This window comes from Paenisporosarcina quisquiliarum, assembly GCF_027563315.1.
Lineage (GTDB): Bacteria > Bacillota > Bacilli > Bacillales_A > Planococcaceae > Paenisporosarcina > Paenisporosarcina quisquiliarum.
This window is the reverse complement of record NZ_JAMKBJ010000016.1, coordinates 1-57,671: the sequence shown is the minus strand read 5'-3', so window position 1 is coordinate 57,671 and position 57,671 is coordinate 1. Positions and strand designations below refer to the sequence as shown.

Sequence of the window (57,671 nt, the reverse complement as noted above, 5' to 3'; positions counted from 1 at the left end):
ATGGGGAAAGTCATCGACAAAACGCACATTCAAATGAGAATGTTGAATACAGGTAAAGGTCCAGCTGTACGTGCGTTACGTGCACAAGCGGATAAAGTGTTATACCAAGCAGAAATGAAACGTTTAATGGAAGAACAAGAGAACTTGTCCATCCATCAAGCAATGGTTGAGGAATTAATTATTGAAGATAACGAAATAAAAGGGGTCATTACTCAAGTAGGGGCAATATACCGTGCAAAAACAGTAATTGTTACTACCGGGACATTCTTACGTGGTGAAATCATTATCGGCGATTTGAAATATTCAAGTGGACCAAACAATCAACAACCTTCATTAAAACTTGCTGACAATCTTCGAGAGATTGGTTTTGATTTAGTTCGTTTTAAAACAGGAACGCCGCCACGCGTTAATAGTAAAACAATCGATTACAGTAAAACGGAGATTCAACCAGGCGACGATGTACCGCGTGCATTCAGTTACGAAACAACTGAATACATCATGGATCAAATGCCATGTTGGTTAACGTATACGAATGAACGTACTCATCAAATAATTGATGAAAATTTACATCTGTCACCAATGTATTCAGGGATGATCAAAGGAACAGGCCCGCGTTATTGCCCTTCCATTGAAGACAAAGTGGTTCGTTTCAACGACAAACCGCGTCATCAAATTTTCTTAGAGCCTGAAGGCCGCAATACACGTGAAGTATATGTACAAGGACTTTCTACAAGTTTGCCTGAACACGTACAACGTAAATTGCTTGAAAGTATTCCAGGCTTGGAAAAAGCTGAAATGATGCGTGCAGGCTACGCAATCGAGTACGACGCAATGGTACCTACTCAATTATGGCCAACTTTGGAAACAAAAAAAATCCGTAATCTCTATACAGCTGGTCAAATTAACGGAACATCTGGTTATGAAGAAGCGGCTGGCCAAGGGTTAATGGCTGGTATGAATGCAGCAGCTCGTGCTTTAAATAAAGAAGAAATCATTTTAAGCCGTTCAGATGCATATATCGGTGTGCTCATTGATGATTTAGTGACGAAAGGAACGAATGAACCTTATCGTTTACTAACTTCAAGAGCAGAATATCGATTATTGTTACGTCATGACAATGCAGACTTACGACTGACTAAAATCGGATTTGATGCAGGGTTGATTTCGGAAGAACGTTACGAGCGTTTTGAAGCTAAAAAGAAATTGATTGAAGAGGAAATCGTCCGCTTAAGAAAAACAATCATTAAGCCGAATGAAGAAACACAAGAAATTATTCGTTCTAAAGGCGGTACTGAATTAAAAGATGGAATTAAAGGTCAAGACTTACTGAAGCGCCCTGAAATGACGTATGATGATATTGCAAAACTTTCTCCTACGCCACTCGACTTAACAGATGAAATGAAGGATCAAATTGAAATTCAAATTAAGTACGAAGGTTATATCGAAAAAGCACTTCAACAAGTAGAGAAATTAAAGAAAATGGAAGACAAAAAAATTCCAGATTTAATTGACTACGATGCGATTTCTGGTATAGCTACTGAAGCGAAGCAAAAGATGAAAGAAGTTAGACCTTTATCAATTGCACAAGCATCAAGAATTTCCGGTGTAAATCCTGCTGACATTTCTATCCTACTGGTGTATATTGAACAAGGTAGAATAGCGAAAATATCCGGATAAGTATAATAGTGGCTATTCGCTAAATTTAGCATATAGCCACTATTCATATACGGAAGGGGTCCAATATGAATCAACAACAATTTGTTGAAGCCTTAAAAGAAAAAGGGATTAATTTAACCCCAGAACAACTTCAACAATTCCATAAATATTACGAATTGCTGGTTGAGTGGAATGAAAAAATGAACTTAACGGCAATTACCGATCAACCATCCGTTTACTTAAAACATTTTTATGATTCAATTAGCATGGCTTTTTATGTAGATTTTTCAAAAGGCCAATCAATTTGCGATGTCGGTGCAGGAGCGGGATTCCCAAGTATTCCTTTGAAAATTTGTTTCCCTCAAATGCAAGTAACCATCGTAGACTCATTGAACAAACGAATTCAGTTTTTAACACACTTAAGTGAACAATTGGGTCTATCCAATGTTCAATTTGTACATGCCAGAGCAGAAGAATTTGGACAAAATCCAGCTTACCGAGAACAGTACGATATTGTCACAGCTAGAGCGGTAGCGAGATTATCTGTGTTGTCGGAACTTTGTATTCCATTAGTAAAAGTTGGAGGTCAGTTTGTAGCAATGAAAGCTGCAGCTGCTCAAGACGAACTAAACGATGCAAAAAAAGCATTAACAATTTTGGGTGCTGAAAAAATTCAAGAATATTCTTTCACACTTCCTGTTGAAAATAGTGAAAGATCGTTATTTGTTTTTAATAAAGTGAAGAGCACCCCTAAAAAATATCCGAGAAAACCTGGAGTTCCAAATAAGACTCCATTGTAATGTTGTGTTTCACGTGGAACATTAATAAAGGATTGAAGAGATTTATCTCGAATTAATACAAGTAGTGAGTTTCTTAAAGGTGGTGCCTGGGGATGAAAAGTCCTTTTTCACGTTTTTTTGGGAGTGGCGAAAAAGAGATAGCGGCTACAAAGCAAACAGTTGAACAATATGAAGAAGTAATGAAAATCCCTTTGCAATCGATTGTTCCGAATCGTTTTCAACCGAGGACTGTTTTTGATGAGTCTAAAATTGAAGAATTGGCTCGTACCATTCATACACACGGGGTTATTCAACCAATCGTAGTTCGTAAAATGGAAGATGGGCGATATGAGATTATTGCTGGAGAACGCCGTTTCCGAGCAATGACGAAACTGGAGTGGGAAGAAGTTCCTGCTATCGTTCGTAATTTAAGTGATAAAGAAACAGCATCTATTGCTTTAATTGAAAATTTACAACGCGAAGAACTAACTGCTATTGAAGAAGCATTGGCTTATCAAAAGTTGTTAGAACTTCATGAACTTACGCAAGAAGCTTTGGCTCAACGTTTAGGCAAAGGTCAATCAACTGTTGCCAACAAATTAAGACTGCTGAAACTTCCTCAAGTAATTCAGGATGGAATTTTGAAACGTGAAATCTCAGAGCGTCATGCCCGTGCGCTCATGCCCATTAAAGAAGAAGAGCAGCAAATTGCACTTTTCCAAGAAGTAGTGGAGCAACAATATAATGTGAAGCAACTTGAAAAGAAAGTGGAAGAACTGTTAAATCCACCAGTAGTTGAAGGTAAAAAAGAAAAACCTAAAAGAAAAACGGTTAGTCGTGATGTAAGAATTGCGCTGAATACACTCAGACAGTCATTTGCGATGGTTGCGAAAACGGGGATTAAGATGGAAACGGAAGAAGAAGAATTAGAAGATTTCTACCAAATTACTGTGAAAATCCCGAAAAAGAAATCTTGATATTGCGAAATCGTGAACTCTTGCTCTGAAAGTAGCAAGAGTTTTTTTGTTTGTAATCAGAATATAATCCTTTTTTAATCAATTATTTGATAGAATGAAAAGAAAAGCGGAAAGTGCCACAAGTATGAATCTTTCCAGTATTAAATGTTGATAGCAAAAATAGACAACTAGAGGGAAGCAGGTGCAAGCGTGGGTAGAATCATAGCGATCGCCAATCAAAAAGGCGGCGTGGGTAAAACGACAACATCTGTAAGTTTAAGCGCATGCCTTGCGTACTTAGGGAAAAAAGTATTGTTGATGGATACAGATCCCCAAGGAAATGCTACAAGTGGAGTTGGCGTTAATAAAGGTGACGTACACCAATGTATTTACGATGTTTTAATAGATGATATAGATGTAAAAAAAGTTATTTTGGAAACTAAAGTGGAGAATTTACATGTAGTTCCTGCGACGATTTCGTTAGCAGGTGCTGAAATTGAACTGGTTTCTACTATCTCACGTGAAGTGCGATTGAAACGTGCACTTCAAGATGTAAAAGAAGAATATGATTATATCATCATAGATTGTCCACCTTCACTGGGTTTGCTGACAATCAATGCATTGACGGCTTCCGATGCCATTCTAATTCCTGTGCAATGTGAGTATTACGCATTGGAAGGTTTGAGCCAATTATTGAGTACCATCCGCTTAGTACAAAAACATTTGAATAATCAACTCGTCATTGACGGTGTGTTATTAACGATGTTTGATGCACGGACGAACTTAGGAATTCAAGTAATTGAAGAAGTGAAAAAATACTTCCAAGATAAAGTGTATAAAACAATTATTCCTCGTAATGTCCGTCTAAGCGAGGCGCCAAGTCATGGGGAACCAATTATTATTTACGATCCGAAATCTCGTGGTGCAGAAGTATATCTAGATTTGGCGAAGGAAGTGATTCGTAATGTCTAAAGGCTTAGGTAAAGGAATTAATGCATTGTTCCCTGGAGAATCTATCAATCAAATGGAAAGTGTTGAAAAGATTCCTGTAAAAGAAATTAAAGTTAACCCATATCAACCCCGCAAAATCTTTGATGAAACCGCATTGAGTGAGTTAACTGAATCGATTAAAGAACACGGCGTTCTTCAACCGATTATTCTTAGAAGAAGAGGTAAGTCATTTGAAATCGTCGTAGGTGAACGTCGTTTTCGTGCTTCAAAAGCTGCAGGCTTGAAGGAGATTCCTGCAGTCATTCGCGAATTTACGGATCAACAAATGATGGAAATTGCGATACTTGAAAACTTGCAACGTGAAGATTTAACGCCGATTGAAGAAGCCGATGCTTACCAAAATCTTATGGAAAACTTAAGTTTAACGCAAGAACAATTAGCTTTTCGCTTAGGTAAGAGTCGACCTCATATTGCCAATCATATTCGTTTACTATCTTTACCTGAAATTGTACGAGAGCTAATTTCAGCTAATAAACTTTCGATGGGACATGGACGAGCATTACTTGGCTTGAAGCGTAAAAAGCTTATTCCTTCAATTGCTGAAAAAGTAATGAAAGAAAACTTGAACGTTCGACAACTTGAATCACTTGTCCAACGTATGAATGAAGATGTTTCACGTGAAACATCAAAAGTACCGAACAAAGATATTTTTATTAAAGAAAAAGAATCACAACTGCGTGAATATTTCGGCACTACTGTTTCCATTAAGAAATCGAAAAACAAAGGGAAAATTGAAATCGAATTTTTCTCTGAAGATGATCTGGAACGTATTTTAGAATTATTAGAAGACTAACCTGCCTATTCCCTTAAAGGAGTTACCTTTGAGGGGATAGGTTCTATTTTTAGCTGAAATGAGGCGTTACGTATGGTGTTATTAGGGACATTGATTAACGCGCTTCTCATCATTGTTGGGACAATCATCGGAAGATTGTTGAAAAACATCCCGGAAAACATGAAGCAAACAGTGATGTATGCTATTGGGCTTGCTGTAACTGTTATCGGACTTCAAATGGGTTTTGAAAGCGGACAATTTTTAATCGTTATTATTAGTTTAGTTGTAGGTGCAGTCATTGGAGAGTGGATTGATTTAGATCATCAACTCAATCAATTTGGCCATTGGTTGGAATCAAAAGTGGGTCAGAATAAAAAAGGTGAAAATATTAGTATTGCGCAAGGTTTTGTGTCCTCTACCTTAATATTTGTTATTGGATCGATGGCGGTCATTGGTTCATTGGATAGTGGTCTGAGAAATGATCATGATTTATTGATTGTAAAAGGATTAATAGATGGATTTACCTCTATAATATTGGCTACCACTTTAGGGATAGGCGTTTTATTATCAGCCGTTCCTGTTATTTTATATCAAGGGACGATTGCACTCTTCGCCACTCAAATTAGCCGTGTAATCCCACAAGATGCACTTGCATTATATATTCAGGAAATGACGGCAACCGGTGGAGTCATGATTGTGGCCATTGGATTAAATATGATTGGTTTGACCAAAATAAGAGTAGCCAATTTTCTACCAGGCATTCTCGTGGTAGCGATCGTCGTGGCTATTGCGTACCATTTTCATTTGGTACCTCTGCCAAGCAAGTAGAAGGGCACGAGACAAAACTTTGCCCATATCATATGGCAATTGTAATCTCGTGTTTTGCAAGACAGTATACTCTTGAAAGCCACCAACATTTACAATGCCTTTAATGGAAAGGTCGCCAATAGGCGGCAATTCCTTTTTTACTGCTTTGCCGGGAAAAAGAGGACCTTTTTCGATGACTATATGTCCGATTTTCTCGACTTTCCCTAAGCAAGCGTCTATGGCGACTACATACGGAGATAATGTTCTTGCTTGAAGTGACTCGACGGTTTGTTGTAAATTCAAAGCGTGCAAAGGTTGCTGCAAGGTGCCAATTACTTCATACGGAAATGTGGGATGATCGCGAAGCCAAGTGCCAATTAGTGGTCCAAGGGCGTCTCCAGTCGACCGGTCGGTTCCTATGCAGCAAAATGTGAGATTGGGTTTTTCAAATGGAATTAGTTGGAGAAAAAGCGAGCTTAAGCGCCAAGCTACGCCTGAATCTTGATAAGAAAAATCTTCTGAATGTAAATGAGACGAATATGCAAACATAGGTTAGCTCACTCTCTTTTTTCGTAGTATACGTATTAGAAATGGGCTTTATTCAAAAAGGTGGTAGATATCGATTGGACATTAACAAAACGATTGAAAGTGTCAAAGAATTGCTTTTAGATGAGAAAATCTGGATTGCTGCTGGCGTGATTACGCTTAAAGTTATATTCATAATGTTCCTAGCAGGAATTGTTGTAAAAGTTTTTAAAGTGGTCATTCGTAAAGTGTTTGAAGTCCGGATGAAAGCACCATTGCGCTACTCGGAACGCAGACAGAATACCTTGCTAAAATTGCTCGAAAATGTAATTGCATATGTTGTGTATTTTGCTGCGATACTGGCAGTCTTGTCTGCATTGACTATTAATGTAACTGGATTGCTTGCTGGGGCAGGGGTACTCGGGTTGGCCATTGGGTTTGGTGCCCAAAACTTGGTTCGTGATGTCATCACAGGATTCTTCATTATTTTTGAAGATCAATTCTCGGTCGGTGATTATGTGCGGATCGGTGCATCCGAAGGTTCTGTCCAGGAGATTGGTTTGCGAACAACGAAGTTAAAAGGATTGAACGGGGAGATTCACATTTTCCCTAACGGTACGATTGTGGAAGTCGTAAATTACTCATTAAATAATTCAATTGCAATCGTTGACGTAAGCGTTGCGTACGAAGCAGATATTCCAAAAGCAGAAGAGCTTATTCGTGAATTTTTATCTGAGCTTCCTGAAAAATATGAGCAATTGGTCAAAGTACCTGAATTGTTAGGTGTTCAAAATCTGGCAGCTTCTGAAGTGGTCATGCGTATTTCGGCTGAAACAAAACCGATGCAACATTTCGCTGTTGGTCGAATCATTCGTCGTGACCTGAAAATATTTATGGACGAACATGGAATCGAAATTCCATATCCGAAAATGGTCATGTACCAAAAGAAAACAGGATCAGTAGATGCTGGTACCGGAGATCCTGTGAAGTCTGAAGATAAGGGGAAAGTCTGATGAATACAAAGTCATTTGAGCTGGGTGATATTGTTGAAATGAAAAAACAGCATCCTTGCGGGACCAATGAATGGAAGGTTATTCGCATGGGTGCAGACGTCCGGATAAAATGTGAAGGTTGCCAACACAGTGTGATGATTCCAAGAAGAGAATTCGCAAAAAAAATGAAAAAAGTGATTAAAGCTGCTGAGCCTTCCACAGAGGAATAGACTTTTGATTGACATAAATTTATAATAGATTAGTTAAATGAAAAATATTAGCTTTAATCAAGCGTTGAAAATGATGATACACACTTGAATATAGAACTTGTAAGTTATGAAAGGTTGGGAACATAAATGGCGTTAACAGCAGGAATCGTAGGCTTACCGAATGTCGGTAAATCCACTTTATTTAATGCAATTACAAAAGCAGGCGCAGAGGCTGCAAACTATCCATTCTGTACAATTGATCCAAACGTCGGAATTGTAGAAGTACCGGATGAACGTCTTGATAAATTAACGGAACTTGTTGTTCCAAAGAAAACGGTTCCTACAGCTTTTGAATTCACTGATATTGCAGGTATTGTTAAAGGTGCCAGTAAAGGTGAAGGACTTGGAAATAAGTTCTTGGCTCACATTCGTGAAGTAGATGCAATTTGCCAAGTGGTAAGATGTTTTGCAGATGAGAACGTAACACATGTAGCTGGTAAAGTAGATCCGATTTCAGATATCGAAGTAATCAACCTAGAGTTAATTTTGGCTGACTTGGAAAGCGTTGAAAAACGTTTGCAACGTGTAGGCAAAATGGCGAAACAAAAAGACAAAGATGCAATGGTTGAAGAACCAGTATTGGTCAAACTTCGTGATGCTTTTGAAGATGAAAAACCAGCACGTTCTGTTGAATTTACAGAAGAAGAATTACGCGTAGTTAAAGGTCTTCATTTATTAACAATCAAGCCTATGCTTTATGTGGCGAACGTTGCAGAAGACGAAATTGCCAATGCTGATGAAAATGAATACGTTCAAAAAGTTCGTGAATTCGCTAAAGTAGATAACGCACAAGTGATTGTTGTATGTGCCAAAATTGAAGAAGAAATGGCAGAACTTGATGAGGAAGAGAAAGCAATGTTCCTTGACGAGTTAGGCATCAAAGAATCAGGGCTAGATCAACTTGTAAAAGCTGCTTATCAATTATTGGGACTAGCAACATACTTTACAGCAGGTGTACAGGAAGTTCGTGCTTGGACATTCCGTAAAGGTATGAAAGCTCCTCAATGTGCTGGTGTTATCCATACAGACTTCGAACGTGGTTTCATTCGCGCCGAGACAGTTTCTTATGATGACTTGGTAGCAAACGGTTCAATGGCCTCTGCAAAAGAAGCTGGTAAAGTGCGTTTGGAAGGTAAAGAATATATCGTACAAGACGGCGATGTAATGTTATTCCGTTTCAACGTATAAAACAATCTTGGGTTAGTCGACTTGTCGGCTGACCCTTTTTTTGAATTTCTTAGATAATTGAGGGGAGTTTTCATGAAATTATTTGCTTATGGAACATTGTTACAAGGAGAGTGCAATCATCATGTTCTCGAGGAAGCTAAACTGTTATTTAAAGGTCTAACCCTTCAAGCAATTATGTACGATACAGGGAATGGTTATCCCGCAATCGAGCTAACAAAGGATTCACTGGTGATTGGGGATGTTTATGATGTACCTGATCATATGTGGGCAAGTCTAGATGAGCTAGAAGGCTATACAGGGGACCCTAAGAGAGATCTTTACACGAAACAAATGGTGCACATCCAAACGGAATGCGGCGTCCTGGATGCCGTTGTGTACACCGTATGTGATGAAAAGATGAAGAAAGTCGTAATTCCATCTGGAGACTGGATTGCTTATCGAAAAGCTCGTGACAATAAGTAAAGCTGCTCCATTTCGAATGAGAGCAGCTTTATTATTCTTCAAACACATATAATTTTGGTCTTTCAGGATCATCCTTAATCCAAGCATCATTTCGAACAGTACGTAGTTCCTTGATCATGGCAAAATCTCCTGCGGCACCGGCAATTAGCCAGGCACCTAATAAAACGAGAAGTGGGCTATTGATGAAAATACCAATGACAGCCGGTAATACACCAGTTATCCAAAATGGCAGGATTAACACTTTTTTCATTGCTTTATTTTGAACTGGTTCAGTACTTGTCGCGTAGGCAACTCCCAGTTTCAAATTAATACCGTAGTCAAGTGAATGCCAAGGAACGTTAGCAAATATAACAAAACCAATCAGATGTGTTGCTTCATGCAAAACAATGAAAATGATATATCCAAAGACGAATAGGAATAATCCAAGCCAGGATGGATGATACGAAAAATCTTGATGCGCAATACTATTTAATAGTAAAAGCATGACGCTTAAGACGACAGTTAATACTAAGCTTGTTTTTCCGATTTTTTGAATGTCCAAGTCAATGATTTTAGTGGGCGTATCTAAATCTTTCATAATTTCACCTCATAATAGGTAGTATAGCTGAAAAGTATAAGTTGTCTATTGAATCAGTAGTTGCACGTGGTAAGCGTGTGTGATACAATCAATTGATGTGAGTAATGAACGTTACTTACTCCTTGCCTACTGTCAACAGTCAGGCCTAAGTCCATAAGGAGGTGCAAAAAGATGAAAAAGTACGAATTAATGTACATCATTCGACCAACAATCGAAGATGACGCGAAAAAAGCTCTTACAGCTCGTTTCGACGAAATCTTGACTACGAATGGTGCTGAAATCATCGAGTCTAAAGAGTGGGGCAAACGCCGCTTAGCTTACGAAATCAATGACTTCCGCGAAGGTTTCTACCAAATCGTGAAAGCAAACGCTGATTCAAGAGCAATCGATGAATACATCCGTCTTGCTAACATTAACGAAGATATTATTCGTTTTGTAGCTGTCAACGTAGAAGATAAATAAGAATTTAACTTCGAGTATATTCGAAACAATTTGCAGACGAGGGAGGTTGCATTCTGATGATTAACCGAGTCGTATTAGTCGGAAGACTGACAAAAGATCCGGAGCTTCGTTATACACCAAGTGGCGTAGCGGTTGCGCGTTTTACACTAGCTGTAAACCGTTCATTCTCTAACCAGTCAGGTGAAAAGGAAGCGGATTTTATTAACTGTACTGTTTGGAGAAAGCCAGCTGAAAACACAGCTAACTTCCTGAAAAAAGGTAGTTTGGCAGGTGTCGAAGGGCGCATTCAAACGGGGAGCTATGAAGGCCAAGATGGAAAGCGTGTTTACACGACTGAAGTCGTAGCAGATAGTGTTCAATTCCTTGAACCACGCAATAGTTCTGGCGGAGATCGTCCACAACAAGGACAACCTTATGGTGGCGCTTCAAACCAAAACAATCAATATTCATCTTATCAACAGAATCAATCACCAAATCAGCAAAACTATACACGTGTAGATGAAGATCCTTTCTCTTCTGGAAGCGGCCCAATCGAAGTATCAGACGACGATTTACCATTCTAAGATGAAACGACTTTAATGCACAACCAAAATAAAACCAAACACTAAGGAGGCGAAACGATATGGCACCACGTCGCGGAGGCAAAAGACGCAAAAAGGTTTGCTATTTCACGTCTAACAATATTACGCATATCGACTATAAAGATGTTGATTTGCTTAAAAAGTTCGTATCAGAACGCGGAAAAATTCTTCCACGTCGAGTTACTGGAACAAGCGCGAAATACCAACGCAAACTGACTTCAGCAATCAAATTATCACGCATCATGGCATTACTTCCATTCTCTACTGAAGAGAGATAAGAAATGTTATGAACGCTCAAAAGACCGGGAAACCGGTCTTTTTTTAATGTCTTTGATTTTGAACTTTTGTTGCATCTTGTACGACATGATACAATAGAAGATAAAGTTGTTCATTACTTCTCTAAAAAATTTCATAAGTAGTGAAAGAGAGAAAACCAGTTGAATTAGTAATTGATATTCGCTAATGAATATAGGTTTGGGATATTAGATAATGAATTCATGTTTTTTAAGTTAGGAAGGATTTCGAATGCCAAATGATCAAACGAAACAGCTGACATTGGGTGCAATGATGATTGCGCTGTTTTCTATTTTGTTGGCTGTTTCTTTTTATGTGCCTGTTTTGAATTTGATTACCGCGCTTTTTATTGCTCTGCCAATCGCGTGGTATAGTGCGAAGTTTAATCGATCAGCTTCCATTTACGTGGCTGTATTATGTATAGGGATGTCCTATTTTATTGGTGGTCTCTTGGCCATTCCATTTGCACTGATACATGTCTTGCTCGGCTTCATTATAGGAGATACACTTCGTTTGAAGAAAAGTAAGCTTTTTATGTTAATGGCTACTGCCATTGTGCTGCTTGTCACGATTGTTATTGAATATGTACTTGTAGTGCTAGCTTTTAATTTCAATCCCGTAAAAGAAATGATGGCATACTCGAAAGCTCAATATGACCAAACGGGTGCGTTCCTGGAACGTTATAATGCTTTGCCAAAAAATTATGATCAGACCATAGCGGATACTTTGTTCATGTTTGAAACGGTCTTCCCGTCTCTACTTATACTTGGAGTTTTCACGTTCGTGTTAGTATTTATCAATATTCAGCTTCCGGTTTTGAAAAAGTTAGGCATAGAAGTACCCAAGTTTCCGGCAACGAGACACATGCGGTTACCTAAGTCCATATTATGGTATTACATGATTGTGATGATCGTTACTTTATTCGTGGAGTTAGAACGAGGAACATACGCCTTTATGGTATTTGCCAACGCAACTCTGATCATCCGTGTATTGCTTACATTACAAGGTATATCATTCATTCATTTCTACATACATGAAAAAGGATGGCCAAAATGGGTTGCCATTGTTGGAACTATTTTAGCATTTCCTTTACAATCGTTTACGTTACTTTTAGGTGTATTCGATTTAGGTTTCAATATTCGTTCCTATGTCACAGACAAGAACAGAAAGTAAGGAGCTGAACAAATGTCAGCATTCTTTAGAAAAAGACCCATTCGTGTCCCTTTATTTTTTCTATCATTGCTCGGCTTAATAAGCACGCTTTTGCTCCTGTACTGGCAAATTTGGATAGGTAGTGTACTTGCTGCTCTATTCCTTGTTGTCCTGGTCATTGGCTGGCAAATGGAGAAGCGTTTATACGAAGAGACCGAAAAACATATTGAAACACTCTCTTACCGGATGAAACGGGTAGGGGAAGAAGCATTACTCGAAATGCCCATCGGAATATTATTGGTTAATGAACATTGGACCATTGAATGGGCGAACCCATATATGTCGAGGGAGCTTGAATTTGATTCACTTATTGGCGAAGAGCTATTTACGCTGTCAGATGAATTTCATTCACTTGTAAAGCAAGAAGATAATAAAGAACAGACAATCAGTTTGTCAGGGAAGAAATTTAAAGTGTTTTATAAACAAGAAGAAAAACTTCTTTATTTCTTTGATATTACTGAGCAAACAGAAATCGAGACGCTGTACTATTCAGATCGCAGCGTAATCGGCGTGTTATTCATTGATAATTACGATGAACTGGCACAGGGGATGGACGACCAGACACGCAGTCAGTTAAATAGTTTGGTAACGTCCCTCGTTAATAACTGGGGAGCGGGCCATGGCATTTACGTCAAACGGATTTCATCTGACCGGTTCCTTGCTGTATTAAATGAATCCATTTTACTGGAACTTGAAAAAACGAAGTTTGCCATTTTGGATGATATAAGAGAAGCAACATCCAAATTGAATTTGGCTTTAACATTAAGTATTGGTGTTGGTGCTGGATCGTCCTCATTAGTTGAACTTGGCGAACTTGCACAGTCAAGTCTCGATTTGGTACTGGGACGTGGCGGAGATCAAGTAGCCATTAAACAACCGAGTGGAAAAGTGAAGTTTTACGGTGGGAAAACGAACCCGGTCGAGAAACGAACGAGAGTTAGAGCACGCGTTATTTCACATGCGTTGCGTGATTTAATTCAGGATAGTGATCAAGTATTTGTCATGGGGCATCAATTGCCCGACATGGATGCGATTGGTGCTTCTATTGGAGTACGTAAAATGGCAGAGATGAATCAAATTAATGGCTATGTCGTAGTGGATTTTGATGGACTAGACCAAAGTGTGACCAGGTTAATGGAAGAAGTGAAAAACAAGCCACAACTATTTGAACGCTTTATTTCACCTGAAGAAGCTTTATCTAAATTAACCGATCGCACATTGCTGGTTGTTGTAGATACACATAAACCGAGCATGGTTATAGATGAAAAACTGTTGAATCGTGCTGAAAAAGTAGTAGTGATTGATCACCATCGCCGCGGAGAAGAGTTTATATCGAATACAATGCTTGTTTACATGGAGCCATATGCATCATCGACAGCAGAGCTTGTAACAGAATTGCTCGAGTACCAACCGAAACATGATAAAATAACGATGCTTGAAGCAACCGCTATGCTTGCCGGTATCATTGTCGATACAAAGAGCTTTACCCTTCGAACAGGTGCACGAACGTTTGAAGCAGCCTCGTATTTACGTACTAACGGCGCAGACACCGTGCTGGTTCAACGCTTACTAAAAGAAGATATTGAAACTTATATAGAACGCTCAAAAATCGTCCAAACGGTTGAATTTTTCCGTGATGGCATTGCGATTGCGCATGGGGAAGAATCAAACCTTTATAGCCAAGTCCTTATTGCGCAGACCGCAGATATTTTACTGACGATGAAGGGTGTATCTGCTTCGTTTGTAGTCGCAAAAAAGAACAATGGAGATATAGGCATCAGTGCTCGTTCTCTAGGTGAAATCAATGTCCAATTAATTATGGAAAAACTCGGTGGCGGTGGTCATTTGACCAATGCTGCTTGTCAGATTCATGATGGGGAAATTGAAAGTGCTATTGAACAACTAAAATTAGCAATCATTGAAATTGTTGAAGGAGGCCAACCAACATGAAAGTAATTTTCTTAAAAGATGTTAAAGGCAAAGGAAAAAAAGGCGAAATCAAAAATGTAGCAGATGGATATGCACATAATTTTTTACTGAAAAACAATTTAGCGACTGAAGCGAATCAAGCGACAATCAGCGCATTAGATGGTCAAAAACGTAAAGAAGATAAACATGCGGAGCAAGTGCATGAAGAAGCGAAAAAGTTAAAAGAGAAATTAGAGCAAGTTACGGTTGAATTGAAAGCAAAATCAGGTGAAGGCGGCCGTTTGTTTGGTTCGATTACAACGAAACAAGTCGCGGAACAACTTCAGAAAACAACAGGAATTAAAATCGATAAACGCAAAATGGAATTAGACGATGCTATTCGTGGACTTGGCTATACAAACGTTCCAGTTAAATTACATCAAGAAGTAACAGCAACACTGAAAGTACACGTAACTGAAGAATCGTAAGGAGAGACGTCAATGAGCGAGCCCATGATGGACCGGATACCCCCTCACAACCAAGAAGCCGAGCAGTCCGTGATCGGGGCAATCTTTTTAGAGCCTCAAGCGCTCATTACGGCTGCAGAAATACTGCAATATGAAGATTTTTATCGCGTAGCACATCAGAAGATTTTCCAGACGATGAACCGCCTCAGCGATCAAGGTAAACCGATTGACGTTGTCACAGTGACGGAAGAGTTGGCATCTAAGAAAGAACTTGAAGATGTTGGCGGACTTTCGTATTTAACGGAAATTGCAAATTCAGTCCCAACTGCTGCTAACATTGCGCACTATGCACGGATTGTTGAAGAAAAAGCATTGCTGCGACGATTGATTCGAGTAGCGACCAATATCGTTGAAGACGGCTTTACCCGTGAGGATGAAGTCGAAGCTTTGCTGTCAGAAGCCGAAAAGAAAATGATGGAAGTTTCCAATCGTAAAAATGCGGGAGATTTCAGACACATTAAAGACGTGCTTGTCCAAACGTATGACAATATTGAACTTCTACATTCTCGTAAGGGAGACATTACGGGTGTTCCAACAGGATTCCGTGACTTAGACCGCATTACAGCCGGTTTCCAACGGAATGATTTAATTATTGTAGCAGCACGTCCCTCTGTTGGTAAAACAGCGTTTGCGCTGAATGTAGCGCAAAACGTAGCAACGAAGACGGAAGAGAACGTAGCCATCTTCAGTTTGGAGATGGGTGCTGAGCAACTGGTCATGCGTATGCTTTGTGCAGAAGGAAATATTGATGCTCAAGTTTTACGTACGGGTGCATTAACCGCTGAAGATTGGCGCAAACTAACAATGGCGATGGGGAGTTTATCTAACGCAGGTATTTTTATCGATGATACACCAGGTATTCGGATCAACGAAATCCGTTCAAAATGCCGTCGATTGAAACAAGAATATGGACTTGGCATGATTTTGATTGATTACTTGCAACTGATTGTAGGAAGCGGGAATGGGAAAGAGAATCGTCAGCAAGAAGTCTCGGAAATTTCCCGATCATTAAAATCCCTTGCACGTGAGCTCCAAGTGCCGGTTATCGCCTTGTCACAGCTCTCCCGTGGTGTAGAGCAACGTCAGGACAAGCGTCCGATGATGTCCGATTTACGTGAATCAGGAAGTATTGAGCAAGATGCCGATATTGTCTCGTTCCTATATCGTGAGGATTACTACGATAAAGAAACAGAGAATCAAAACATGATTGAAATCATTATCGCAAAACAACGTAATGGTCCGACAGGGACGGTAACCCTGGCTTTCGTAAAAGAGTTTAACAAATTCGTTAACATTGACTGGAGCCAGCACCAACAACCAACCCCGGATTACTAAGGAAAGAAGGCTAAAATCCCGACATCCTGTCGGAACGCCTTCATGACCCACATCCTGTGGGCCCAAGCGTAGCAGGCCGAGATAGACCGGCTCCGACGTTGGAATAACTGAATCGAAAACCTGTTTTCGCATGAAGTTGTGAAACGGAGGTGCGGTCTGGCCAGCGGAGCTAGACATAAAGAAGCTTAGCAACAAATATCTCTAAAAAGGGATTGATGCAAAAACACGAACGATAAATGTCTGAAAACATTTTTCCGTTCGTGTTTTTTCTTGTTTTTGGTTGACTTAACCAGTTTCGGTTGATACAATAACACTGTTTGATTCAGGACGCTTGATAGCGTCTGACGGAGGTGCTGATTATGACATCAGTTGTAGTAGTAGGAACACAATGGGGAGACGAAGGTAAAGGGAAAATTACCGACTTCCTATCCGAGAATTCAGAAGTAATTGCACGTTATCAAGGTGGGAATAATGCAGGACACACCATTATTTTTGGTGGAGAAACGTATAAGCTTCACTTAATCCCTTCAGGTATTTTTTATAAAGACAAAATTTCAGTAATCGGTAACGGTATGGTTGTCGATCCGAAAGCATTAGTGAAAGAGTTAAAAGGATTACATGACCGTGGGGTAACGACAGAAAACTTACGTATTTCTAACCGCGCACACGTCATTTTACCTTACCACTTGAAGCAAGACGAAGTGGAAGAAGCTCGTCGTGGTGCAAACAAGATTGGAACTACAGGTAAAGGTATTGGACCAGCTTACATGGACAAAGCAGCACGTGTAGGTATTCGTATGGCCGATTTACTTGATAAAGAAGTGTTCGAAGAGAAACTTGAACGTAATTTAGAAGAGAAAAATCGTTTATTCGATAAGTTCTACGAAACAGAAGGTTTTACAAAAGAAGAAATTCTTGAAGAATATTACGGTTACGGGCAAGAAATTGCTAAGTACGTAACGGATACATCTAAAGTGTTGAATGATGCACTTGATGAAGGTCGCCGCGTATTGTTCGAAGGCGCACAAGGCGTAATGCTTGATATCGACCAAGGTACGTATCCATTTGTAACTTCTTCAAACCCAGTAGCTGGTGGTGTTACAATAGGTGCTGGTATTGGCCCAACGAAAATTCACCACGTAGTTGGAGTATGTAAAGCTTATACTTCACGTGTTGGTGACGGACCGTTCCCAACGGAATTGTTTGACGAAGTCGGCAACCAAATTCGTGAAGTCGGGAAAGAATACGGTACAACAACTGGCCGTCCACGTCGCATTGGTTGGTTTGACAGCGTCGTCGTGCGTCATGCTCGTCGCGTGAGTGGTTTGACGGATTTAACCGTCAATTCGATTGATGTGTTGACTGGTTTAGAAACAGTGAAGATTTGTACAGCTTACCGTTACAACGGTGAACTGATTACAGAATACCCAGCGAACTTACGTATGCTGGCTGACTGTGAACCTGTTTATGAAGAATTGCCAGGCTGGAGCGAAGATGTGACATCTTGTAAATCGCTTGATGAGCTTCCTGAAAATGCGAGACACTACCTGGAACGCATTTCACAATTAACAGGTGTTCCAATTTCGATTTTCTCAGTAGGACCAGATCGAAATCAAACAAATATTATTGCGAGCGTTTGGCGCTAAATTTTATTGAACGGGAAAAGGAAACTTTTCCCGTTCTTTTTCGTATGTAAAAGTAAAGTGAATTTTCTTTCGATTTAAGGAGGTAATAGATGAAGAGGTTTTGGTTTTGGGGGGCGCTACTGGCAATCATAGCATCTTGGACGATTAATATATCCAATTACGAAGCAAAATTTTTGGATAAACCCATTGTTCTAAAACATTATATTGATCGGCAAATGGACCAGACGCATTTATTTAAAATATACTATGTGACCAATAAAAATAATCCAGCGATTCTTCAAACGATTGAAGTAGGGGGGCAATCGATTCCCAATGTTTCATCGAGCAATGACATGTGGTTATATGGCAATAATAATTCGATATATAACTCACCAAATATCGTTCAGGAGTTCAACCAACATCTTTTGCTAGAAGCCGAATTTGATCCTTCCATGCTTCATTTTGAAGGCGAAGAAATTAAGCCCTATTTAGGGACCAATGTATTCTTACAATTTAGTGATGGAACGGCTGGACACTTTGACATCGGAGAAATTCGAATCACACCGTCAATGCCCTCACAAAATCCTAAATTGAATAGCATCTCGACTGGAGGCACTTCAGACGGTCTTCATTCCAGCATATATTCTGCAGAAGAAAAGTTAACAATGAATGAATTCATTGTGCCAGAAAATATTGCGAAGGATGTACAAGTGAAATTACAGTATGAAGGAGAAAAAGCCCGAGTTCCTGATCCTATCTATCAAGCAGATGTTATGCCTAATTGGGGCGATATAAACCATCCACTTGCCAAAGACGTAAAATGGCCAATCGAATTGGCATTACAAGGCAGTGTCGGAGTATACATTCAGATTGAATCCACAAATAATAAAGCCATCGATGCGTTGGTTCCATGGGAAGGGAAAACGGCTGATGGTGAGACTTTCACGTCGTTCTTTCCATTGCTTCATATACCACAGCTGACAGATGAAGACTTAAAGAACTTGATGGAGGATGAGGTGAATGATGGCAAATAGAAGAGGATTTAAGTATATGATAATTGGATTTTTACTGATCCTGCTAGATGTTCATATTTTTTTCGATATTCTCCCGGACCCACTGGGGTATATTTTGATTGCCTCTGGAATACAACAAATTGCCACAAGAAAGCCGAACGCAAAAAACGCCGAATTGACTGCGTATTTTTTGATGGCTCTGTCCATCCCAACACTCTTTCTATCCACTGAAGTACTTAATCAAATGCAAGACAACAATACAGGTTGGCTTCTGTACGGATTAAGTGTCACACTGGTTGACTTAATATTAATGTATTTTGTATTTCGTATGCTGATACATGAAGTAGACTATCCAATCGACCCTGACGAAAAACAAAAAAGCGCAAGAAAAATGATGATTATCTACATGACCATTGCACTTACTACAGCGTTTATACACCCATTTTTGATTAATATGAAACAGGATTTCCAGTCAACAGTTACGGTGATAACAATTTTGTTAATGCTCACTGTTCATATTGCCTTTATTATTCTTCTGCGTAATCTGCAGAAAACTTTCCCACCAGACCTGGGTCGTGTGTATCCAGAGGAACGACCTAATTAAAAATGCGCTGTCCCTATTATGGGGCAGCGCATTTTTGTATATAGTTCAGAGTTTTAGTGGATATTGCGTTTCTTAAATCGACCGCCACGTACTTCGGCTATATTGCCAATCGCCACAAATGCTTGTGTATCTATATCTTCTACAATCGTTTTTAATTTGGCTTCTTCCAAACGAGTGATCACTGTAAAAATGATTTTTTTATCATCCCCAGTATATGCGCCTTCACCATGCAAATACGTTACCCCACGGCCAAGACGATCCATAATGGCTTCACCGACTTCATCGACGAAATCACTAATGATGTAGACCGATTTAGATTCATCCAATCCTTGAATAACAATATCAATAGTTTTATAGGCAATGAAATAAGCAAGTACAGAATACATAGCTTGTTCCCACGTAAATACAAAACCTGCAATAGTAAAGATCATTAAGTTGAAGAACATAATGATTTCCCCAACGGAGAATGCAGTTTTCGTGCTGAATAAAATGGCCAAAATTTCTGTTCCGTCCAAAGAGCCACCGTATCGGATGACAAGACCTACACCAATACCAAGTACGATTCCACCAAAGACGGTAGCCAATAATAAGTCATCTGTAAAACGGGCAACAGGGTGTAAAAAGTATGTACAAATTGAAAGAACTGTAATTCCTAAAACAGTAGATAAAGCGAATGTTTTACCGATTTGTTTATAGCCGATAAAAAAGAAGGGAATGTTCAACAGGAAGATAAATAGTCCGATTTGAAGACCAGTTAAATGAGACAATATGATGGAAATACCGACAATTCCACCATCTAATAATTGATTGGGAACGAGGAATAATTCAATACCCATCGCCATAAATACGGCACCGACAATAATCATAATAATACGTTTAGCGATGACGGCTTTAGACGCCCTTCGATGTGAAGAGGAAGGTTTTGGGATCGGGATTCCTTGTCGCTGGAGTTGTTCATCAGTCAAGTGGAATACCTCTTTTCGCAATAGATACACTAATTATACTGCATTTCGGATTTTACAGGTAGGAAGTCAACCTGAAGCGGGATTAAATGACAAAAATCTACTAAAAAAAGAATGAAGAGGGTATAAAGGTAGAATTTAAATGTGGAATTTTCAAATAAAATGAGAGAAAAGGTTATTTTTATTTACAAATTTAAACAATTAAATGCAATTGATGGTAAGAATGAGTCATTTTCTTTACAATATGCCATTTCTTTACCAGTAGGAAAAAGGATGTGTTAAATTAAAGGGGCGTGAAATTTTTCACAATAAAAGAACCATTCGTTTGACGGATGAAATTTTGAGAGGGGCTTTATCATGCATTTGAAAAGGAATACTGGTGATGGGAAGAAGATTTCATCCGACCGCAAGCCAAACCGCACATCAAATATAATGAAAAAAGCAGCCATAACAGCAGTGCTTGCTTCAAGTTTTACATTTAATATCGGTTTTGCAAAAGACAATGAGGAAAGTCAATTGCAGAAAATTTTTCATATATATGCTAGTGGCGAATATGTAGGTACGGTTTCAGATGAAAAAGCAGTAAAAGAGCTTGTTGACGAAAAGATTACAGAGTCAAGCTCCCAGTACGATGATCTTAAACTAAGTGGATCAAATTTATCCATCATCTCAGAACAAGTTTTCAATTCAGAAACAAATGATGCGAAAACATTAGAAAAGCTAGACAAGTTGGTAACTGTCGCAGCAGATGCATTTGCATTATCGGTCAATGACGAGATTGCCGTCTACGTCAAAGACTTGGAATCGTATCATGAAGTTGTTCGCAAACTCAAACTTCAAACTGTTACTGAAAAAGAACTCACCGAATTGGAAGCTCGAAAAGATTCTACTGACTCTTTACCACCATTGAAGAACAATGAAACACGAATTTTGGATATTAATATAAAAGAATCGATTTCTGGCGTAACGAAACAAGCAAAACCAGAAAAAATCTTAACTGTGGATGAAGCAGTGGAATATCTACAAAAAGGTGTATTGGAAGAGAAAACATATACTGTACAATCAGGTGACGTGTTTAGCAAAATTGCAGCATCACATAATTTGACTACAGCAGAGTTATCGAAGCTGAACAAAGGCACGAATGAAAATAGCTCTCTCCAAATTGGAGAGAAACTGAAAGTTACAGCCTTAAAACCTCTAGTAAACATTGAAGTTGTTCGCGAGAAAAAAGTGACAGAAGCCGTTCAATTTGAAAATCAAGTACGCGAATCAAAAGACATGCTTAAAGGTGATACCAAAGTCATTCAAGAAGGCAGCAACGGCGCCAAAGAACTGACTTACGTGATTCGTGAGCAAAACGGGACACGCGTAGGTAAATCAATTAAAAATGAAGCAGTTGTAAAAGACGTGAAAAATAATATTGTCTTAAAAGGTATTAAAGTCATTCCATCTCGTGGGTCTGGGAAGTTCGCATGGCCGGCAGAAGGTGGCTACATATCGAGTGAGATGGGTCAACGATGGGGACGAATGCACCGCGGAATTGATATTGCTAGACCAAGTGGTTTTGCAATAAAAGCTGCTGATAACGGTGTAGTGAAATTTGCCGGAACAGACGGATCATTCGGTAACAAAGTGATAATCGACCATAAAAATGGTTATGAAACATTATATGCTCATTTGGCATCAATTAATGTCAGCGTGGGACAAACTGTTCCAGTTGGCGCAAAAATAGGTGTGATGGGTTCAACAGGAAGATCTACAGGTACACATTTGCACTTCGAAGTGGAACATAATGGTGTAAACGTAAATCCTCTTAAATATTTAGAGAGATAATATACTCTTAGCCGGTCAATTCGACAGAATTGGCCTTTTTTTTATATACATCGACAAAGTAGTGGTATTTTCTAAATAATCTTGTCGAAATATTGCCCGGGAAATATTCACCATACCGATTCCTCTAGCCCATAGGTGCGCAACAGGGTAAACCGTGATAGAGTAAGTAGTATAAAGAGGTCAATTCATATTTATATAGATAGATGGCAAGAGAGAGGATGACGAAGAATGAGTAAAACAATATTAGTAGTAGATGACGAGAAACCGATTGCGGACATTCTACAATTTAATTTAAAAAAAGAAGGCTACAACGTTGTTTGTGCTTATGACGGAGATGAAGCTTTAGCAAAAGCTGAAGAAATTAAGCCTGATTTGATGTTATTAGATATTATGTTACCAAATCGTGATGGGATGGAAGTTTGTCGTGAGATTCGTAAAAAATATGACTTTCCTATTATCATGCTGACGGCGAAAGACTCAGAAATTGATAAAGTACTTGGTTTGGAACTAGGTGCAGATGATTATGTAACCAAACCATTCAGCACACGTGAATTGATTGCTCGCGTGAAAGCCAATATGCGTCGCCATCAAACGGTGCAGTCAGAAGATGCAGAAGAAGCGTCAAATGATATTATGGTAGGTTCTTTAATTATCCAGCCAGATGCTTACTTAGTGTTGAAACGAGACGAGTCCATTGAATTGACTCATCGGGAATTCGAATTACTTCATTACCTGGCAAAACATATTGGACAAGTGATGACGCGTGAACATTTGCTGCAAACTGTTTGGGGTTATGATTATTTTGGAGATGTTCGAACTGTAGACGTAACCATTCGTCGCCTTCGTGAAAAAATTGAGGATAACCCAAGTCACCCTGCATGGATAGTGACTCGTCGCGGCGTAGGGTATTATTTGCGTAATCCTGAACAGGAGTAGACAGAATGCAAAAGGTAGGCTTTTTTAAATCGATTCACGTCAAAATCGTCCTCGTTTACATTTTGCTTATTATTTTGGCAATGCAAATCATCGGATTATATTTTGCTCGTGAGTTAGAAAATACGCTTAAAGACAGCTTCACTAAATCCATTGAAGAACGCGTGGATTTGGTGGAGTTTAGTGTGCGTGAAGAAATTATCAAAAAGCGTGGAGAAGAAGATTTCACGTTAGAACAAAGTTTACGTTCTGTTCTATTCAGTATTCGTTCGGAAGATATCAATGAAATCAGAGTAATAGATCCTAATTTTCGTATTTTAGCTACTTCTGAAACGACGAATCAATCTATTGTTGGCCAACGTTCCACTGATCCAATTGTCCGTCGCTCTATATCTTCTGAAACACCTGAAAATTCCATTTCATTGGATCCCCAAAAAGGCGATCGTATATGGGTTCTCGCTTCACCGATTACAGATCAAGGTGAAATACTCGGTACGATTTACTTGGAATCCAATATTGAAACTGTTTTTGAGCAAATGAATGAAATTAACCAGATTCTTGCTGGTGGTACCGCAATGTCGCTTGCCATCACAATTATATTGGGGATATTAATCGCCCAGACCATTACACGACCGATTTCCGATATGCGCAGACAAGCTCAGGCTATGGCAAAAGGGAACTTCTCTCGCAAAGTACGAGTTTACGGGAACGATGAAATCGGACAACTGGCGATTGCCTTCAACCATTTGACCAATCGTTTGCAAGAAGCACAGTCAACTACGGAAGGCGAACGCCGCAAACTGGCTTCAGTTCTTTCGAATATGACGGATGGCGTAATTGCGACAGATCGGAAAGGTCGCATCATTTTAATCAATGATCCTGCACTAAGACTGTTGAGAGTTTCAAGAGATTTAGTGGTACATCGTCCTATTTCATCCGTTCTCGGAATCGAAGCGCAATATACATTTGAAGACTTAATTCATATGAAGGAATCCATTAATTTGGACTTCAGTTCACCTGAACGTCCATATATTTTAAGAGCGAATTTCTCGGTCATTCAAAAAGAAACAGGATTCGTTAACGGATTAATCACAGTTCTTCATGATAATACCGAACAAGAGAAGATTGATATGGAGCGTCGTGAATTCGTAGCAAACGTATCACATGAACTTCGCACACCATTAACAACAATGCGTAGCTATTTAGAAGCACTAGCGGATGGTGCTTGGCGTGACAAGGATTTAGCACCGTCCTTCCTAAATGTTACACAGACGGAAACTGAGCGCATGATTCGTTTGGTTAATGACCTGCTGCAGTTATCTAAAATGGATAGCCGAGATTACGATTTAAATAAAGAATTTGTTGAGTTCAATAAATTCTTCAATCGAATCATTGATCGTTTTGAAATGTCAAAATCCCAGCAAGTCCATTTCAAACGTTTATTGCCAGATTCACAATTCTTCGTGGAAATTGATGCTGATAAATTAACACAAGTTATTGATAATATCATTTCCAATGCCTTGAAATATTCGCCAGACGGCGGAAACATCCGTTTTGGCATTATCGTGCAAGAAGGATTCTTAAAAGTCATGGTATCAGATGATGGTATGGGGATTCCAAAAGAAAATGTAGAGCGGATTTTTGACCGTTTCTATCGCGTGGACCGCGCACGTGCAAGGTCAATGGGTGGCTCAGGACTTGGATTAGCTATTGCCCGGGAAATGATAGAAGCTCATGGTGGAGCCATTTGGGCAGAGAGTGAAGAAGGACACGGTACAACGATATTCTTTACGTTGCCATTTGAGTTAGATGAGGCAGGTGAATGGGATTGAAGTATGTAGAGCAAATAAAATCGATCGTCCTGACGTTGCTAGTTGTGTTAAGTGTGTCATTGACGTTTACAATTTGGACCTATACACCTACCTATGAGACCATTCAACATGCGCCAGTATTGAATATATCAATTGCTGAACAACAGCGAGTAGATGACGTAATCAAACCTTACAAAATGATTGCGAGCCGGGAAGACAACATGACGGGATCGATGTCTCCATTTGATCTGGAACGTGTGGTTAATGTCATGAAAAATTGGGAAATCAGTGATCTGACTTTAGAGACTAACAATTTAAGTGCAGTAGAATTAAATGAATTGATTCATTCACATAATCGCTATACATTGTTTTTCCCGGATGATGTGCCTTTTCCGGTGTACGACATCATACTGCCATTTTCGATTACAAACCCGCCTGAAAATGGATTTGATCGTTTGATTGTCAATTGGAATCGAACTGAAAATGGTGAACTGAAAATTTATTTTGCCAGTTCGAAATCCAAAACACTGTATTCAGCAATCGCTGGCAATGTCGATATGAATGTACTGAAACAAAAAATTGTATCGCCTACGGCTGAGTTTGCGAAATTCACGGAAATTCAACGCAAAGGCAAGTCTTCCTTATTTGTATCAGCTCAAGATGTTGAGAGCATTCGTTATACGTATTACTTGAAAGAAATTGATACCAATCGTTTTAGGGAAGCACTATTCAGTGACCCGAACTTGATTCGCCAAAGTCCAGTTGGTGCCACAAATGAAGAATATTCGGATGGTACTTCATTGATGAATGTGAATTTACTTGAACGCACATTAAGTTTTGTTAATCCATCTGCTGAAACATTTGTGCCTGCGGTTCCTTCCAAGTTGGTATTTGATAGTTTAGATTTTGTTAATGAACACGGTGGCTGGACAGATGAATACCGTTTTGCCAGCATCAATCCGGACAATCAACAAATAGATTATCAATTGTATTTATTGGGTTATCCCGTATTTAGTGATGAAACATCTACAAAAATCACTGCATTTTGGGGCGATCCAGGCATTTATCGCTATTGGCGACCTTACTATACCCTTGATCTGTCATTACCATTTGATACAGTGATTTCGACCTTACCTTCAGGTGAGAAAGCTTCGCGTGTTATGAAAAACGTCAACGAACTTGATTTTAACAATGTCGATGAGATTACGACTGGTTATTACTTAACACGCGATAATGACCAACGATTACTGATACTGGAACCGTCGTGGTTTTATTTATCAAACAATCAGTGGTCTCGCATTTCATCTGACGTTTTAGGAGGTGGGAAGTTTGGATTGGAATAAAACCAAAACCATCTTCATTATCGTTTTCTCGATTTTAAACGTCTTTTTGTATTCGCTTTATGTGGATCGATACAAAGAAGCCCAAAAGGTTGAAATACTCGGTGAAACAACAATTGAAGAACGGCTACAAGCTGATAATATCCGATATGAAAGTGCACCTGAAAATACACTAAAAGAATCATATGTCTCTGGAAACGTTCGCGTCTATTCCCCTGAGGAATTAAAACCAGTAGAAAATCAAAAGTATGAGATTTTTAATCGTACGGAACTAGTGGCGACATTGGAGAAACCCGTAGCTTTAGTAAATTTGGATGACTCAACAACTTTTAAGGATTTTGTTAATAAGCATGTTTTTGAAGGAATGTCTTATGAATTATTTGATGTCGATCTTGAGGGCAAAAAAGCCGTGTTCTTTCAAACAATCAATGATCGCCAAATATACTTTAATCAAAATGCACTGCTCACAATTTATTGGAATGAAGATAATGAAGTGTTTAAATATGAGCAAACAGCCTTTGAAGAATTGGATGATGATTTTGAGCAGACTGAAAACTTATTGCCAGATGAGCGTGCAGTGGAAGTTTTATACCAGCGAAATTTATTAAAACCAAATTCTACAATTACAAAAATCAGTTTAGGCTATTCGACTCTTGTCCAATTAACAGAAACGCAAGTGTTTGCACCGACTTGGCGAGTTCGTGTAGAATTGCAAGATGGTACAATAGAAGACTATTTTGTAAATGCGGTTGAAGGAAAGATTATCGAATTTAACAAAGAGTCCGAGGAAATAGAAGAATAAGGAGTTTTCATCATGCGTTTTAGTGTTCTAGCAAGCGGCAGTAGCGGAAATGCCATTTACGTTGAAAACGAGGAACATTCATTTTTAGTGGATGCTGGTCTGAGTGGACGTAAAATGGAGGAGTTGTTCGCCTCTGTTGACCGCAGTATGAAAAACTTAAGCGGAATTTTGGTTACGCATGAACATAGTGATCACATAAAAGGGCTTGGCATTCTTGCCCGTAAATATAAAGTACCCATATATGCCAATGCTAAGACTTGGATGGCAATGGAACATCTAGTCGGAAACATTCCGCTTGAGCAACGTTTTCATTTCGATATGGAAAGCGTGAAAACATTCGGCTCACTAGATATTCAATCGTTCGCTGTTTCCCATGATGCTGCAGACCCAATGTTTTACGTCTTTCATGAAAATGGACGTAAACTGGTATTAATCACGGATACAGGATACGTCAGTGACCGGATGAAAGGTTATATTAAAGGTGCGGATTCATTTGTGTTCGAAAGCAATCATGACGTTGGAATGTTACAAATGGGTCGTTACCCTTGGTCCGTTAAGCGCCGTATTTTAAGTGATGTTGGACATGTGTCCAATGAAGATGCAGCTGTTGCAATGAGCGAAGTAGTGGAAGAAAAACCAACACGTATCTATCTTTCACATTTGAGTAAAGATAATAATATGAAAGATCTTGCACGTATGAGTGTTACCCAGACTCTTGAATCGTGCGGCATTGTTACCGGTGAATATTTAAATCTCTTTGATACTGATGCCAATAAAGCAACTGAATTAGTAACGGTCTAACCTCCACATCTGTGGAGGTTTTTATTTTTTGAGCAAGTTTTAAATTCATTTTCATCTAATTTTAATGTTTGAAGGGTAAAGTAAAGATATCAAAAACAGAAAGGGAGATCTTCTATGGGATACTATGATCAAATACCAACGGATCCACAAAAAGAACAACAGACCCGGATTATTAGAAGAGGAAGTAAAGGTGGCTACTTTTTCAGTGGACTGATCGGGGTTATGATTGGGGCATTAATCGTATGGCTGATGCTTCCTTCGCTTGTTGGCATGATGCCTGGTGGAAATGAATCGAGTGGTAATGGTTCACCAGCTGTGTCTTCAACTACTCAACAATTAACTGCGGATATAACGACAGATGTCACAACGGCAGTCGACAAGGCAGCGAACGCCGTTGTTGGCGTAACGAATATTCAATCTACCTCCGATTTCTTGAGACCTTCAAATGAAGGACAAGAAGCTGGAACAGGTTCAGGTGTTATCTATAAAAAATCTGGTGATAAAGCATACGTAGTTACCAACAACCATGTGATTGAAGGTGCGAATCAAATCGAAGTAACATTATCAGATGGAGTAAAAGTAGAAGCAAAACTACTTGGTTCCGATATTTGGACTGATTTGGCCGTCCTTGAAATGGATGCTTCGAAAGTAACCACAATCGCGGAATTCGGAAATTCAGATTCATTGAAACAAGGGGAAACGGTTATTGCAATCGGTAATCCACTTGGTCTTGATTTTTCGGGATCGGTGACAACAGGCGTTGTTTCTGGAAAAGACCGTGCAATTCCAGTTGATTTAAATGGCGACAACCAAATTGATTGGCAAGCAGAAGTATTACAAACGGATGCAGCCATCAATCCGGGAAATAGCGGTGGTGCACTTGTGAATTTAGCAGGCCAATTAATTGGAATCAATTCCATGAAAATTTCCCAAGAAACAGTTGAAGGAATTGGACTTGCGATTCCAATCAATTCTGCCATTCCAGTCATTGAAGATCTGGAACAATACGGAGAAATGAAACGTCCGTCGATGGGCGTAACATTAGTCGATGTGACAAACGTTTCTGCTTACCACCAACGAGATACTCTCCGTTTACCAGAAGAAGTTTCAACAGGCGTGGTCATTGATGAAGTAGTAGAAGATTCAGCAGCGGATAAAGCTGAATTAAAACAATATGATGTCATTGTTGAGATGGATGGAGAAAAAATCGAGAACATGATTGATCTACGTAAACACTTATACAATGAAAAAGAAATCGGTGACGATTTGAAATTGAAAGTATATCGTAAAGGTCAATTGATGGAAGTTACTTTAACATTAGCTGACAATACTGCGCTATAAAATCGATACATTTTTATTGTGGATGACGAAATAGAACTGTGGATAACCATTATTTATTCACAAAACATTTACACAGCGAGTAGAAGGTGCGAATGCCTGCCTTTCCTACTCGCTTTTTGTTTGTTAAAATAGATTGTGGATAAAGTTGTGTGAATTGTGTATAACTTAGTGAATTATTCGAAAATCGAAAGGATGAAGAAAAATGAAAATAAAATGCTGTCAAACCCATATAGAACATGCATTGGACATGTTCGTCGCGGAGCAAAATACCTTTCCGATTTTAACGGAACTCACAGAAGAAGAAAAGATATCCACAATATGCGATTACTGTGATGTCGCTGCAATATATTTAGTGGCGAACGAATGATTGCCTACTATATATAGTTTGACCTTGTGGATATGTGTATAACTTCTGTGGATAGCGTGTTTGTAAATAAAGTGTAAAGGTGGATAACCTGTGAATATAGCAATAATTTCCGTAGGGAAGTTAAAAGAAAAATATTTGAAATTGGGCATTGAAGAATACACAAAACGATTAGGAAGTTATGCAAAAATAGATTTGATTGAAGTATCAGACGAAAAAGCACCAGAAAATTTAAGTGATGCTGACATGGAAATCGTCAAGAAAAAAGAAGGCGAACGCATTTTGGCAAAAATCGGAGCGGACACTTTTGTAATTGCACTAGCAATCGAGGGCAAAATGAAATCGTCTGAACAACTGGCGGATGATTTACAGTCACTCATGACATATGGCCGTAGCAAAATTGCGTTTGTCATCGGTGGATCACTCGGTCTGCATGAAGACGTAATGAAGCGTTCAGATGAAAAGCTGTCATTCTCAAAAATGACATTGCCACATCAATTGATGAAGTTGGTATTGGTAGAGCAAGTGTATCGAGCGTTTCGGATTATTAAGGGTGAGCCGTATCATAAGTAAGTGATAAAAAAGTGGCCAGAGGTCACTTTTTTATATTAAGGAACTATAAAATAGGAATAACAAAAGGTCCATTACGAGAATCATGAAAATTTAGGTAAACAACGAGTAATAAGTATGATGGCACGGAGGTAGACTAAAATGGTTTTAAAAAGTCCAGAAAGATATAACTTTTATAAATTTGAAAACATGATAAGTAAGGATATACAAAAGTTCCTAAGTCATATAGAAGAGATTTTAGAGACTGATGGAATTGACAATGTAATTGGATCATTAAAAACTTCAGGAATAACTATAAATTTGTTTAATGACAAAAAACGAGCAGAAAAAATGAAACTTGTTATTGATTTTATTTTTGAAAAGGTGGAGGTAGAGGGAAAATTAAAAGTTATTAACCTCCTAAAAGAATCTTCTTATTTTAAGAACCTATATGATATTCAAGGTGAATTACGAGAAGAATATTTTAAATCAAGTGGTGCATTAGAGAACAATTTTGAAGTAGTGTCCTATCTAATATCTTTAGAAAAATTTCTAAGAGAATTAAATGGTAAATCTTCTACAATAAAAAATACAGATGAATATGCTAATAGACAAAATATATTTGACTCGGCAATTGAATCGACGGGAATGATATTAAAAAATTTTATTTTTAGTAAAAGACCGTTTAAAGGAAGTTCAAGAAATATCTCTCCTAAAGTTCTTGAAGTATCTGAAAAACATTTAATTTTTAGTAGCTTTTGGAATGAACTAAATGATATTTTGGAGTACTGGAAGTACTCTGATGTTAGAGTTTCAAAGAATGACGAAGGTAAGTTTAAGTTCGAAATTTTAGATGATGAGTTCGAATTAAATAACCATATATCAAATGAACGTTTTTTAAATTTAAGAGAAGGCTGGCAAGCTGAGGAAATAGCAAAAATTAGGAGTGAATATTTTTCGCATAGAGAGAAAGATATAGACAAAATGCTTTCTCAAAGTCACAGTAAACTTAATTATTTATTTTCAACATTATATTTTGGATCTCCACTTTTAGAAGAAAAAATACATGGAATTGAAATTCTGAACTGGATTAATGCTTATCAACTATTAGTTGATGAAAGTAAAAAATTTCTACGGAATCAAAAGAAATTAGAAGCATTAAACGTTGAGAAAGTTTGCCTTAGTAAAAATAGGTTTGAATGGAGGAGATTTTTTAAACAACATGGCTTTTCTAATGAAGAATCAGAAGATATTATTGAACTCTTTACCTTTAAAAATAAGTCACTAGATTTAGTAGATTGTCCATTTATTGAAATAGATGACAAATTAATAATTATACCCTCATTGACTAGTCAAGCTGATGCATCAAGAGCGTTGGCATCTAACTTTTTAAATAGGGATATTAACTTAGATTTTAAAGGAAGAGGATTTGAAGAGAGAACAAAAGCCGGTCTAAATTTAAATGGAATAACAAATGGTGGATTATACAAAAGAATCTATGGTACGGAATATGAGTGTGACATTGCTTTCTTATTAGGTGATGATCTATATTTTGTCGAATGCAAGGCACATGTGCAGCCATTTACCACAAGACAACATGCAAATCATTTGTATAAATTATATAAAGAAACAGATCAAGCAAATAGAATAGCCGATTTTTATCAATCTAATTTGAAATATGTAAGAGAACAATTAAACTTACAAGAAGACTTTAGTCCGAGGAATATTTATAGGATATTATTAACTACGTCTATGATTGGCGCTCCATTGTTAATTAATGGAGTTTATATAATTGATGAATCCTCTTTTACTATGTTTATTGATAGAATACCACCTTCCCTAAAGTACTTTGATAATAAAAATGGGAAGTATGTAAAATACTCAAGTACAAATTTAGATGCTTTTAATGGGCCTTTAACAAGTAGAAAAATGATAGATTTTTTAAACTCCCCTCCTCAGATCAAAATTTTCAGGGATTTTTACAGAAAAATAGAACATTCAGCTGAGTTATGGGATACTTACAGAAATACTAAAGTGAATCAAACAATGCATATGGGTCTTAGTTTATCCGAATCGGATAAGTCTTTAATCCACAAACATTTTGGAAGTATTAATTTAGATATTTTAAATAAATAAGTAAGTAAAAGCAGAGGACTCAACCAGTAATGGTGAGACTCACCTTTTTTATTAAGTGGCACCTAAATATAGGACTTTAACATCTATATTTTTATAGGGTATGTAGAAACATTTATTTGTACAAAACCACCAGTTTACATGGTGAGGTGAGCCATATCATAAGTAAGTGAGGATTTTGGAAGGGCACTATCTCTATATATAAATAATGCGCTTAAATAATGTGTTAGAAACATTTCTAATGTGAATAAGAGTTACAATTTTATAAATGTTTGGGTTCGGACATAATCAACTGCAAATAGTGAAGAAGTCAATTTTGTTATGCTCGTTTAAACCTTTCTCTATTTTTAAGAAGGATTATGTTGCTATGAAATGAGTGGAAGATTCTAGTATTTTGACGTTCTGTAACAGAAGCAGCAAATTTAAACCGATACTTGTCTGATCTGAACCTATAATAAAATCAAATAAGGTTATTTTCTTATATGATGACATTTATAAGTTGTTCAAAAGATGAGTTATAGTTTTCATATAGACAAAAAAAGCACCCTCCAATTTTAAGGATGGTGCTGCTTTACTCTGATTTGCTGGATCAGGAATAAAATATTTTATTCCTCAAATGTGATATGTACGGTATAATCCATATTCTTAAAAAATTCCGTTAAAACTTTTTCAGCGTTATCCTCTGCGGTTGTTAATAACCCATTAGAAGTAACTTCTTTACTGATTTTCTTTTGCGCATTTGCGACAAAATCAATCACTTCATCTTGATCTAGTTCCCCATTAAAGATACTACCAGTATTTCGTTTGTTTCAGGTATACCTGGTGGTTTGGCGATGGCCGCTACCATTAACCTCACTTAGAGATAATAGGGAGAGCCGTATCATAAGTAAATGAGGGTTTAAAATTTGCAATAAACCTGGCTAATAGCTATTAGCCAGGTTTATTTTTTATGTGTAAATAAATGGTATAATATAAAAAATATTCGGGATGGGAAGTAAACCAGACAGTGTAAAAGCCTCTAAATAAATCCTGAATCGATCGTCAAGGCATCGGTAGTAGCAAAAAATTTAGTAAAGTATGGAGAATATCATGAGTATAATAAAAAACTTATTGACCTTTGGGGCCTATGGACGAATTGAAGATTCGATGAAAGAGTACAACAAAGTCAAAAATCGATATAATTCTAGATTGCATGAGATGAAGTCAAAAAGTCACGAAGTGAACGCTGTATTAGAAGCAGTAGTACGAGTGAAGGTTGAAGCCCTAAACAATCTTAATTCATTTAATGAATTCTCAGTAGATAATATTGAAGGCTCATTATCTAACTCACATAAATTCAAATCACCATACTTCAGACAGATAAACCAAACTTTGCAAAACGGTCAACTGGCTTTGACAGCAACAGCTGGTGCTGTTGTTGGGACGACAGCGGGAGTTGGAACTGCTCTTGCTACTTGGGGATTAGTCTCGACGTTTGGAGCAGCGTCCACAGGCACTGCCATATCGACTCTTTCAGGCGTAGCAGCAACAAATGCAACCTTAGCTTTACTGGGGGGTGGAGCAGTAGCAACTGGTGGTGGAGGAATAATAGCAGGTGCCACATTACTTGGGGGGATTGTGGCAATTCCAGCTCTGGTAGCATTAGGGGTTTTTAGTCACTTCAGCGCCAAAAAGAAAGTTGCGGAAATAGAATCTGCAATTCGTAAGATGGAAAGACAGATGTATACAATTGAAAAAAACATAATTCGGTTAAAAGAAATTAAGAAAAGGTCAAATAAATTGATCCGATTAATCAAGAGGAAATCTAAAAACTTAAAGTATGAGTTAAACATCTCAACCCGAATTATTGATGGAGAGATGAAAAAGTTTACTAGTTTTTATCATCAAATAAGGAGGGTCATTCTCAGAAGAAATACCTTAAAGTTAGCAAGTGAGGTTTCAGTATTAATCGAAACACCGATTTTTAATGAGGATACTGAAAAAGTTCTTATAAATAAAGTAGCTAGTAGAATTAAAGGGCCCTTTTATAAAATGTTAGCGGGTTTTATTATAATGCTTGCTGTTTATATTTTCGCTATGCCATATCTTAAAAACACATCGATTCATTCAATTTCACAAATTAATTGGGTTAACAACCTCACTGATAATGTGAAAGAAGTAGTAAATTTTATTGATAAAAAGAAAAATGGAAATCTAACATCTACTAATAATATCAACGAGCCAGAGGAAGAAATAAATCATCAGCTTATAGAAGACAATGTTGTTTCCATTATTGTTACAAAAAATTATGGTGAAACAGAAATTTTAAATGTTGAATTAATTTTTATCCCAGGGGAAACTATGAATGAGGTTTTGCAAAAACATAAAGATGAATTAGAACTTGAAGTAAAAGATAATCGTATTTTTTCTATCAAAGGTGTAAAGCATAATCTAAATGGTAGTGAACGCTGGTTGGCTCAAATTACTGATGTTGATGGTTTTCCTGTAGATTCCATTTCATCTGAACTTAAAAATGGTGACGTTATTGAATTAGACTTACATTGAATTAAAAAGAATATGAGCTTACTCTGAAAATACAAGTGAATGGTCAAAATGTGAAAGTCTTTCTTCGTAGGCTGGTCGAAATTAAAAAAGATAAAGATTTAAAAACCTCATTTAGATATGTTACGGGGAACCGTATCATAAATAAGTGCGGTTTTTATAGGAGCAGCCATTCAATATAAAAAATTGAATGGCTTATTTTATAGTGAAAGTTGTTTTTTGGCAAAGCTTAGATTTGATAAAAGTTGTTCTAAAATAATGATATTGATGAATAACTGAGAGTTGTTGGAAATTAGTTTGCCTAATCATACATATATAATTTTTTAATATATAGAAGGATTTACATTAGAAGAAAATGTGTCTAAAAATAAAGGTTTTCAGACGAGTTCCCTTTAAAATAGGTGGCATGTTGTCATTATTGCATAATAAGCAATACACCCATACTCCATTATTAAATAAAAGTTTAAGTATAGAGAAAACTATAACAGCATTTGAAAAACAGTAGGAAATCTAGCTTGATGGACTATCTGGAAGACATTTAAGTGAAAATATAAAACGAGATTTACATGATTTTATTGATGATAACAGCAATTTAATATTACAGAGAAACGTACCGCAAAATAGACGGAATTCTTGTTCATAATAACGCATGTGGCGTGGAAAATAGCTACGCATACGTTGTAAAGTAAAACCGTAACTTATTCTCAAAATATAGAATATAATTAGGACCTTTTTAATAATATTAACAATCAAGACAACCTATAGCCGTCGAGCTTATAACAGTCTTGGTATGGAATAATATTAAAGGAGGTCTGACTAATAATATGGTACGTTCTAGGGGCACTAGTAAACTAAAACGGAAACGGCAGTGGGGCACGGAACGTCACACAACACCCTTGTCCATTATTCATGACATGCCGTCTACCAAGAAAATGGTATATGGCGGACTAGCTATAATCATGACTATCGTATTCTGGTGTGCTTATGTAGTAATGACAATTATTAAGGAGTATTTCAATGGTCCGAATACGTATCAATTCGTAATGGAGTCTTTCGGATATCTGATTATTTTTACGCTTCTAGTCTTTTCAGCCCTAATGTATCTTGTAGCTCGACAGGGTGCATTGCAGCGATTTAGTAAACATGTACGTATACCTCGAGCTGATATTGATAAATACTTTGAGAAGAATCAACCGAAAATCACTGTATTGATACCGTCTTACGATGAAGAACCGGAAGTTGTTCGAAAAACTCTGTTATCAGCTGCTCTACAGGAGTATCCTCATATTCGAATTGTTCTCCTTTTGGATGATGCCCCGTACCCTAAAGACCCAGTGGCTTCAGCTCGACTCAACGCTACTCGGCAGTTGGCAAAAGATACGAATGATTTATTTGCTGCTCCCCGTCAACTATTTGAGTCCAAACTTACAGAATACCTTAGCGAACTGGACTCGTCATCGCAAAGCAGACTGAAGTTTTCGAAGGAACTGGCTGAACACTATGCTTGGGCGGCCAATTGGTTAGATCAGTTGGTCAAGAAGGAAGAGAGTGGTGACCATGTTGGAGAATTTTTTACAAATGAAGTGGTTGGTGGTTTATCAAGGGAGTTGCGATTAGTTCATGAAGCGTTACTTGCTTCCTACAACGAAAAGGTGTGTCTTCCCTCTGATAGGATCAATCAACTCTATCAACGTTTGACATGGATATTCAATATGGAAGTGGCTGTTTTCGAACGGAAAAAGTTTCCTTCTTTATCACATGAACCTAACAAAGCCATGAATCTTAATTCCTATATCGGACTTATGGGCCGCACTTTTAATCAAGTACAAACGCCAGATGGTCCTATACTGGTCTCCGCTACCGAAGATCGGAACGGGGAGAGTATTACATTTCCGGATAGCGAATTTGTACTTACATTAGATGCAGATTCCATACTACGTCCCGGTTATTGTCTACGCTTGGTCTATTTCTTACAGCAACCAGAAAATGCACGTGTTGCGGTTGTTCAGACACCGTATTCTTCATTCCGTGGAGCCGCTACTCGCATCGAGCGGATTGCTGGAGCTACAACAGACATCCAACATATTTTGCACCAGGGCATGACGTACTATAACGCAACATTCTGGGTCGGAGCCAATGCTATTATACGGAAATCTGCATTGGAAGACATAGGTGAGACAGAAATGGTGGGTAACTTTGAAATACGAAGGTATATTCAGGACCGCACTGTTATCGAAGATACGGAATCTAGTGTCGATCTAGCTAGACATGGTTGGACGCTTAGTAACTACCCTGAACGTCTGAGCTACAGTGCAACTCCGCCTGATTTTGGTTCACTTATTGTACAAAGACGTCGATGGGCGAATGGTGGCCTTATCATCTTGCCGAAGTTGTGGTCTTTAGTTCGAAACCGTAAAAGTCAAGGAAACGTAGTATCGAAGACTGAGGTATTACTTCGTTTAAACTATCTGGCCTCCATTTCATGGGCAAGCTTTGGGTTATTAATTATGTTAGCGTACCCGATAGATGGGCGTCTCCTGAGTTCATTTGTCCTTTTTGGGGCGTTACCATACTTCTTAGTAATGTCTAGTGATCTGAAATATTGTAACTATAAGCGGAGTGATGTTTTTAGGATTTATGGTTTCAATTTAATACTGTTACCCGTGAATTTAGCTGGCGTGCTAACATCAATACAGCAGGCACTAAGTACCCGAAAAATTCCATTTGCTCGAACTCCTAAAATTAAGGACCGTACAGTATCGCCAATGCTATACGTTATTTCACCACTTCTCATTATTGGTGTTTCACTATTTATTTTCTGGCGTGGCATTGTGTTGGAAAACTGGGGAAATGCTGCTTTTGCAGCGTTCAATATAATCACAGCCACATGGGCTGTATTGGAATTTATCGGTATTAAAAATACAGTTGTTGACATTTTTCTCGGTATCAAAAATTGGTTATATGTTCCGGTAAAGAAAAAACATACAAATCAGGAGACGGAGCATATAGAAAGTCTGGACTGGCAAGCAATTCTTTATCATGGTGATTCCGAGGTGCGTATGTCTAATCATATCTCCAATCATACGCCGAATCAGATTGCTGCCATAACACCACAAATAGCAGAAAAAGAAGTGATACATTCATGACCAAAAACGAGAAGGAACTAGTACAGGAACGGCGATTATCGCCATTACGTTTAATACTTCTACTCATGTTTATTGCCGTTCTTACTTTGGGTGGTATTATCAGTGCAACCGGGAAGATGGGGAATTTTGGGTTCTCTCGGGCTGCAGTGCTAAATCAATGGTTTGCACCCTATGTTGACGTTACTGCTACCCCAATGTTTATGTTCCAGAATCTAGGGTCCACCGAGCATAAGGATGTTGTTCTCGCATTTATTGTTTCTGATCCAACCAATTCTTGTACACCATCCTGGGGTGGTGCTTACACATTAGATCAAGCTAGTGAAGAGCTCGATTTAGATCGACGCATTGCTCGATTACAACAACAGGGGGGGAGTGTCGCCGTTTCTTTCGGGGGTGTAAGAAACAATGAACTGGCAGTCGAGTGTACAGACACGGATAAACTCTTATCTGCATACGAATTGATTGTTGACAGATATAATTTGAATACAATTGACTTGGATCTTGAAAATTCTGGACTTACAGATACTGATGCTGGCAGCCGGCGTGCTGAAGTAATTGCCAAACTTCAGTCAGAAAGACGGGCAGTTGGCAAGCAACTAGCAGTATGGGTGACATTGCCTGTCACACCCCAAGGTTTGAGTCAGGATGGTACGAATGCTGTTGAACTACTGCTTAAGCATGGCGTCGACTTGGCAGGAATAAACGTGATGACGATGGATTACGGCGCAAGTCTAACGTCTGCTTATACGATGCTAACTGCTTCAGAAAGCGCGTTAATTCAAACCCATCGACAACTCAAGATAATTTACAAACAAGCAGGTATCTATTTAAGTGATGAAACCTTATGGTCGAAGATTGGTGCAACACCTATGATCGGTCAAAATGATTTTAGAAATGAAGTTTTTACCTTGGATGACGCATATGCCCTAAACAAGTTTGCTCTTACTCATGGTATTGGCAGGATGTCCATGTGGTCAGTTAATCGGGATATTATGTGTGGAAGTAACTATATTGATGTGGGTATAGTTTCAGACGCTTGTAGCGGTCTGCAACAATCGCAGTTCGGCTTTTCTGAATTACTTGGTTCAGATTTTAAAGGGAATATCGATAGGAGTGCTGGTATCATAACAACATCCAATAAAGAGTTAGCTAGTCAGCAACAGGAACCAGATGACCCGGAGACAAGCCCCTATCAAATATGGTCATCCACGGACACTTACCTTGAAGGTGAGAAAGTCGTTTGGCACCATTACGTCTATGAGGCAAAGTGGTGGACAGTAGGTGATCTTCCTGACGATCCGGTTCTTCAGTCATGGGAAACGCCATGGAATCTCATAGGTCCAGTATTGCCTGGTGAAAAACCGATTCCACAGCCTACATTACCGAAAGATACCTATCCTACTTGGTTAGAAACCGCTAAATATGAAGCCGGTCAACGGGTATTCTTCGAAGGGGTGCCTTATCAAGCCAAATGGATGAATGAGGGTGAAAGCCCCGCTTCAGTATTAACCGATTCTGAAAGCTCAGCATGGATGCCACTTACACAGGCCCAGATAAAAGTGGAAATATCAAAGCTAAAGGAAAAGGCAAAGGCAAAGGGAGGAAAGTAGTTACCAAGGGCTGACTGACACTGCAACCAATTAAGTTACAGGTAGAATCCCTAAAGGTTCATACAATCGATGAAGAGACAATCCAAGAGGTCATGATAAAGTTTGCTGGAATAGTTTTTACTAGTCTTGCAAATTTAGTACTAGATTTACTAGCTGATATGAATAAGGATAACAATGATTTTAATACAAGTGTGTATATAAACCGCACTTACATCAGATACGGTGAGCCTTATCACAAATAGTGGTTAAGCAGAGAGTTTAAGTTGTGATTGATAAAGAGTGGCTAGGAAGAAACTTTAAAAGAGTGCATATGTATATAAAAGATCTCCTGTTGGAAGCAAATACAGAAAAGAATTACCAATTCTATTTGAATGGTAATTCTTTTTTATAAATAATTATTTATTCTTTTTATCTCTATCTTGCATTTTTCTAACAGAAAGTTAATCTGATGCCACAGTTACTTCAATTTTTTGTTCTAGAGTGGATTCGGCAAGGGTTCGACCATTGCGAGATCGAACCTGTTCAACAACGTGTTGAACGGCCTCAACAACCAATTCTGGTCGTGGCATTTGCAGGCTGTGACCTTTACGATCACTCGTCTTATGAATATTGTTGGTTGAACGAGAAGCAAGTTCCCGCTGGATCTCTGTCCAATGAGCACCGAACCCTGGATTGTTTACAACAGCAATGGGCAGGTCGCCAAACTGAGGTATTGTTTTACTGTTCTTTAATCGTCTTGCTGCTTCCTCCAGATGTGCTATTGCCTCTTTAAACTCTACTCCAGCAGCACTTCCGGCAAAGGTTCGATAAACGATTCCCTTCCATTGCTTGTATTCTTCGGGGGGGAGTTGCTGTTGGTAATATTTACGTTCATGGGCAAACATGGGAATCATTCCTGTTATGTTGCCAAGAAATCGAGGAATGCCAAAAGGAGACAGGCCTCTTAGGATTTTGAGCATTACGCCAATTGCGGCAAAACCTTGCTTGAACTTGGTATCATCTTTCAGAAACTCATGCGTCGAGTCCAGGAAAACGAATCCAGCTACCTTGTTTGGGTATTCCAAAGCATAGAGCCGGGCAATTATTCCACCAAGGGAATGGCCAACAAGGATATATGGTCCCGGGTTTCCAGTCTTGCTCAACAAATTGTTCAGTTCTTGGACCGTATGATGTGGTGTTGGTGCGGGACCAAGGTCGCTCGAACCCATACCTACGCGATCATAAGAAATAACGCGGCTAAACTTCGTTAATTCTTTGCGAATATGTATCCATGAATACGAGCTGTCGCCAGCGCCATGAATCAGAACAATTGTGGCTTCGCCTTGGCCGCAGTCGGTTACATGCATACTATAGTCGCCGACATCAATCATCTTACCAGTTTTAGGACTTTTGGCATCAATTTTCCGAGAAAGCTGTTCATAAACTAATCCTAGAAATAGTAAAATCACTACTAAAACAAAAAATATCATCTCTTCACCTTCTTGTAACTACTATTTGTATTATTTTAAATATAGCTTTGGAGATGGCAACCCACAATAATTATTTTGATCAACTTTAGGATGTACTTTTAATTCGTCCCAGAATATGATGTCGTGAATATTCATAGTGAAAATCCGGATGATGCGTTCCCTTATAATCTACAACTTTATAACCAGTAACGGACGTGTCATATGATTTTATAATGCAAACAGCACCAACCAGTACTTTAGGTGGGTGCTGTTTTGATGAGGAGATTTTAATAATATCGATTTGGTTATTTATAAGTAATATTTACTTTGTAACCCATATTCTTAAAAAATTGAGTTAGTGCCTTGTCTGCATTTTTTTCAGCAGTTGTTAATAAACCGGCAGAAATAACTTCTTTTTTAACTTTTTGTTGCGCAGAATCCGCTAGTTCAAAACCTTCATTCCAATCAACTTCATCATTGAAAATCCCACCATCAACGTATGTTGTAATTTTGTCCATTTGAAGTGAAGGTTCTTGAATAAGTTTTGCGTGAGGTAGAGTAATATCAATCTCTTTCGTTTCTTCGCTAATCTTCATATCGTCTTCCGTAACCTCTTTCAAATCAACACCTGCGAGTACCGTTGCAGGAACAATGAGCAATATTTCACGTTTAGTGCCAGGTATAGGTAAAGGAATTTTCTTACCAAAAATTTTGTTGTCTTCAATATTAAGCACGGTCTTTGTTTGAGCTTCAGCTGTTGCTAAAGTGGATAACTCCTGTACATGTTCCACAAAAGTTACAGAACTTTTTTTAAAAACATTACCATTAATTAGCCAAATAGCTCCAAAACCGAGTACGAATAGTACAAGTATAATAATTAGAATATTTTTAAATCCAAAGAATAATGATGACAATTTAAATCCATTTTCATATCTTGCATAAGGGCTTGAACGATAACTTTCTGCAAGAGTTGCAGCATTTTGTTGATTGGATTCTGTCAATTCAATAATTATTTTTTCCAAATGAGCAATTCGTTCGTCTTTACTTTTTAATAGGTCATCGTTTTTATCCATTATCTCACCGTTTCTATTAGATAGTTTATAACGCAATATGTAAGTTATTTTCATATGAGGAGTTATTTAATTATAGCAAAAGAATTCATTTGAAAATATACCCAATGGATAATATTTGCAGTGATAATGGTATAATATGAAAAATATTGTTAAATGAGGTGTTCATGTTGGCAAACGAATCTACCGTACTCGAAGTTGTACTTTCGAATGTCGTGAAGTTACCAGGTGTTAAAGTGGATCGAAGAGAGTTTTTAGCGAAGAGTTTTTCGAAACATTTATCGCCTGAGGAACTTGCCGAGCTGATTGAAAAAGGTCCTGGACAGGCAAATATTGATAAACAGATCTTAAACAATATTGCCAAAAAAGTGATTTCTGATCGGACAATGCAAAGTTCAAGTCTTTCGTTTGCTACGGGCATCCCAGGTGGTTTAGCGATGGCTGCGACGATTCCAGCAGATACTGCGCAGTTTTTTGCCATGGCTTTACGACTTTCTCAAGAGCTCGGCTACATTTATGGCTATGATGATTTTTGGGATGGCGAAGAAATGAATGCCGAAAATGTGAGCGGCGATTTAATTTTGTTTTTAGGTGTCATGTTTGGCGTTGGCGGAGCAACTGCCACAATCAAAGCTTTATCATCACAGTTGGCGAAACAAGCGTTAAAGAAGATCCCGAACAAAGCTTTAATGAAGACTGTCTACTATCCGATCATTAAAAAGACATTAGAGTTCATTGGCTTAAAGGTTTCTAAAAATTCATTTGCCAAAGGCGTTTCCAAAGCGATTCCGTTGGTAGGCGGGATTGTATCTGGTGGGTTAACATATGCATCCATGACCAAGATGGGAAAACGACTGGCCAAAGCACTGGAAGAAAACATCGATCTTACCCCAGAGCAAATCAGACAAAGTTTTGAGGAATTGAGGAAAAACAATCCAGAAATCATTGATGTGGAGTTTGAGGAAATAATGAAGGAAAAAGTATAAGTAGAAATCCGAGCACTAGTAATTCAGGTGCCAGTGCAAGAAACTATCGTGATTATTGAAACAATGTGAAAGTGCGACTGGCAGCCACACCTAGACACGTCCCTACGTTGCTCACTCAAGAGTCACTCAATCCTTTCTTCATCTTAAATGTTGTTATAATAAAGAAGTATCTAAAGCTAACCTATAGCTTGGATGCTCTTTTTTTGTAGACAACACGGATTTTAACAGCCAGGGAGTTGGAATTAGAGATGAATAATAAAGATATAGCAGAGATTCGCAAACACTTTAAGATGGATACTGATTTATTGAAAATCGCTGATATTTACAACATATACATCCAGCAGGGAAGCAGTGAGATCTATCATGAGGAGAGCCGCTCATTTTCCTTGTTGGATCGGGAGCAGCAAGAGCTGTTTCTTGCCAATTTTAAAAAGGTTTTAGGCGGGAAAATGGATGTGAAGCTGTTTGAGGTGAAGTTTCAGAGTCAGGCAGAAGAGCAAACGGACCATACGCAAAGACTTTTATATGAAGGACTTCAAACTGAAGATATAGGTGAATGGAAAGCTCATATGCAGAAGATCGCCTTGAAAATGGTTCAGGACAAACAATACGAAAAGGACATGGTCGTCACATTTATTCGTGGGAATTCTTTTAAAACGACGAAGCGCCAGCCTGATGAAACGGAAATCGACATGCGGGATGAAGTGTATAACACTCCTTTTATTCTTTGCAGCATGAATCAAACCGAATTACCGAAAAGTTCATTGGTGTTTGATTTTGGCGAGAAAGAGTTTAAATCGAGCCTGATGACAGATCCCGTCATTAAACTGGCCTCTCCAATTGGTGGATTCCTGTTCCCGAGCTTCACGGACAACGCCGCAGACATCCATCACATCCTTTACTCAGCCAGCAAAGCGAATAAACCGGATTTCCAATTTATCGAAAATGTATTGAACGGCAATGAAATCATGACGGCCGAGGAAGACAAAGCGGTATTTGAAGAAATTGTAAAAGCAGTAATCGGAGACGAAGTAAATTCAAAAACCCTCGCCAATGTATATGATGAAATCAACAGCATGTTAGTGGTAGCTGAAGAATATGAGGACGAAGATGAGAGTGTGCCTACTTTGGATGCGAAAGAAGTAGAGCGTGTGCTGAAGGCGAGCGGCGTAAAAGATTTGAGTACGGAAAAAGTGGAGCGGGCATTTCAACAGGTGGTTGATGACAGAACGTATGAAATGAAAGCAAGCCATATCATTCCAAGTTACGCGTCCAAGTCCATCAAAATCAGTACGAAAGTAGCGAATATTTCAATCAGCCCTCAAGACTTGAGATATGTCAAAGAGGTCAATTACAATGGCAAACGGTGTCTGTTGATCGAGGTGGAAGAAGACACGATGATTGAAGGATTTAAGCTGCTTCCGGAAGAGCTGTTGGAGTAAGGGAGAGATTTGTTTATCTTTAAGCCAGCCAATCAAAGCTATTTGGTTCGCTAACTTTTCATCCAAATTTTTACAGAGTAATATTAAAAAAATACTGAATAGAACCTTTGATCTAGTTATAGATTGAAGGTTCTTTTTAAAATGTACAGCTAATCTTTTTTATATAAATTAAAAACGCTGAAATGGACAAAATAATCTATGAGAAATAACTTCCTGTATTTCTCAAAACATCTCAATGAGGGGGACAGCTATGCCAAATGTAGAAGTGAAATGTACTGTATCAAATTGTAATTTCCATTCAAAAGGGAATGTTTGTGGGGCTGAAAAAATTGAAATAGATATGGATTACCACGCAAACCCAAAAAATACAGAGTTTGCTTCTGAATTTGATTACAGCACTATTAGTGAAGAAGCAAGCCGTTCTGCAGATACGTGCTGTAAAACGTTCAAACCTAAAGAAGACCACAATTAGTATTAAGTAATACTGTAGTGTGGCCAAATTATTTAGGTTTAGTATGGGCAGCTGTTTACTAAACATTGAGACTGAGGGGACTAAAGGGAATCATCTCTTTAGTCCCACTTTTATGAAGTAATAATAATGGGGAATTTAAAAAAGAGACAAGCTAAATGAATTACGTTCATTTTCATAAGTACTTTCCGAAGGCGCAGTTTGAGTATTTTACTTGTAATTAATATAAAAATGTTTTTTAAATTAACCATGTCGTTTTAAGATCTATCTTCATTTGATAAATATGTATTAAATAGCGTTTTTGGCTAAAGATAAGTACGAATCTAAGCAATTATCTGTAAGGTATTTTTGGTGTTGCGTCGTTCCTATTCAGTGAGTGAAACAACTGATGTAAAGTAGCTGTTCAAAACTGCTTACGGTAATTACGGATTCAAATATATTTTAATCGAAGGAGGAGTTAATGTATGAGTATGCTTTCACGGATTGCGCTAGCTCTAGTTATTATCGGTGCACTGAATTGGGGGTTGATTGGACTTTTTCAATTTGATTTAGTAGCAACGCTATTTGGTGGTCAAGATTCATTCTTATCAAGAGTGGTCTATGGTCTTGTAGGGATTGGTGGTCTGATATGTCTAGGTCTATTATTTAAGCCAAATGAAGAGATCGACACGGTTACCGACCGACCTTCACGTTTCTCCAATTCTAATTTAAGGACAGAATTCGGCGAGGAACCAGATTTTACGAAAGAGCAGGACGTTAAGTCGAAAAAGACGAACCGTGGTATGGATCACGTAGATTAATTGCAACAAGGACAGCCGCCTGTCTCAGGTGGCTGTTGCAAGTATTGAACGAACAGAGTGTAGAATGGGTTTTAGAGAGCCGAGTAATTAATGAAATGTTAAAATAGTTATAGAAGAGATACTGTTTATAAACGGTATCTTTATTTTTTTGTAATAGAGGGAGCAGGTATTTTTATGGAGCTAGTAGCATTTATTATCATTATTTTAGTCGCTTCCGTACTTCAGACGAGTACAGGATTTGGATTTTCTATTCTGGCTACTCCGTTTCTTCTTTTAATTTTTAAACCATTTGAGGCCATTCAAATAAACTTAATATTGTCTTTAATAATATCGAGTGCATTAATTATGAAAATTAGAAAGGATATCGACTATGGAGTCCTAAAAAGGTTTGTGATAGGAAGTATTACGGGTCTACCCATTGGAATTGGAATCTTCGTGTTAATAAATATAGATAAAATAAAGTTAGGAGTTAGCGTTATTATCTTGTTATTAACAATCATGCTGATCCTTAAGTTTCGAATTAACCAAAATAAAAAGAGAGATATACTTGTAGGTGGACTCTCAGGTTCACTCACAACGAGTATAGGTATGCCCGGACCACCATTACTATTATATTTTTCAGGTACAGATACTCAAAAAGAAAGATTAAGAGGTACTACACTAGCCTTTTATTTATTTATATATTTTGTTAGTTTAATCATCCAAGTGCTTTTTGCTGGAACAAATAAGACAATTTGGGTATCAAGCTTATGGGCGGTACCATTGGTATTTGCAGGATTGTATTTGGGACAACTATTATTTAAACGGATTAATCAAGATGTTTTTCGAGTATTTACATATATCATCTTATTGTTTACAGGTATTTACTTGCTGATTGATAGTTTAGGATTATTGTAATTAAAGTGATTGGAATTTATAATTCTTTAACAAATAAAGTTGAAAGAAAAACAAGATGTGATTCTAATAATACAATTAGAATCACATCTTGTTTTTTGTTTTCTTACTTTTGCTCAAACCAACCGAATGCGACTTCCGCTTTAACAATTTCATTATTAGGTGAGACTAAAAGTATGACAAATGAACCGGAAGATGGGAAAATGAATTTTCCATCTTCATCACTCGCTAAAGTACTTTGTGGTGGGACAATGCGCTTAAATGCATTTACACCTTGCTTTGGAAAACCGTCGATAAGTTCTGCAAATGCGATTTTTACTTTCGGCTTTGGAAGAGGAGAAAGCGTTGTATTTGCAGGTGTCACCTTATTCGAAATCATTGGGTTTCCGAGAGGTTCCGGATTAAACCAAATTTGAGCTACGATCGGTGTATTAGAATGATTTGTGATGGTAAATGCATTAACATATAAATCTACATCTGAATTAGAGGGATTAATTAAACCACCCCAAGCATTTTTACCTTTTCCTAAACGAATCTTTTCAGTCTCTCCAACAAAATATCGTCCCTGTAAAGATTGATATAATGGGTTAGGTATGTTGACAGATTTATTAAAACGGTCATGACCAAACATGGACATTAGATTTTTCACTCCTTTCTAAAGTTTATGTAGATAGGTAGTGAATGTCTGGACAATAATAACTAAACCTCATTTAGAATTGTGCTGAGCCTTATCCTAAGCATAGGCAGTAAAAAATAAAACGATAATTAATGATCAAAAAAATTTTTTAAGTAATCATAACCCCCAAATACTAGGCATACTGAAATAGTGACCAATTCGGGAGTTTCACACCACAACTCGGAAACATTAAGCAAATGAAGAACAGAGAAATTAAGAAGGAAGAGGAAGCCAGATCTAATTCAGGCTTTCTTAAATTGGAGATGAATTAGATGATGAATCAACCCAAAATTGGAATAAAGGAAAATATTTTTCAATTTCTTTTGTTAGTAGTAACTAACCTATTTGTTGGATCGATGGTTGGGATTGAACGAACGGTTTTACCAATATTAGGTGAAAAACAGTTTGGTTTAGCCTCAACAAGTGCTGCACTATCTTTTATTGTTAGTTTTGGCTTTTCCAAAGCGGTTGTAAATTACTTTGCAGGACAAATCGCAGATAAGTTCAGTCGAAAAAGAGTGCTCTTAGTAGGTTGGATAATAGGTTTATTTGTACCCATTCTTATTATTTTTGCACATGCTTGGTGGGTAATCGTTTTTGCCAATATACTTTTAGGTATTAATCAAGGGTTGACATGGTCTATGACGGTCAATATGAAAATAGATCTTTCAAAGCCTAACCAAAGAGGGACGGCAGTAGGATTAAATGAATTCGCAGGATATTCTGGTGTGGCACTATTAGCAGCAGTGTCAGGTTATGTGGCATCGTCTTATTCGTTAAGGCCAGAACCATTTTATACTGGTATTGGAATTGTCATTGTTGGGATCATATTAACTTTGATTGTAAAAGACACAGGGCAACATCTAAAAGTTCAAATTCAAAATAATTCAACCATTAAAGCCCATGAAGAGCTATCATCCAAAGAGGTCTTTAACTTAACAACATGGAAAGACAAAAATCTCTCAACAATCAGTTTCTCAGGTTTATCTACAAATCTAAAAGATGGTATGGCATGGGGGCTCTTTCCAATCTATTTTACGACAGTTGGGTTAAGTGTCAGCGAAATAGGTACAATAGTGGCTCTGTATCCTGCTGCATGGGGATTCTTTCAATTATTTACAGGCGTTCTAAGTGATAAAATGGGTAGAAAAAAACTAATTACCTATGGAATGTGGACACAAGCAATAGCACTTTGGTTCATACTAATTGTAAACAGTTTTTTCTTGTGGGTGATTGGCGCAATATTATTAGGTTTAGGTACTGCGATGGTGTATCCAACATTACAAGCCGCGATTGGTGATGTCGCCGCTCCTAATTGGCGCGCATCTTCCATGGGCGTATATAGATTTTGGCGGGATAGTGGCTACGCTTTTGGTGCAATATTTGCAGGTATTATAGCGGATTTAATGGATGTAACATGGGCGATTGGACTAGTAGCTCTACTGCCTTTCATCGCAGGAATACTATCTAGTATACGTTTGAATGAAACACTAAAAGTGAAATCACAAAACAACTAACTTTTATATTCTATTGCAAAAGTATCACCCCGAACGTTTCAATAAAACGTTCGGGGTTTTTATAATTTCAACGTCTTTTATATGAACGGTACTTTCTTATTTGGAGCTCTGGTTATATTCTTTGCAAACTTTAAAATTTATTTTTCACCTTCGCTATCTTCAAATATAGTAAGGATGGAATCTAGTGGTTCTGTTCCATCAGCAATCGCATTAACTTTATCAATATATTGCGTGTTTATTAAATGTCTTAGCGGTTGTTCCACAACCTTGAAATACTTGAACGCCTCGATTGCCATCTCATCCCACTCTGCATAATAAATTAAGTAGTCGTCTGCAGTCACTTTTGTTCGAGATGAACCTTCTTCAGATATACATTCAAACTCTTCATCATCACCCATTGCGCCATAATCGGCTGTTAATTGTTCTCCAGGTTGAATGTCCCGCGCAGCTAACTCAAAATCATATGCTGTATCTACACAATTTGGATTGAAGCTGTGATTTAAATACCTTGCATGATCCCAGCAAAGAACGAATTTGCCGTCATCATCTTCATAGGCGTATTTATATACATAATCTTTTCGGATATCATCAAGACTCTCAATATATGCTTCATCAAGAATCGTATCCAAATCATCTTTAATCCAAACAATGGTTCCTTTTGGGATTAACTTTGTTGCGAACACACCAACGCCAATTTCCTTACTTACATATCGAATTTCTGTATCTGGATGCATCATTTTAATCGCCCTTTCTAAATACTTAGCTAAAAAAGTACCCAACCCTTTTCATAAAAAAAAATAACCACTGTCAATATGAGTATGCGAGTACATTAATCTTGACTTAGTTTTATAACCTAATAATTAATAATTTTTTAGAAACGAAAAGAATGAAAACGTCTAATAAGTGGTTTTTATAAATTGGTATTGTATAAGGCTAGGTGTCATATTTCTATTAAGAAGGCATTTTTATGGAATGTGTTGAATATTAAATAAGGTTAAATTTCGATCTTCAGAATATAGGAGGGATAGGATGAAGCAATTTTACATAAAGCAAAAAGTATTTAGTCTAAGTGGTAAATTTACGGTAAAAGATCAGCAGGAGAAGGATGTTTATTATGTGGAAGGCAGTTTTATGCAAGTGCCAAAGACTTTCTCTATTATGAATACAGCTAGACAAGAAGTGGCCCTCATTACGAAAAAGGTGTTCAGTTTTTTACCTAAGTTTTTTGTTGAAGTGAATGGTCAAGAGGTGTTAACAATTAAGAAGGAGTTTTCCTTCTTAAAAGCACGCTATACGATTGATGCGGCAGGTATTGACGTACATGGAAACTGGTGGGAGATGGATTTTCAGGTGTTACAGCACGGGGAAGTTATCGGTAAAGTGAGCAAGGAGTGGTTCACTTGGGGCGATAGTTATCAAGTTCAAATATTAAATGAAGAGATGGAAACCATCATGATTGCACTCGTTGTCGCAATCGACTGTGTGAAGGCTGATCAAGCAGCTGCATCCTCAGCAGCTATAACGTAAAGTAACTAACCGTAATTAGACTAGTCATGGAGTACCTAATAACAAGAATCTGCAAACCAAAGCTTTAGCCTTCCTTCAGAAGGATGAAGCTTTGGTTTTTTCTGTGTTCCAAGAGAGTATATAAGGACATCTCCCTTTTTATCTTCCTATAAATAGCTTATACTTATTAGGGAATAGTAGATGTTTTAATGTTTAAATTATTGTATTACACTTGATATGGATATGATTAAAACAGAAAAGGTGTGTGACTAGGTCTTGCCTGGTCTTAACTTCTAACAGAAGTGCCTACATTCTTTCTGCAATTTAAGGTATAAGGATGGTAAAAATGAGCATTAGAGAAACTAATACAGACGTTATCTTAATTGGTGCCGGAGTCATGAGTGCGACTTTAGGGACACTTTTGAAAGAATTAGCACCTGAATTGAAAATTACAGTGTTTGAAAAGCTCGATAATGCAGGTGAAGAAAGCTCGAACGAATGGAATAATGCAGGAACAGGCCATGCCGCTCTTTGTGAGCTTAACTATACAAATGAAAAACCTGATGGTTCAATAGATATTAGTAAAGCGATTAAAATTAATGAACAGTTCCGCTTGTCAACGCAGTTTTGGTCACACCTTGTAAAGAACGGACTGATTAGTAATCCGGAAGACTTTATCATGCCTTTGCCTCATATGAGTATGGTACAAGGGGAGCAAAACGTGGAGTTCTTAAAGAAACGTTTTAAAGCGCTCTCAAAAAATCCGCTGTTCCAAGGGATGGAATATTCTGATGATCCAGCAAAACTGATGGAATGGATTCCGCTTATTATGCAAGACCGTCCATCCAAGGAAGCGATCGCGGCAACAAAAATCGACTCAGGAACGGATGTTAACTTTGGTGCTTTAACGCGTATGATGTTTGATCATTTACTGAATAAGGATGTTCGCATTAAATATAACCATAATGTTGATAATTTGTACCAGAATGGCGATGGTTCTTGGGAATTAAAAGTGCGTAATGTCTACAGTGGCATCGTAGAACACCATAAAGCAAAATTCGTCTTTATCGGAGGCGGAGGTGGAAGCGTGCATTTACTGCAAAAATCCGGTATTCCTGAAGGGAAAAATATTGGCGGATTCCCGGTAAGCGGTTTATTTTTAGTGTGTAATAATCCAGAGGTTGTTGCGCAGCATCATGCCAAAGTATACGGAAAAGCTAAAGTTGGTGCTCCACCAATGTCAGTTCCGCATCTGGATACACGTTATATCGATAATAAAAAATCATTGCTTTTCGGTCCGTTTGCTGGCTTCTCACCAAAATTCCTGAAAACAGGTTCAAATCTTGACTTGATTACCTCAGTAAAACCGGACAATGTCCTTACGATGTTGGCAGCAGGTGCAAAAGAGATGTCATTGACAAAATACCTGATCCAACAAGTAATGTTGTCCAAAGAAAAGCGCATTGAGGAGTTACGCGAGTTTATTCCGAACGCCAAACTCGACGATTGGGATACAGTGGTAGCGGGTCAACGTGTGCAAGTAATAAAAGATACTGAAGCTGGTGGCAAAGGAACGCTTCAATTTGGTACGGAAGTTATTACTGCCGCTGATGGCTCTATAGCTGCCTTATTAGGAGCTTCTCCAGGTGCGTCTACAGCGGTTCCCGTTATGCTTGAGGTACTTGAAAAATGCTTCCCACAACGTTTCCAAGAGTGGGAACCGAAAATTAAAGAAATGATTCCTTCTTATGGCGTTTCATTAATAGAAAATCCAGAGCTACTGGACGAAATTACTGCTTCAACAAATGAAATTCTTCGACTAAACGAAATTAACGAGTCTGCAGAGATTTTGGATATAGAAGTTGGGGAATATGAAGAAGTGATTGAAAAAACAGAGGCTTAAAACATACTTAGAACCTTCGATCTTAGATTGAAGGTTCTTTTTCTCAATAATAGGCTATGGTGGATCTTAAACTAAACTTTAATGAAAAAGAAGAAGGAGAACGCATATACGTAGCGTTCTCCTTCTTTTTTTGATTGAAAATGAGCGGAACTTTACTTCTTAAAAAAAGAAATCTTTTTCAAAGCCACACAAACAGGAATAGCTACAATAATCCCCACAACATTTTGCACGAGATTTCCAGGAATAGAGGCCACTGGTGCAATCCAGTTACCGTAAAGAACCCCTTCGCAAAGGTAATATACGGCTAACATCACAGGAACAGAAATGATTACCCCAAGTAGATTGAAAGCAACACTCGTACCATTTCGTCCATTTGACCAGGCAATTTTTCCAACAATGTATCCTTGTAAACCACGAGCCACAATGGTGAAAGGTGCCCATAACGTCCAACCAGCATATAAGTCGAATAGCCCCATCCCAACAGCCCCAGCAATAGCTGCTTTTTTAGGACCAAATAAGAAGGCCGCAATGAATAGCATAGCTGTTCCTAGATGAACTAAACCGCCATTTGCCGTAATCGGTAGTTTAATATTCAATAAGAGCGTAGCAACGAATACGAGTGCAATTAACATGGATGTTAGAATCAAACTAAATGTTTGTGTTCGTGAACCTGTATAACTCTGTGCTTGTGCTTTTTGCATAAAAACCATCCTCGCTTTTTAATTTCATTGATAACATTAGCAAAGGACTGGCATATTTAAAAGTATCAGTTTAACGCAAAATGTAGGGGTCAGATTGCTATTCCGAGATTGATTCGATATCTTTTTCAAATTCTAATTCCTTATTTCTCGGAGTAATATAATGAACACGCCATAATTCATCACTTACATAATCAGTAATCTAAAAGCGTTACATGGAAGGAGAAGATGGTCTGGAAAATTCAAAGTCATTGCTTGATTCCCTGAGAGACGGTGGATTTATATTTTATGTAAGACACGGTGAGGCAACGGTTGGAGAAGATCAACCAAATTTGAATTTCCAAAATTGTTTTACCCAAAGAAATCTTTCTGAAATGGGGAGAAGCCAGGCTATTTACTATGGAGAAATTCTTCGGTATATGAGAATACCTATTAGTTATCCTATTATCACAAGTCCTTTTTGTAGAACGATAGAAACCGTACAGTTGGCGTTCGGAAGTGGGAATGTTAAAGCAGATCCCTTCTGGGTTGAGATATATAAGTTGAGTGGAAATCTAGTAAGTGAGGAAAGAAAAAGAACATTAGATAATCTTCAGTCACTGTTAGAAATTCAACCAGAAGAGGGAAGGAATAAGGTTATTATCGCTCACAGTTTTCCAAAAGGAATTGGTTTGGGACAAATTTCAGACATGGAAACAATAGTTGTTAAGCCTTTAGGACAAGGCAAAGGTTTTAAAGAAATAGCTCGGTTATCGTTAGCTGATTTATATGATTTGTGGCGTTTCGGAGTGTAGGAAGATTCCTTTACCTTAAAACCAAAAGAAGCCATGTCAGAAATAAACCAAAAAAAAACCGCAGAAGCGGTTTTTTTAACACCAAACAATAACCCAATAGGGCGTTGTCTGCGCGGGGATACTTCTCGTAGTGGGACCGTAGCTAACGATTAGGTTTCGATTCGCAATACTTTTAGTGAAGGGTTGCCCATTTCTCAATGAAATCGGAGTGAAAGGGGAAAGATTTAATTGTAATTGCCCATCTCGGCTGACCAATTGGTTATTAAAGTAGTCCACTTTGATGTTTTGATAAGGATCGTCTTTCACCACGATAAGTGCCCGATATTGCGGCGGGTAAATAAGAGGAACTGGAGCATCTCCATCATAGTATCCAGTTATTGTGTCACCAACAGAAACCATCTCCTGGTTTACAAAGTAAGTGGAGGGTGAAACTACAAAATTAACTGAAGCTCCCGCGCCATTGTCAACCGACATCAACGTATAGCAACCTTCCCCTTCACCGTTCGCACCTATTATAAAATCACTAATTTCCGTAACCGTTCCCCGGAAAGAAAAAAAATTGACCAATCTTGTACCTCCATCGCTAGGAATTATCTCTTATGCTATGCATCCGCTTAGCGGGATGTGAATTGTATATACGTTGTCAAAGATATCGGAGCATGAAGCAATGGCGCTCCTTAACCAAAAAGCACATCAACGTTTAGTTTGATGTGCTTTTAAAGTCTATTCTGTTATTCGTATATTATTCCAGGTCAGTCGCTTTTCTCATAATAAAACTCAAATGACGACCGCTCTGTCTATCTTGGCGATAGGAGAATCCATCTGGACTTACAAATGTGCACATTCGGTCCATGGTAATTTGCTCAGATGGGATGCCTGCCAGTTCACATTGCCTTTTCACCGTTAACTGATTATCAATGTGATACTTATTGGTATTTTCGTTGAAATACATGAAATCATCAGCATAGCCGAGGTATTTGAATTTTAAATACACGTCTTCATCGACTTCAAACTTTTCCTGGCTTAGTGCTGGACCAATATGGACATGTAAATCATGCGGATTGCAGTTTTCCACCTGTGTTAAATGCTCAAAAAGTTTTAAAGTTATTTCTTTGACGGTACCTTGCCAGCCCGAGTGTATTACGCCAATAAGGCCAGTCTCATCATTGTGAAAAATCACTGGGACACAATCGGCTGTGAAGCTACTTAACAAGATATTAGGCTCATACGTATACAGGGCATCTGTATCTGCAATGGCGGTATCAACCTGCTCGGCGCCTCGCCCTTTATCTTCAAGCGTTACTTGGTGGAAATTCGAGCTATGTGTTTGAGTGGCACAAACGAAATCATCCAAATTACAGGTTAAGTAAGCAGCTAATTTTTTACGGTTTTCCACTATGTCAGCCGTAGTTTGACAGGCGTGGAGAGCCATATTGTTGTGCTCCAATTCGTCTCCATCTTTCAAGGTCATCCCTGCAATTAACTTTTCAGTGTTTACGTAAATGTTTGTTTTCATATCATCACCTGATTTTACTATATAGTAGTGTTCTGCTGATGTATAGGGACACTCTGTTTTCAATAAGTGCTCAAATTCCCCACAAGTAATCGGCCATAACTTTTACAAAAAAATTCACGAGGATAGGTTTTCTCTACAAAGTTAGCAAAAATACCATTTCCTCCATCCACAAACTTCAGAAATCCTTCGAAAGGTAAATATCTCGAAAATGAAGTATATTAAAGAAAATAAAAATATCTGAGAAAACGGATGATTACATAGGAGGATTTAAAAATGGAGATAGGAATCAGCACTTTTGTAGAAACCACACCTGATATCAAAACGGGTGAAGTAATCAGCCATGCACAACGCCTGCGGGAAGTCGTGGAAGAAATTGTGCTTGCCGATCAAGTGGGCTTGGATGTGTTTGGGGTAGGGGAGCATCATCGTCATGATTTTGCGGCATCTTCTCCAGCCGTCGTGTTGGCAGCCGCCGCTTCACAGACAAAGCGGATCAGACTGACGAGCGCCGTAACGGTACTTTCCTCTGCAGATCCAGTGCGTGTATTTCAAGATTTTGCAACGCTTGACGGCATATCGAATGGGCGTGCGGAAATTATGGCTGGACGGGGGTCTTTTATCGAATCCTTTCCGCTGTTTGGCTATGATTTAGAGGACTATAACGAACTGTTTGAAGAAAAGTTGGACTTGCTGCTGAAATTGCAGAAGTCCGAATTCGTAACCTGGTCTGGAAAGCATCGTCCTGCCATTCATAATGTGGGAATATATCCGCGTCCTGTTCAAGAACCTTTGCCTATATGGATTGGAAGCGGGGGTAATAGTGAATCGGTCGTCCGCGCAGGACTATTGGGGCTGCCGCTGGTTTTGGCAATAATAGGAGGACGCCCCTTGCAGTTTGCCCCACTTGTTGAGCTCTATAAGAAAGCGGCGGCTAAGGCAGGTCATGACGTATCCAAATTACCGATTGCGTCCCATTCACACGGGTTCATTGCAGCCGATAATGAGACAGCTGCAGATAAATTTTTCCCACCGACCCAGCAAGTCATGAACGTCCTTGGACGGGAGAGAGGCTGGGGTCATTACGACCGTGCGGCATTTGATGCAGCTCGAAGTTTTAAAGGGGCATTGTATGTAGGGGATTCGGAAACCGTTGCCCAAAAGATTATTCACCTGCGCAAAAACGTAGGCATCACACGGTTTATGCTGCACGTACCTGTTGGAACAATGCCACATGCCGATGTAATGAATGCCATTGAACTGTTCGGGAAAGAAGTGGCACCAATTGTTCGGGAAGAAGTCGCGAAGTGGGAAGCAACGCAATAAGCTGATGGGTTCCATTCCATTTGTGGAAAGGCATAGAGTACAAGAAAGGCATAGAGTACAAAAAGAAAAAAATAAGGCTATGTTAAAGTTATAGATTGATTATGTAAAAATAAATGCACTTGGAATGTATCTCCAAGTGCATTTATTTGAATGTCTTATTTTACTAAAGCCCTCGTTATTTGAACAAGACTTATTGTAGTGTTGACTTATGTTATGTAATAAAATAGTTACCACAAAAAAGTTGCTCATATTACAGCAGCCAAAATTATAAATTAAAAATTAGTTATGTACTTGAAGTTTGTTTCCGTTTGGGTCATAAAAGTAAAAAAACTGATGCCCTTCATCTTCTTGTATGGATTCTACTTTTACATCTTGACTTACTAAATATTCGTAGAGTTCATTAATATTTGGAGTTGTGAAACCAACAGAAAATTCTGCTTGACCACTTTTGAGAAAGTGACCACGGGAATTCTTATCTGCTTCTACTAATACTAATAATGGGCCTGTTTCAAACTCAAAAACAGCTAAGTCATCTCTGTTAAATCTTAATTTGAACCTTAAACATTCTGAATACCATGCAATTGATTCACTGAGATCGACAACTGGAATTCTAAAATAATGGATACCATTGAATAGAGAATTACTCATCTGTTCCTCCTATAGTAAATTTGACTCTGTATATTTCTCTAATCTTATATAAAAATCCTTTATTAAAATCCTTTATTTTATTGAATGTTTTAGCACAGTTCGACCACACTACGCTTCTTCAACTAACCTGCCCCGTTCGTATTATAAGGTCAGCCAGATATTTCTGGTTGACCATTTTTTATATAGTTTTATTATATCAGTAGCCAGGGTAGAACGTATCTGCCCGTGGGGCTAGACCCCGTCAACTAAACCGTTCGCCC

General features: G+C 38.2%; 55 protein-coding genes (1 of these 55 running past the window's edge). 43 read left to right on the top strand and 12 right to left on the bottom strand.

Features of this window, described 5'->3' with window-relative positions:
• The 6 genes from mnmG to M9R32_RS14525 form a co-directional block, all read left to right on the top strand.
• Window positions 1-1,677, top strand: partial view of a tRNA uridine-5-carboxymethylaminomethyl(34) synthesis enzyme MnmG gene (mnmG, locus tag M9R32_RS14550; protein WP_269927472.1) — the 3' portion only. 213 nt of this gene lie to the left of the window's left edge; the window shows 1,677 of its 1,890 coding nt (coding positions 214-1,890); its start codon lies off the left edge, out of view; its stop codon occupies window positions 1,675-1,677.
• A gap of 65 nt (window positions 1,678-1,742) precedes the next feature.
• The gene (rsmG, locus tag M9R32_RS14545; protein ID WP_269927471.1) at window positions 1,743-2,456 is read left to right on the top strand and encodes a 16S rRNA (guanine(527)-N(7))-methyltransferase RsmG; all 714 of its coding nucleotides are present in this window, start codon (window positions 1,743-1,745) and stop codon (window positions 2,454-2,456) included.
• A gap of 92 nt (window positions 2,457-2,548) precedes the next feature.
• Complete coding sequence (noc, locus tag M9R32_RS14540; protein ID WP_269927470.1) at window positions 2,549-3,412, top strand: nucleoid occlusion protein; 864 nt, start codon at window positions 2,549-2,551, stop codon at window positions 3,410-3,412.
• A gap of 189 nt (window positions 3,413-3,601) precedes the next feature.
• Complete coding sequence (locus tag M9R32_RS14535; protein ID WP_269927469.1) at window positions 3,602-4,363, top strand: ParA family protein; 762 nt, start codon at window positions 3,602-3,604, stop codon at window positions 4,361-4,363.
• A complete protein-coding gene (locus M9R32_RS14530) occupies window positions 4,356-5,195 on the top strand; it encodes a ParB/RepB/Spo0J family partition protein (RefSeq protein WP_269927468.1) in 840 nt (279 codons plus the stop codon). The genes M9R32_RS14535 and M9R32_RS14530 overlap by 8 nt, the downstream gene beginning before the upstream one ends.
• A gap of 72 nt (window positions 5,196-5,267) precedes the next feature.
• Complete coding sequence (locus M9R32_RS14525; RefSeq protein ID WP_269927467.1) at window positions 5,268-6,002, top strand: DUF554 domain-containing protein; 735 nt, start codon at window positions 5,268-5,270, stop codon at window positions 6,000-6,002.
• Here the strand turns inward: M9R32_RS14525 and yyaC are convergent.
• Entirely contained in the window at window positions 5,925-6,530 is a 606-nt protein-coding gene (gene yyaC, locus M9R32_RS14520) for a spore protease YyaC (protein ID WP_269927466.1), read from the bottom strand. The genes M9R32_RS14525 and yyaC overlap by 78 nt on opposite strands.
• Window positions 6,531-6,604: 74 nt before the next feature.
• On the opposite strand from yyaC, the gene M9R32_RS14515 reads away from it, so the two are divergent.
• The 4 genes from M9R32_RS14515 (at window position 6,605) to M9R32_RS14500 (ending at window position 9,417) form a co-directional block, all read left to right on the top strand.
• Complete coding sequence (locus tag M9R32_RS14515) at window positions 6,605-7,519, top strand: mechanosensitive ion channel family protein (RefSeq protein WP_269927465.1); 915 nt, start codon at window positions 6,605-6,607, stop codon at window positions 7,517-7,519.
• Entirely contained in the window at window positions 7,519-7,728 is a 210-nt protein-coding gene (locus M9R32_RS14510; RefSeq protein ID WP_269927464.1) for a DUF951 domain-containing protein, read from the top strand. The genes M9R32_RS14515 and M9R32_RS14510 overlap by 1 nt, the downstream gene beginning before the upstream one ends.
• Before the next feature lie 126 nt (window positions 7,729-7,854).
• Window positions 7,855-8,955 carry a redox-regulated ATPase YchF gene (gene ychF / locus M9R32_RS14505; protein ID WP_269927463.1) on the top strand — a complete coding sequence of 367 codons (1,101 nt, stop codon included), beginning with the start codon at window positions 7,855-7,857 and terminating at the stop codon, window positions 8,953-8,955.
• 72 nt (window positions 8,956-9,027) lie between these two features.
• On the top strand, window positions 9,028-9,417 hold the full coding sequence (locus M9R32_RS14500) for a gamma-glutamylcyclotransferase family protein (protein WP_269927462.1): 390 nt from the start codon (window positions 9,028-9,030) through the stop codon (window positions 9,415-9,417).
• 31 nt (window positions 9,418-9,448) lie between these two features.
• Here M9R32_RS14500 and M9R32_RS14495 read toward each other — a convergent pair whose 3' ends face one another.
• Window positions 9,449-9,994 (bottom strand): DUF3267 domain-containing protein, encoded by a 546-nt coding sequence (locus M9R32_RS14495; RefSeq protein WP_269927461.1) that lies wholly within the window; start codon window positions 9,992-9,994, stop codon window positions 9,449-9,451.
• Window positions 9,995-10,165: 171 nt separating this feature from the next.
• On the opposite strand from M9R32_RS14495, the gene rpsF reads away from it, so the two are divergent.
• The 10 genes from rpsF (at window position 10,166) to M9R32_RS14445 (ending at window position 19,555) form a co-directional block, all read left to right on the top strand.
• Window positions 10,166-10,456 (top strand): 30S ribosomal protein S6, encoded by a 291-nt coding sequence (gene rpsF / locus M9R32_RS14490; protein WP_016428923.1) that lies wholly within the window; start codon window positions 10,166-10,168, stop codon window positions 10,454-10,456.
• A gap of 56 nt (window positions 10,457-10,512) precedes the next feature.
• Window positions 10,513-11,019, top strand: coding sequence for a single-stranded DNA-binding protein (ssb, locus tag M9R32_RS14485; protein WP_269927460.1), 507 nt, complete (start codon window positions 10,513-10,515; stop codon window positions 11,017-11,019).
• Between the two features lie 59 nt (window positions 11,020-11,078).
• On the top strand, window positions 11,079-11,315 hold the full coding sequence (rpsR, locus tag M9R32_RS14480; RefSeq protein WP_016428921.1) for a 30S ribosomal protein S18: 237 nt from the start codon (window positions 11,079-11,081) through the stop codon (window positions 11,313-11,315).
• Window positions 11,316-11,562: 247 nt separating this feature from the next.
• The gene (locus tag M9R32_RS14475) at window positions 11,563-12,504 is read left to right on the top strand and encodes a YybS family protein (RefSeq protein WP_269927459.1); all 942 of its coding nucleotides are present in this window, start codon (window positions 11,563-11,565) and stop codon (window positions 12,502-12,504) included.
• A 12-nt stretch (window positions 12,505-12,516) separates the two neighbouring features.
• A complete protein-coding gene (locus tag M9R32_RS14470) occupies window positions 12,517-14,493 on the top strand; it encodes a DHH family phosphoesterase (RefSeq protein WP_269927458.1) in 1,977 nt (658 codons plus the stop codon).
• On the top strand, window positions 14,490-14,939 hold the full coding sequence (rplI, locus tag M9R32_RS14465; protein ID WP_269927457.1) for a 50S ribosomal protein L9: 450 nt from the start codon (window positions 14,490-14,492) through the stop codon (window positions 14,937-14,939). Before M9R32_RS14470 ends, rplI begins: the two co-directional genes overlap by 4 nt.
• 12 nt (window positions 14,940-14,951) lie before the next feature.
• Window positions 14,952-16,313 carry a replicative DNA helicase gene (gene dnaB / locus M9R32_RS14460; protein ID WP_269927456.1) on the top strand — a complete coding sequence of 454 codons (1,362 nt, stop codon included), beginning with the start codon at window positions 14,952-14,954 and terminating at the stop codon, window positions 16,311-16,313.
• A 359-nt stretch (window positions 16,314-16,672) separates the two neighbouring features.
• The gene (locus M9R32_RS14455; protein ID WP_269927455.1) at window positions 16,673-17,959 is read left to right on the top strand and encodes an adenylosuccinate synthase; all 1,287 of its coding nucleotides are present in this window, start codon (window positions 16,673-16,675) and stop codon (window positions 17,957-17,959) included.
• Window positions 17,960-18,048: 89 nt separating this feature from the next.
• Window positions 18,049-18,972: a hypothetical protein gene (locus M9R32_RS14450; protein ID WP_269927454.1), complete on the top strand. Its 924-nt coding sequence runs from the start codon at window positions 18,049-18,051 to the stop codon at window positions 18,970-18,972.
• Window positions 18,962-19,555 carry a hypothetical protein gene (locus M9R32_RS14445; RefSeq protein ID WP_269927453.1) on the top strand — a complete coding sequence of 198 codons (594 nt, stop codon included), beginning with the start codon at window positions 18,962-18,964 and terminating at the stop codon, window positions 19,553-19,555. The genes M9R32_RS14450 and M9R32_RS14445 overlap by 11 nt, the downstream gene beginning before the upstream one ends.
• A 53-nt stretch (window positions 19,556-19,608) precedes the next feature.
• Here M9R32_RS14445 and M9R32_RS14440 read toward each other — a convergent pair whose 3' ends face one another.
• Window positions 19,609-20,520: a YitT family protein gene (locus M9R32_RS14440; RefSeq protein WP_418936251.1), complete on the bottom strand. Its 912-nt coding sequence runs from the start codon at window positions 20,518-20,520 to the stop codon at window positions 19,609-19,611.
• A 354-nt stretch (window positions 20,521-20,874) separates the two neighbouring features.
• On the opposite strand from M9R32_RS14440, the gene M9R32_RS14435 reads away from it, so the two are divergent.
• The 10 genes from M9R32_RS14435 to M9R32_RS14390 all read left to right on the top strand — a co-directional run bounded on the left by M9R32_RS14435 (window position 20,875) and on the right by M9R32_RS14390 (window position 32,427).
• Window positions 20,875-22,350 carry a M23 family metallopeptidase gene (locus M9R32_RS14435; protein ID WP_269927452.1) on the top strand — a complete coding sequence of 492 codons (1,476 nt, stop codon included), beginning with the start codon at window positions 20,875-20,877 and terminating at the stop codon, window positions 22,348-22,350.
• Between the two features lie 228 nt (window positions 22,351-22,578).
• Window positions 22,579-23,286 carry a response regulator YycF gene (gene yycF, locus M9R32_RS14430; RefSeq protein ID WP_269927451.1) on the top strand — a complete coding sequence of 236 codons (708 nt, stop codon included), beginning with the start codon at window positions 22,579-22,581 and terminating at the stop codon, window positions 23,284-23,286.
• Window positions 23,287-23,291: 5 nt separating this feature from the next.
• Window positions 23,292-25,115, top strand: a complete 1,824-nt coding sequence (gene walK, locus M9R32_RS14425) for a cell wall metabolism sensor histidine kinase WalK (protein ID WP_269927450.1) — start codon at window positions 23,292-23,294, stop codon at window positions 25,113-25,115.
• Window positions 25,106-26,437 (top strand): YycH family regulatory protein, encoded by a 1,332-nt coding sequence (locus M9R32_RS14420; RefSeq protein ID WP_269927449.1) that lies wholly within the window; start codon window positions 25,106-25,108, stop codon window positions 26,435-26,437. Before walK ends, M9R32_RS14420 begins: the two co-directional genes overlap by 10 nt.
• Window positions 26,415-27,236 (top strand): two-component system regulatory protein YycI, encoded by an 822-nt coding sequence (locus tag M9R32_RS14415; RefSeq protein ID WP_269927448.1) that lies wholly within the window; start codon window positions 26,415-26,417, stop codon window positions 27,234-27,236. Before M9R32_RS14420 ends, M9R32_RS14415 begins: the two co-directional genes overlap by 23 nt.
• A 12-nt stretch (window positions 27,237-27,248) precedes the next feature.
• Window positions 27,249-28,037 carry an MBL fold metallo-hydrolase gene (locus tag M9R32_RS14410; RefSeq protein WP_269927447.1) on the top strand — a complete coding sequence of 263 codons (789 nt, stop codon included), beginning with the start codon at window positions 27,249-27,251 and terminating at the stop codon, window positions 28,035-28,037.
• Window positions 28,038-28,151: 114 nt separating this feature from the next.
• Complete coding sequence (locus M9R32_RS14405; protein ID WP_269927446.1) at window positions 28,152-29,378, top strand: S1C family serine protease; 1,227 nt, start codon at window positions 28,152-28,154, stop codon at window positions 29,376-29,378.
• 202 nt (window positions 29,379-29,580) lie between these two features.
• Window positions 29,581-29,745 (top strand): CxxH/CxxC protein, encoded by a 165-nt coding sequence (locus M9R32_RS14400; protein ID WP_269927445.1) that lies wholly within the window; start codon window positions 29,581-29,583, stop codon window positions 29,743-29,745.
• Between the two features lie 90 nt (window positions 29,746-29,835).
• Entirely contained in the window at window positions 29,836-30,315 is a 480-nt protein-coding gene (rlmH, locus tag M9R32_RS14395) for a 23S rRNA (pseudouridine(1915)-N(3))-methyltransferase RlmH (RefSeq protein ID WP_269927444.1), read from the top strand.
• Between the two features lie 138 nt (window positions 30,316-30,453).
• Window positions 30,454-32,427: a hypothetical protein gene (locus tag M9R32_RS14390; RefSeq protein WP_269927443.1), complete on the top strand. Its 1,974-nt coding sequence runs from the start codon at window positions 30,454-30,456 to the stop codon at window positions 32,425-32,427.
• A gap of 602 nt (window positions 32,428-33,029) precedes the next feature.
• Here M9R32_RS14390 and M9R32_RS16115 read toward each other — a convergent pair.
• A complete protein-coding gene (locus M9R32_RS16115; protein ID WP_418936252.1) occupies window positions 33,030-33,212 on the bottom strand; it encodes a DUF4230 domain-containing protein in 183 nt (60 codons plus the stop codon).
• A 301-nt stretch (window positions 33,213-33,513) separates the two neighbouring features.
• Here M9R32_RS16115 and M9R32_RS14385 point away from each other — a divergent pair, with 301 nt between their 5' ends.
• From M9R32_RS14385 to M9R32_RS14375, 3 genes are all read left to right on the top strand, one after another.
• A complete protein-coding gene (locus M9R32_RS14385; protein WP_269927442.1) occupies window positions 33,514-34,968 on the top strand; it encodes a hypothetical protein in 1,455 nt (484 codons plus the stop codon).
• A gap of 821 nt (window positions 34,969-35,789) precedes the next feature.
• Window positions 35,790-38,111 (top strand): glycosyltransferase family 2 protein, encoded by a 2,322-nt coding sequence (locus M9R32_RS14380; RefSeq protein ID WP_269927441.1) that lies wholly within the window; start codon window positions 35,790-35,792, stop codon window positions 38,109-38,111.
• Window positions 38,108-39,721: a glycosyl hydrolase family 18 protein gene (locus M9R32_RS14375; RefSeq protein ID WP_269927440.1), complete on the top strand. Its 1,614-nt coding sequence runs from the start codon at window positions 38,108-38,110 to the stop codon at window positions 39,719-39,721. Before M9R32_RS14380 ends, M9R32_RS14375 begins: the two co-directional genes overlap by 4 nt.
• Window positions 39,722-40,161: 440 nt before the next feature.
• Here the strand turns inward: M9R32_RS14375 and M9R32_RS14370 are convergent, their stop codons facing one another.
• Both M9R32_RS14370 and M9R32_RS14365 read right to left on the bottom strand, forming a co-directional pair.
• Complete coding sequence (locus M9R32_RS14370; protein ID WP_269927439.1) at window positions 40,162-41,190, bottom strand: alpha/beta fold hydrolase; 1,029 nt, start codon at window positions 41,188-41,190, stop codon at window positions 40,162-40,164.
• Between the two features lie 284 nt (window positions 41,191-41,474).
• Complete coding sequence (locus tag M9R32_RS14365) at window positions 41,475-42,242, bottom strand: DUF4230 domain-containing protein (RefSeq protein ID WP_269927438.1); 768 nt, start codon at window positions 42,240-42,242, stop codon at window positions 41,475-41,477.
• Between the two features lie 164 nt (window positions 42,243-42,406).
• On the opposite strand from M9R32_RS14365, the gene M9R32_RS14360 reads away from it, so the two are divergent.
• The 5 genes from M9R32_RS14360 to M9R32_RS14340 all read left to right on the top strand — a co-directional run bounded on the left by M9R32_RS14360 (window position 42,407) and on the right by M9R32_RS14340 (window position 46,833).
• A complete protein-coding gene (locus M9R32_RS14360; protein WP_269927437.1) occupies window positions 42,407-43,225 on the top strand; it encodes a bacteriochlorophyll 4-vinyl reductase in 819 nt (272 codons plus the stop codon).
• A gap of 248 nt (window positions 43,226-43,473) precedes the next feature.
• Complete coding sequence (locus M9R32_RS14355; protein WP_269927436.1) at window positions 43,474-44,667, top strand: DUF4317 domain-containing protein; 1,194 nt, start codon at window positions 43,474-43,476, stop codon at window positions 44,665-44,667.
• Window positions 44,668-44,917: 250 nt separating this feature from the next.
• Window positions 44,918-45,139 (top strand): DUF1540 domain-containing protein, encoded by a 222-nt coding sequence (locus tag M9R32_RS14350; protein ID WP_269927435.1) that lies wholly within the window; start codon window positions 44,918-44,920, stop codon window positions 45,137-45,139.
• Window positions 45,140-45,600: 461 nt separating this feature from the next.
• Window positions 45,601-45,936, top strand: coding sequence for a DUF378 domain-containing protein (locus M9R32_RS14345; RefSeq protein WP_269927434.1), 336 nt, complete (start codon window positions 45,601-45,603; stop codon window positions 45,934-45,936).
• A 174-nt stretch (window positions 45,937-46,110) separates the two neighbouring features.
• Complete coding sequence (locus M9R32_RS14340) at window positions 46,111-46,833, top strand: sulfite exporter TauE/SafE family protein (RefSeq protein ID WP_269927433.1); 723 nt, start codon at window positions 46,111-46,113, stop codon at window positions 46,831-46,833.
• Between the two features lie 103 nt (window positions 46,834-46,936).
• Here the strand turns inward: M9R32_RS14340 and M9R32_RS14335 are convergent, their stop codons facing one another.
• Window positions 46,937-47,467, bottom strand: coding sequence for a DUF6143 family protein (locus M9R32_RS14335; RefSeq protein ID WP_269927432.1), 531 nt, complete (start codon window positions 47,465-47,467; stop codon window positions 46,937-46,939).
• A 314-nt stretch (window positions 47,468-47,781) separates the two neighbouring features.
• Here M9R32_RS14335 and M9R32_RS14330 point away from each other — a divergent pair, with 314 nt between their 5' ends.
• Window positions 47,782-49,023 carry an MFS transporter gene (locus M9R32_RS14330; protein WP_269927484.1) on the top strand — a complete coding sequence of 414 codons (1,242 nt, stop codon included), beginning with the start codon at window positions 47,782-47,784 and terminating at the stop codon, window positions 49,021-49,023.
• 137 nt (window positions 49,024-49,160) lie between these two features.
• Here M9R32_RS14330 and M9R32_RS14325 read toward each other — a convergent pair whose 3' ends face one another.
• Window positions 49,161-49,760, bottom strand: coding sequence for an SET domain-containing protein (locus M9R32_RS14325; protein WP_269927431.1), 600 nt, complete (start codon window positions 49,758-49,760; stop codon window positions 49,161-49,163).
• A gap of 292 nt (window positions 49,761-50,052) precedes the next feature.
• Between M9R32_RS14325 and M9R32_RS14320 the strand changes: the two genes are divergently transcribed.
• The gene (locus M9R32_RS14320) at window positions 50,053-50,550 is read left to right on the top strand and encodes an LURP-one-related/scramblase family protein (protein WP_472924567.1); all 498 of its coding nucleotides are present in this window, start codon (window positions 50,053-50,055) and stop codon (window positions 50,548-50,550) included.
• Between the two features lie 325 nt (window positions 50,551-50,875).
• Complete coding sequence (locus M9R32_RS14315; protein ID WP_269927430.1) at window positions 50,876-52,432, top strand: malate:quinone oxidoreductase; 1,557 nt, start codon at window positions 50,876-50,878, stop codon at window positions 52,430-52,432.
• Window positions 52,433-52,584: 152 nt separating this feature from the next.
• On the opposite strand, the gene M9R32_RS14310 is transcribed toward M9R32_RS14315, so the two are convergent.
• Complete coding sequence (locus tag M9R32_RS14310) at window positions 52,585-53,133, bottom strand: ECF transporter S component (RefSeq protein WP_269927429.1); 549 nt, start codon at window positions 53,131-53,133, stop codon at window positions 52,585-52,587.
• Window positions 53,134-53,345: 212 nt separating this feature from the next.
• On the opposite strand from M9R32_RS14310, the gene M9R32_RS14305 reads away from it, so the two are divergent.
• A complete protein-coding gene (locus tag M9R32_RS14305; RefSeq protein WP_269927428.1) occupies window positions 53,346-53,924 on the top strand; it encodes a histidine phosphatase family protein in 579 nt (192 codons plus the stop codon).
• Window positions 53,925-53,999: 75 nt separating this feature from the next.
• Here M9R32_RS14305 and M9R32_RS14300 read toward each other — a convergent pair whose 3' ends face one another.
• The gene (locus M9R32_RS14300) at window positions 54,000-54,491 is read right to left on the bottom strand and encodes a hypothetical protein (RefSeq protein WP_269927427.1); all 492 of its coding nucleotides are present in this window, start codon (window positions 54,489-54,491) and stop codon (window positions 54,000-54,002) included.
• Between the two features lie 175 nt (window positions 54,492-54,666).
• A complete protein-coding gene (pgeF, locus tag M9R32_RS14295; protein ID WP_269927426.1) occupies window positions 54,667-55,440 on the bottom strand; it encodes a peptidoglycan editing factor PgeF in 774 nt (257 codons plus the stop codon).
• A 273-nt stretch (window positions 55,441-55,713) separates the two neighbouring features.
• Here pgeF and M9R32_RS14290 point away from each other — a divergent pair, with 273 nt between their 5' ends.
• Complete coding sequence (locus M9R32_RS14290) at window positions 55,714-56,763, top strand: LLM class flavin-dependent oxidoreductase (protein ID WP_269927425.1); 1,050 nt, start codon at window positions 55,714-55,716, stop codon at window positions 56,761-56,763.
• Between the two features lie 279 nt (window positions 56,764-57,042).
• On the opposite strand, the gene M9R32_RS14285 is transcribed toward M9R32_RS14290, so the two are convergent.
• Window positions 57,043-57,411 (bottom strand): VOC family protein, encoded by a 369-nt coding sequence (locus tag M9R32_RS14285; RefSeq protein ID WP_269927424.1) that lies wholly within the window; start codon window positions 57,409-57,411, stop codon window positions 57,043-57,045.
• Window positions 57,412-57,671: the final 260 nt, after the last annotated feature.

Excerpts from the sequence above, each read along its gene's own strand:
- rsmG (WP_269927471.1), top strand. The coding sequence starts at position 1,743 with ATGAATCAACAACAATTTGTTGAAGCCTTAAAAGAAAAAGGGATTAAT.
- noc (WP_269927470.1), top strand. The coding sequence starts at position 2,549 with ATGAAAAGTCCTTTTTCACGTTTTTTTGGGAGTGGCGAAAAAGAGATA.
- M9R32_RS14530 (WP_269927468.1), top strand. The coding sequence starts at position 4,356 with ATGTCTAAAGGCTTAGGTAAAGGAATTAATGCATTGTTCCCTGGAGAA.
- M9R32_RS14525 (WP_269927467.1), top strand. The coding sequence starts at position 5,268 with ATGGTGTTATTAGGGACATTGATTAACGCGCTTCTCATCATTGTTGGG.
- yyaC (WP_269927466.1), bottom strand. The coding sequence starts at position 6,530 with ATGTTTGCATATTCGTCTCATTTACATTCAGAAGATTTTTCTTATCAA.
- M9R32_RS14510 (WP_269927464.1), top strand. The coding sequence starts at position 7,519 with ATGAATACAAAGTCATTTGAGCTGGGTGATATTGTTGAAATGAAAAAA.
- ychF (WP_269927463.1), top strand. The coding sequence starts at position 7,855 with ATGGCGTTAACAGCAGGAATCGTAGGCTTACCGAATGTCGGTAAATCC.
- M9R32_RS14500 (WP_269927462.1), top strand. The coding sequence starts at position 9,028 with ATGAAATTATTTGCTTATGGAACATTGTTACAAGGAGAGTGCAATCAT.
- M9R32_RS14495 (WP_269927461.1), bottom strand. The coding sequence starts at position 9,994 with ATGAAAGATTTAGATACGCCCACTAAAATCATTGACTTGGACATTCAA.
- rpsF (WP_016428923.1), top strand. The coding sequence starts at position 10,166 with ATGAAAAAGTACGAATTAATGTACATCATTCGACCAACAATCGAAGAT.
- ssb (WP_269927460.1), top strand. The coding sequence starts at position 10,513 with ATGATTAACCGAGTCGTATTAGTCGGAAGACTGACAAAAGATCCGGAG.
- rpsR (WP_016428921.1), top strand. The coding sequence starts at position 11,079 with ATGGCACCACGTCGCGGAGGCAAAAGACGCAAAAAGGTTTGCTATTTC.
- M9R32_RS14475 (WP_269927459.1), top strand. The coding sequence starts at position 11,563 with ATGCCAAATGATCAAACGAAACAGCTGACATTGGGTGCAATGATGATT.
- M9R32_RS14470 (WP_269927458.1), top strand. The coding sequence starts at position 12,517 with ATGTCAGCATTCTTTAGAAAAAGACCCATTCGTGTCCCTTTATTTTTT.
- rplI (WP_269927457.1), top strand. The coding sequence starts at position 14,490 with ATGAAAGTAATTTTCTTAAAAGATGTTAAAGGCAAAGGAAAAAAAGGC.
- dnaB (WP_269927456.1), top strand. The coding sequence starts at position 14,952 with ATGAGCGAGCCCATGATGGACCGGATACCCCCTCACAACCAAGAAGCC.
- M9R32_RS14455 (WP_269927455.1), top strand. The coding sequence starts at position 16,673 with ATGACATCAGTTGTAGTAGTAGGAACACAATGGGGAGACGAAGGTAAA.
- M9R32_RS14450 (WP_269927454.1), top strand. The coding sequence starts at position 18,049 with ATGAAGAGGTTTTGGTTTTGGGGGGCGCTACTGGCAATCATAGCATCT.
- M9R32_RS14445 (WP_269927453.1), top strand. The coding sequence starts at position 18,962 with ATGGCAAATAGAAGAGGATTTAAGTATATGATAATTGGATTTTTACTG.
- M9R32_RS14435 (WP_269927452.1), top strand. The coding sequence starts at position 20,875 with ATGCATTTGAAAAGGAATACTGGTGATGGGAAGAAGATTTCATCCGAC.
- yycF (WP_269927451.1), top strand. The coding sequence starts at position 22,579 with ATGAGTAAAACAATATTAGTAGTAGATGACGAGAAACCGATTGCGGAC.
- walK (WP_269927450.1), top strand. The coding sequence starts at position 23,292 with ATGCAAAAGGTAGGCTTTTTTAAATCGATTCACGTCAAAATCGTCCTC.
- M9R32_RS14420 (WP_269927449.1), top strand. The coding sequence starts at position 25,106 with ATGGGATTGAAGTATGTAGAGCAAATAAAATCGATCGTCCTGACGTTG.
- M9R32_RS14410 (WP_269927447.1), top strand. The coding sequence starts at position 27,249 with ATGCGTTTTAGTGTTCTAGCAAGCGGCAGTAGCGGAAATGCCATTTAC.
- M9R32_RS14405 (WP_269927446.1), top strand. The coding sequence starts at position 28,152 with ATGGGATACTATGATCAAATACCAACGGATCCACAAAAAGAACAACAG.
- M9R32_RS14400 (WP_269927445.1), top strand. The coding sequence starts at position 29,581 with ATGAAAATAAAATGCTGTCAAACCCATATAGAACATGCATTGGACATG.
- M9R32_RS14390 (WP_269927443.1), top strand. The coding sequence starts at position 30,454 with ATGGTTTTAAAAAGTCCAGAAAGATATAACTTTTATAAATTTGAAAAC.
- M9R32_RS14385 (WP_269927442.1), top strand. The coding sequence starts at position 33,514 with ATGAGTATAATAAAAAACTTATTGACCTTTGGGGCCTATGGACGAATT.
- M9R32_RS14380 (WP_269927441.1), top strand. The coding sequence starts at position 35,790 with ATGGTACGTTCTAGGGGCACTAGTAAACTAAAACGGAAACGGCAGTGG.
- M9R32_RS14375 (WP_269927440.1), top strand. The coding sequence starts at position 38,108 with ATGACCAAAAACGAGAAGGAACTAGTACAGGAACGGCGATTATCGCCA.
- M9R32_RS14370 (WP_269927439.1), bottom strand. The coding sequence starts at position 41,190 with ATGATATTTTTTGTTTTAGTAGTGATTTTACTATTTCTAGGATTAGTT.
- M9R32_RS14365 (WP_269927438.1), bottom strand. The coding sequence starts at position 42,242 with ATGGATAAAAACGATGACCTATTAAAAAGTAAAGACGAACGAATTGCT.
- M9R32_RS14360 (WP_269927437.1), top strand. The coding sequence starts at position 42,407 with ATGTTGGCAAACGAATCTACCGTACTCGAAGTTGTACTTTCGAATGTC.
- M9R32_RS14355 (WP_269927436.1), top strand. The coding sequence starts at position 43,474 with ATGAATAATAAAGATATAGCAGAGATTCGCAAACACTTTAAGATGGAT.
- M9R32_RS14350 (WP_269927435.1), top strand. The coding sequence starts at position 44,918 with ATGCCAAATGTAGAAGTGAAATGTACTGTATCAAATTGTAATTTCCAT.
- M9R32_RS14345 (WP_269927434.1), top strand. The coding sequence starts at position 45,601 with ATGAGTATGCTTTCACGGATTGCGCTAGCTCTAGTTATTATCGGTGCA.
- M9R32_RS14340 (WP_269927433.1), top strand. The coding sequence starts at position 46,111 with ATGGAGCTAGTAGCATTTATTATCATTATTTTAGTCGCTTCCGTACTT.
- M9R32_RS14335 (WP_269927432.1), bottom strand. The coding sequence starts at position 47,467 with ATGTCCATGTTTGGTCATGACCGTTTTAATAAATCTGTCAACATACCT.
- M9R32_RS14330 (WP_269927484.1), top strand. The coding sequence starts at position 47,782 with ATGAATCAACCCAAAATTGGAATAAAGGAAAATATTTTTCAATTTCTT.
- M9R32_RS14325 (WP_269927431.1), bottom strand. The coding sequence starts at position 49,760 with ATGATGCATCCAGATACAGAAATTCGATATGTAAGTAAGGAAATTGGC.
- M9R32_RS14320 (WP_472924567.1), top strand. The coding sequence starts at position 50,053 with ATGAAGCAATTTTACATAAAGCAAAAAGTATTTAGTCTAAGTGGTAAA.
- M9R32_RS14315 (WP_269927430.1), top strand. The coding sequence starts at position 50,876 with ATGAGCATTAGAGAAACTAATACAGACGTTATCTTAATTGGTGCCGGA.
- M9R32_RS14310 (WP_269927429.1), bottom strand. The coding sequence starts at position 53,133 with ATGCAAAAAGCACAAGCACAGAGTTATACAGGTTCACGAACACAAACA.
- M9R32_RS14305 (WP_269927428.1), top strand. The coding sequence starts at position 53,346 with ATGGAAGGAGAAGATGGTCTGGAAAATTCAAAGTCATTGCTTGATTCC.
- pgeF (WP_269927426.1), bottom strand. The coding sequence starts at position 55,440 with ATGAAAACAAACATTTACGTAAACACTGAAAAGTTAATTGCAGGGATG.
- M9R32_RS14290 (WP_269927425.1), top strand. The coding sequence starts at position 55,714 with ATGGAGATAGGAATCAGCACTTTTGTAGAAACCACACCTGATATCAAA.
- M9R32_RS14285 (WP_269927424.1), bottom strand. The coding sequence starts at position 57,411 with ATGAGTAATTCTCTATTCAATGGTATCCATTATTTTAGAATTCCAGTT.